Origin of the sequence: Saccharopolyspora antiqui, from assembly GCF_052246905.1 — a bacterium.
Classification (GTDB): domain Bacteria; phylum Actinomycetota; class Actinomycetes; order Mycobacteriales; family Pseudonocardiaceae; genus Saccharopolyspora.
The window spans coordinates 56,214-113,884 of record NZ_JBQQBO010000025.1; the positions used below are offsets into that span (position 1 = coordinate 56,214).

The 57,671-nt window shown below is 70.1% G+C and carries 51 protein-coding genes, 1 pseudogene and 1 riboswitch (2 of these 53 cut by a window edge); of the genes and pseudogenes, 18 read left to right on the forward strand and 34 right to left on the reverse strand.

Annotated elements, in window-relative coordinates; translation table 11 throughout:
- Positions 1-262, reverse strand: partial view of a pyruvate kinase gene (gene pyk, locus ACTWQN_RS30450; protein WP_443207055.1) — the 5' end (the start) only. 1,160 nt of this gene lie to the left of the window's left edge; the window shows 262 of its 1,422 coding nt (coding positions 1-262); the start codon lies at positions 260-262; its stop codon lies off the left edge, out of view.
- A gap of 74 nt (positions 263-336) precedes the next feature.
- Here pyk and ACTWQN_RS30455 point away from each other — a divergent pair, with 74 nt between their 5' ends.
- Positions 337-681 (forward strand): VanZ family protein, encoded by a 345-nt coding sequence (locus ACTWQN_RS30455; protein ID WP_443207056.1) that lies wholly within the window; start codon positions 337-339, stop codon positions 679-681.
- A 2-nt stretch (positions 682-683) separates the two neighbouring features.
- Here the strand turns inward: ACTWQN_RS30455 and ACTWQN_RS30460 are convergent, their stop codons facing one another.
- Together ACTWQN_RS30460 and ACTWQN_RS30465 are read right to left on the reverse strand one after the other, a co-directional pair.
- Positions 684-1,349 (reverse strand): DUF2461 domain-containing protein, encoded by a 666-nt coding sequence (locus tag ACTWQN_RS30460; RefSeq protein WP_443207057.1) that lies wholly within the window; start codon positions 1,347-1,349, stop codon positions 684-686.
- A 53-nt stretch (positions 1,350-1,402) separates the two neighbouring features.
- Positions 1,403-2,179: an amidohydrolase family protein gene (locus ACTWQN_RS30465; RefSeq protein WP_443207058.1), complete on the reverse strand. Its 777-nt coding sequence runs from the start codon at positions 2,177-2,179 to the stop codon at positions 1,403-1,405.
- Between the two features lie 62 nt (positions 2,180-2,241).
- Here ACTWQN_RS30465 and ACTWQN_RS30470 point away from each other — a divergent pair, with 62 nt between their 5' ends.
- From ACTWQN_RS30470 to ACTWQN_RS30485, 4 genes are all read left to right on the forward strand, one after another.
- Complete coding sequence (locus ACTWQN_RS30470) at positions 2,242-2,997, forward strand: GntR family transcriptional regulator (protein ID WP_443207059.1); 756 nt, start codon at positions 2,242-2,244, stop codon at positions 2,995-2,997.
- Positions 2,998-3,046: 49 nt separating this feature from the next.
- Complete coding sequence (locus ACTWQN_RS30475; protein WP_443207060.1) at positions 3,047-4,315, forward strand: SLC13 family permease; 1,269 nt, start codon at positions 3,047-3,049, stop codon at positions 4,313-4,315.
- A gap of 286 nt (positions 4,316-4,601) precedes the next feature.
- Positions 4,602-6,956, forward strand: coding sequence for a LuxR C-terminal-related transcriptional regulator (locus ACTWQN_RS30480; RefSeq protein ID WP_443207061.1), 2,355 nt, complete (start codon positions 4,602-4,604; stop codon positions 6,954-6,956).
- Positions 6,957-7,071: 115 nt separating this feature from the next.
- A complete protein-coding gene (locus ACTWQN_RS30485; protein ID WP_443207062.1) occupies positions 7,072-7,863 on the forward strand; it encodes a transglycosylase SLT domain-containing protein in 792 nt (263 codons plus the stop codon).
- Between the two features lie 29 nt (positions 7,864-7,892).
- On the opposite strand, the gene ACTWQN_RS30490 is transcribed toward ACTWQN_RS30485, so the two are convergent.
- Positions 7,893-8,045: a hypothetical protein gene (locus tag ACTWQN_RS30490; RefSeq protein ID WP_443207063.1), complete on the reverse strand. Its 153-nt coding sequence runs from the start codon at positions 8,043-8,045 to the stop codon at positions 7,893-7,895.
- A gap of 44 nt (positions 8,046-8,089) precedes the next feature.
- On the opposite strand from ACTWQN_RS30490, the pseudogene ACTWQN_RS30495 reads away from it, so the two are divergent.
- Both ACTWQN_RS30495 and ACTWQN_RS30500 read left to right on the forward strand, forming a co-directional pair.
- Positions 8,090-8,438: pseudogene (locus ACTWQN_RS30495) on the forward strand (GntT/GntP/DsdX family permease); the annotation flags it as partial.
- A 122-nt stretch (positions 8,439-8,560) separates the two neighbouring features.
- Positions 8,561-10,849: a HelD family protein gene (locus ACTWQN_RS30500; protein ID WP_443207064.1), complete on the forward strand. Its 2,289-nt coding sequence runs from the start codon at positions 8,561-8,563 to the stop codon at positions 10,847-10,849.
- A 20-nt stretch (positions 10,850-10,869) separates the two neighbouring features.
- Here ACTWQN_RS30500 and ACTWQN_RS30505 read toward each other — a convergent pair whose 3' ends face one another.
- The 3 genes from ACTWQN_RS30505 to gltB form a co-directional block, all read right to left on the reverse strand.
- Positions 10,870-11,508 carry a LysE family translocator gene (locus ACTWQN_RS30505; protein WP_443207065.1) on the reverse strand — a complete coding sequence of 213 codons (639 nt, stop codon included), beginning with the start codon at positions 11,506-11,508 and terminating at the stop codon, positions 10,870-10,872.
- Between the two features lie 73 nt (positions 11,509-11,581).
- On the reverse strand, positions 11,582-13,087 hold the full coding sequence (locus ACTWQN_RS30510; RefSeq protein ID WP_443207066.1) for a glutamate synthase subunit beta: 1,506 nt from the start codon (positions 13,085-13,087) through the stop codon (positions 11,582-11,584).
- Positions 13,080-17,630 carry a glutamate synthase large subunit gene (gene gltB / locus ACTWQN_RS30515; RefSeq protein WP_443207067.1) on the reverse strand — a complete coding sequence of 1,517 codons (4,551 nt, stop codon included), beginning with the start codon at positions 17,628-17,630 and terminating at the stop codon, positions 13,080-13,082. Before gltB ends, ACTWQN_RS30510 begins: the two co-directional genes overlap by 8 nt.
- Positions 17,631-18,145: 515 nt before the next feature.
- A riboswitch (cobalamin riboswitch) is annotated at positions 18,146-18,278 on the forward strand.
- A gap of 78 nt (positions 18,279-18,356) precedes the next feature.
- On the opposite strand from gltB, the gene ACTWQN_RS30520 reads away from it, so the two are divergent.
- The 4 genes from ACTWQN_RS30520 to ACTWQN_RS30535 all read left to right on the forward strand — a co-directional run bounded on the left by ACTWQN_RS30520 (position 18,357) and on the right by ACTWQN_RS30535 (position 21,672).
- Positions 18,357-19,298, forward strand: a complete 942-nt coding sequence (locus ACTWQN_RS30520; protein WP_443207068.1) for an ABC transporter substrate-binding protein — start codon at positions 18,357-18,359, stop codon at positions 19,296-19,298.
- A complete protein-coding gene (locus ACTWQN_RS30525; protein WP_443207069.1) occupies positions 19,295-20,338 on the forward strand; it encodes a FecCD family ABC transporter permease in 1,044 nt (347 codons plus the stop codon). The genes ACTWQN_RS30520 and ACTWQN_RS30525 overlap by 4 nt, the downstream gene beginning before the upstream one ends.
- Positions 20,339-20,474: 136 nt before the next feature.
- Positions 20,475-21,248, forward strand: a complete 774-nt coding sequence (locus tag ACTWQN_RS30530) for an ABC transporter ATP-binding protein (protein ID WP_443207070.1) — start codon at positions 20,475-20,477, stop codon at positions 21,246-21,248.
- A gap of 187 nt (positions 21,249-21,435) precedes the next feature.
- Positions 21,436-21,672, forward strand: coding sequence for a helix-turn-helix transcriptional regulator (locus tag ACTWQN_RS30535; protein WP_443207107.1), 237 nt, complete (start codon positions 21,436-21,438; stop codon positions 21,670-21,672).
- A gap of 3 nt (positions 21,673-21,675) precedes the next feature.
- Here ACTWQN_RS30535 and asnB read toward each other — a convergent pair whose 3' ends face one another.
- Positions 21,676-23,181 carry an asparagine synthase (glutamine-hydrolyzing) gene (gene asnB, locus ACTWQN_RS30540; protein ID WP_443207071.1) on the reverse strand — a complete coding sequence of 502 codons (1,506 nt, stop codon included), beginning with the start codon at positions 23,179-23,181 and terminating at the stop codon, positions 21,676-21,678.
- Between the two features lie 78 nt (positions 23,182-23,259).
- On the opposite strand from asnB, the gene ACTWQN_RS30545 reads away from it, so the two are divergent.
- Entirely contained in the window at positions 23,260-24,015 is a 756-nt protein-coding gene (locus ACTWQN_RS30545; protein ID WP_443207072.1) for an IclR family transcriptional regulator, read from the forward strand.
- A 136-nt stretch (positions 24,016-24,151) separates the two neighbouring features.
- Here ACTWQN_RS30545 and lgt read toward each other — a convergent pair whose 3' ends face one another.
- The 6 genes from lgt to ACTWQN_RS30575 all read right to left on the reverse strand — a co-directional run bounded on the left by lgt (position 24,152) and on the right by ACTWQN_RS30575 (position 30,745).
- Positions 24,152-25,204: a prolipoprotein diacylglyceryl transferase gene (gene lgt, locus ACTWQN_RS30550; protein ID WP_443207073.1), complete on the reverse strand. Its 1,053-nt coding sequence runs from the start codon at positions 25,202-25,204 to the stop codon at positions 24,152-24,154.
- A gap of 158 nt (positions 25,205-25,362) precedes the next feature.
- The gene (gene trpA, locus ACTWQN_RS30555) at positions 25,363-26,157 is read right to left on the reverse strand and encodes a tryptophan synthase subunit alpha (protein WP_443207074.1); all 795 of its coding nucleotides are present in this window, start codon (positions 26,155-26,157) and stop codon (positions 25,363-25,365) included.
- On the reverse strand, positions 26,154-27,428 hold the full coding sequence (trpB, locus tag ACTWQN_RS30560) for a tryptophan synthase subunit beta (protein ID WP_443207075.1): 1,275 nt from the start codon (positions 27,426-27,428) through the stop codon (positions 26,154-26,156). The genes trpA and trpB overlap by 4 nt, the downstream gene beginning before the upstream one ends.
- 70 nt (positions 27,429-27,498) lie before the next feature.
- Positions 27,499-28,308, reverse strand: coding sequence for an indole-3-glycerol phosphate synthase TrpC (trpC, locus tag ACTWQN_RS30565; protein WP_443207076.1), 810 nt, complete (start codon positions 28,306-28,308; stop codon positions 27,499-27,501).
- Positions 28,309-28,572: 264 nt separating this feature from the next.
- Positions 28,573-29,193 carry a Trp biosynthesis-associated membrane protein gene (locus tag ACTWQN_RS30570; RefSeq protein ID WP_443207077.1) on the reverse strand — a complete coding sequence of 207 codons (621 nt, stop codon included), beginning with the start codon at positions 29,191-29,193 and terminating at the stop codon, positions 28,573-28,575.
- Positions 29,171-30,745, reverse strand: a complete 1,575-nt coding sequence (locus ACTWQN_RS30575; protein WP_443207078.1) for an anthranilate synthase component I — start codon at positions 30,743-30,745, stop codon at positions 29,171-29,173. Before ACTWQN_RS30575 ends, ACTWQN_RS30570 begins: the two co-directional genes overlap by 23 nt.
- A gap of 89 nt (positions 30,746-30,834) precedes the next feature.
- On the opposite strand from ACTWQN_RS30575, the gene ACTWQN_RS30580 reads away from it, so the two are divergent.
- Positions 30,835-31,464: a TetR/AcrR family transcriptional regulator gene (locus tag ACTWQN_RS30580; protein ID WP_443207079.1), complete on the forward strand. Its 630-nt coding sequence runs from the start codon at positions 30,835-30,837 to the stop codon at positions 31,462-31,464.
- A gap of 118 nt (positions 31,465-31,582) precedes the next feature.
- Here the strand turns inward: ACTWQN_RS30580 and hisI are convergent, their stop codons facing one another.
- From hisI to ACTWQN_RS30620, 8 genes are all read right to left on the reverse strand, one after another.
- On the reverse strand, positions 31,583-31,933 hold the full coding sequence (hisI, locus tag ACTWQN_RS30585) for a phosphoribosyl-AMP cyclohydrolase (RefSeq protein WP_443207080.1): 351 nt from the start codon (positions 31,931-31,933) through the stop codon (positions 31,583-31,585).
- Positions 31,930-32,703: an imidazole glycerol phosphate synthase subunit HisF gene (gene hisF / locus ACTWQN_RS30590; RefSeq protein WP_443207081.1), complete on the reverse strand. Its 774-nt coding sequence runs from the start codon at positions 32,701-32,703 to the stop codon at positions 31,930-31,932. The genes hisI and hisF overlap by 4 nt, the downstream gene beginning before the upstream one ends.
- A 65-nt stretch (positions 32,704-32,768) precedes the next feature.
- Positions 32,769-34,247 (reverse strand): alpha/beta hydrolase, encoded by a 1,479-nt coding sequence (locus ACTWQN_RS30595; protein WP_443207082.1) that lies wholly within the window; start codon positions 34,245-34,247, stop codon positions 32,769-32,771.
- A gap of 176 nt (positions 34,248-34,423) precedes the next feature.
- Complete coding sequence (gene priA, locus ACTWQN_RS30600; protein ID WP_443207083.1) at positions 34,424-35,155, reverse strand: bifunctional 1-(5-phosphoribosyl)-5-((5-phosphoribosylamino)methylideneamino)imidazole-4-carboxamide isomerase/phosphoribosylanthranilate isomerase PriA; 732 nt, start codon at positions 35,153-35,155, stop codon at positions 34,424-34,426.
- 65 nt (positions 35,156-35,220) lie between these two features.
- Complete coding sequence (locus ACTWQN_RS30605) at positions 35,221-35,421, reverse strand: hypothetical protein (protein ID WP_443207084.1); 201 nt, start codon at positions 35,419-35,421, stop codon at positions 35,221-35,223.
- The gene (hisH, locus tag ACTWQN_RS30610; protein ID WP_443207085.1) at positions 35,418-36,047 is read right to left on the reverse strand and encodes an imidazole glycerol phosphate synthase subunit HisH; all 630 of its coding nucleotides are present in this window, start codon (positions 36,045-36,047) and stop codon (positions 35,418-35,420) included. The genes ACTWQN_RS30605 and hisH overlap by 4 nt, the downstream gene beginning before the upstream one ends.
- Before the next feature lie 231 nt (positions 36,048-36,278).
- Positions 36,279-37,208 carry a transketolase family protein gene (locus ACTWQN_RS30615; RefSeq protein WP_443207086.1) on the reverse strand — a complete coding sequence of 310 codons (930 nt, stop codon included), beginning with the start codon at positions 37,206-37,208 and terminating at the stop codon, positions 36,279-36,281.
- Positions 37,205-37,912 (reverse strand): thiamine pyrophosphate-binding protein, encoded by a 708-nt coding sequence (locus ACTWQN_RS30620; RefSeq protein WP_443207087.1) that lies wholly within the window; start codon positions 37,910-37,912, stop codon positions 37,205-37,207. Before ACTWQN_RS30620 ends, ACTWQN_RS30615 begins: the two co-directional genes overlap by 4 nt.
- Before the next feature lie 96 nt (positions 37,913-38,008).
- Here ACTWQN_RS30620 and soxR point away from each other — a divergent pair, with 96 nt between their 5' ends.
- On the forward strand, positions 38,009-38,467 hold the full coding sequence (gene soxR / locus ACTWQN_RS30625; RefSeq protein WP_443207088.1) for a redox-sensitive transcriptional activator SoxR: 459 nt from the start codon (positions 38,009-38,011) through the stop codon (positions 38,465-38,467).
- Positions 38,468-38,606: 139 nt separating this feature from the next.
- Here the strand turns inward: soxR and ACTWQN_RS30630 are convergent, their stop codons facing one another.
- Positions 38,607-39,287, reverse strand: coding sequence for a response regulator (locus ACTWQN_RS30630; protein WP_443207089.1), 681 nt, complete (start codon positions 39,285-39,287; stop codon positions 38,607-38,609).
- On the reverse strand, positions 39,284-40,903 hold the full coding sequence (locus ACTWQN_RS30635) for a sensor histidine kinase (protein WP_443207090.1): 1,620 nt from the start codon (positions 40,901-40,903) through the stop codon (positions 39,284-39,286). The genes ACTWQN_RS30630 and ACTWQN_RS30635 overlap by 4 nt, the downstream gene beginning before the upstream one ends.
- Positions 40,904-41,048: 145 nt before the next feature.
- Between ACTWQN_RS30635 and ACTWQN_RS30640 the strand changes: the two genes are divergently transcribed.
- Positions 41,049-42,398, forward strand: a complete 1,350-nt coding sequence (locus ACTWQN_RS30640; RefSeq protein ID WP_443207091.1) for a cation:dicarboxylate symporter family transporter — start codon at positions 41,049-41,051, stop codon at positions 42,396-42,398.
- Positions 42,399-42,483: 85 nt separating this feature from the next.
- On the opposite strand, the gene ACTWQN_RS30645 is transcribed toward ACTWQN_RS30640, so the two are convergent.
- From ACTWQN_RS30645 to hisD, 5 genes are all read right to left on the reverse strand, one after another.
- The gene (locus ACTWQN_RS30645; protein ID WP_443207092.1) at positions 42,484-44,574 is read right to left on the reverse strand and encodes a phosphocholine-specific phospholipase C; all 2,091 of its coding nucleotides are present in this window, start codon (positions 44,572-44,574) and stop codon (positions 42,484-42,486) included.
- Between the two features lie 309 nt (positions 44,575-44,883).
- Entirely contained in the window at positions 44,884-47,208 is a 2,325-nt protein-coding gene (locus tag ACTWQN_RS30650; protein WP_443207093.1) for an NACHT and WD repeat domain-containing protein, read from the reverse strand.
- A gap of 134 nt (positions 47,209-47,342) precedes the next feature.
- Positions 47,343-47,960 carry an imidazoleglycerol-phosphate dehydratase HisB gene (gene hisB, locus ACTWQN_RS30655; RefSeq protein WP_443207094.1) on the reverse strand — a complete coding sequence of 206 codons (618 nt, stop codon included), beginning with the start codon at positions 47,958-47,960 and terminating at the stop codon, positions 47,343-47,345.
- Positions 47,957-49,075: a histidinol-phosphate transaminase gene (locus ACTWQN_RS30660; RefSeq protein WP_443207095.1), complete on the reverse strand. Its 1,119-nt coding sequence runs from the start codon at positions 49,073-49,075 to the stop codon at positions 47,957-47,959. The genes hisB and ACTWQN_RS30660 overlap by 4 nt, the downstream gene beginning before the upstream one ends.
- A 27-nt stretch (positions 49,076-49,102) precedes the next feature.
- Complete coding sequence (hisD, locus tag ACTWQN_RS30665; RefSeq protein WP_443207096.1) at positions 49,103-50,419, reverse strand: histidinol dehydrogenase; 1,317 nt, start codon at positions 50,417-50,419, stop codon at positions 49,103-49,105.
- 205 nt (positions 50,420-50,624) lie between these two features.
- Here hisD and ACTWQN_RS30670 point away from each other — a divergent pair, with 205 nt between their 5' ends.
- From ACTWQN_RS30670 to ACTWQN_RS30680, 3 genes are all read left to right on the forward strand, one after another.
- Positions 50,625-51,884, forward strand: a complete 1,260-nt coding sequence (locus tag ACTWQN_RS30670; RefSeq protein ID WP_443207097.1) for a M14 family metallopeptidase — start codon at positions 50,625-50,627, stop codon at positions 51,882-51,884.
- 100 nt (positions 51,885-51,984) lie between these two features.
- Positions 51,985-52,668, forward strand: coding sequence for a YqeB family protein (locus ACTWQN_RS30675; protein ID WP_443207098.1), 684 nt, complete (start codon positions 51,985-51,987; stop codon positions 52,666-52,668).
- Between the two features lie 112 nt (positions 52,669-52,780).
- Positions 52,781-54,079, forward strand: a complete 1,299-nt coding sequence (locus ACTWQN_RS30680) for a hemolysin family protein (RefSeq protein WP_443207099.1) — start codon at positions 52,781-52,783, stop codon at positions 54,077-54,079.
- Positions 54,080-54,211: 132 nt separating this feature from the next.
- Here the strand turns inward: ACTWQN_RS30680 and ACTWQN_RS30685 are convergent, their stop codons facing one another.
- From ACTWQN_RS30685 to ACTWQN_RS30705, 5 genes are all read right to left on the reverse strand, one after another.
- Positions 54,212-54,370, reverse strand: a complete 159-nt coding sequence (locus ACTWQN_RS30685; RefSeq protein WP_443207100.1) for a hypothetical protein — start codon at positions 54,368-54,370, stop codon at positions 54,212-54,214.
- A gap of 64 nt (positions 54,371-54,434) precedes the next feature.
- Positions 54,435-55,097 (reverse strand): ABC transporter ATP-binding protein, encoded by a 663-nt coding sequence (locus ACTWQN_RS30690; protein ID WP_443207101.1) that lies wholly within the window; start codon positions 55,095-55,097, stop codon positions 54,435-54,437.
- Positions 55,070-56,011 carry an ABC transporter ATP-binding protein gene (locus tag ACTWQN_RS30695; protein WP_443207102.1) on the reverse strand — a complete coding sequence of 314 codons (942 nt, stop codon included), beginning with the start codon at positions 56,009-56,011 and terminating at the stop codon, positions 55,070-55,072. Before ACTWQN_RS30695 ends, ACTWQN_RS30690 begins: the two co-directional genes overlap by 28 nt.
- Positions 56,008-56,886, reverse strand: a complete 879-nt coding sequence (locus tag ACTWQN_RS30700) for an ABC transporter permease (protein WP_443207103.1) — start codon at positions 56,884-56,886, stop codon at positions 56,008-56,010. The genes ACTWQN_RS30695 and ACTWQN_RS30700 overlap by 4 nt, the downstream gene beginning before the upstream one ends.
- Positions 56,879-57,671: the 3' portion of an ABC transporter permease gene (locus ACTWQN_RS30705; RefSeq protein ID WP_443207104.1), read on the reverse strand. It continues 182 nt past the right edge of the window; the window shows 793 of its 975 coding nt (coding positions 183-975); its start codon lies beyond the right edge, outside the window; it ends in the stop codon at positions 56,879-56,881. Before ACTWQN_RS30705 ends, ACTWQN_RS30700 begins: the two co-directional genes overlap by 8 nt.

A 57,671-nucleotide genomic window follows, 5' to 3' on the forward strand; every position in this document is an offset into this window, starting at 1 on the left:
CGGTTCGCCACTCCACCGGCCCGGCGGCGAAGCTGCCAAGGCGGATTTTCGGCCCCTGCAGGTCGCCCAGGATTCCGACGGCGCGGCCGGACTCCTTGGACGCGGCCCGGACCATGTCGTAGACCTGCTGGTGATCCGCGTGGCTGCCGTGGCTGAAGTTCAGCCGGGCGACGTCCATCCCGCTGCTGACGAGCTCGGCCACCTTCTCCGGTGTGGCGGTGGCTGGGCCCATGGTACAAACGATCTTGGCTCGTCGACTCACGTTGTGCCAGCGTAGTCTGTTGACCGCTGCGTGCAGCACGCAGCCATGCCTGTCCGCGCCGATCGGGGAGATCGTTGCTGGATCATTACAGAACTCAGCTCGCCCGAGCGCCGTTCGTGATCTCGGGACTGGCGAGTCTGGTCATCCTGTTCACCCCCGAATCGGGCGTACCGACTGCGCCGCCGGGCACCGACAAGGTGGTGCACTTCGCGCTGTTCGCGGCGCTGGCCAGCACCGGCCGGATCGCCGGATGCCAGACCTCGCGCCTGCTGCCCGCGCTGGTCGGCTACGCGGCGGCATCGGAGGTGCTGCAGGGACTGCTGCCGCTGGGACGCAGTTGCGAGCTCGCCGACGCGCTGGTCGACGTGGCGGGCGTGGCGGCAAGTTGGGCGATCATCGCGGCCGTGCGGCGCCGCTGAGCTCAGCGGCGCTTCTTCTCGGTGACGCCGATGTGGTCGGCGCACCACTGGTTGAGTTCCCGCACCGCGGTCCACGCCTGTCGAACCCGCTCCAAGCAGGCCCGCTCGTACAGCACGTCGTCGGACTGCCAGCTGCGGGACGCGTACAGCGTGCGGTGCTTCAGCAGATCCAGCCGTGGATGATCGGCGGCGAAGCCGCGCGGCCGACTCCGCAGCGTCTCCCCGGCGATCTCCCACCCCGCGCCGACGAGCACGTCGAGCAGCTTCCGGAGGTGCTCGCCGTGGATGTCGGTGTCCACCGCGGTGCGGAAGCGGGCGAGCTGGTCGGACTCGGTGTGGTAGCAGCCACCAGCGACGAGCATCCCGTCCGCGCCGATCTCGACGTAGTAGGCACCGCCACCACGGCCCTGCTCGATCACCGCGCCGCAGTGCGTCTTGTACGGCGACTTGTCCCGGCTGAACCGCACGTCCCGATGCGGCCGGAAGACCTTGCCCTTGCCGAAACCGGGCGCGAAGTCCGGTTCCAGTTCGGCGAGCAACGCCTCCATCGGCGCACGCACCTGCTCGCGGTAGACGACCAGGTTGTCGTTCCAATAAGCCTTGGAGTTGTCGGCCACCAGCCCGTCGAAGAACTCCAACGCGCCGTCGCCGAAACCTTCGAACCGCACCGGATCAGCCTAGGAGTCCGCCGTCGGTCCGGCAGCACCCCCCGGGACCGCGATCACGGCCAGTCCAGCAGGCGCGCCGGATTCTCCTGGAGCACCTGCTCGAATCGGGGGCCCAGCAGCGCCCGGGCCCAGGAGAGGAGTTCGCCGAAGCTGCGGCCCTGTTCGTGCTGCGTCCACGGCCAGTCGCTGCCCCACAGCAGGCGGTCCACCCCGACGGTGTCCGCCAGTTCCGCCGCGGCCGTGCTGGCCTGACCGCTGGGGCTGCGGTAGGGCGCGGAGATCTTGATCCAGACGTGCTCGCGCGCGGCCAGTTCCCGGACCGCGTGCCGACCGGGGTCCGCGGCGCGTCGCGGCAGGCCAACGTGATCGATCACCACCGGTCCCGGCCACTCGCGCAGCGCGGGGGCGAGTTGGACCCACTGCGGTCCGCAGGCCTGGAATTCCAGGTGCACGCCGAGCCGTGCCATGCGGTCGGCGAAGGGCTCCCACGCGGACAGGTCGGGCACCGCCACGCCGATCAGGTTCAGCCGGATGCCGCGCACCCCGGCCGCCTGCAACCGATCAAGCCCGGCGAGGTCGAGCTCGGCCGGGTCGACCACCACCACGGCCCGCAGCCGCGCCGGGTGCCGCGCCGCGCAGTCCAGCAGGAAGGTGTTGTCGGTGCCGAGGAAGCTCGGCTGCACCAATACGCCGCGATCGATGTCGTGGCGGTCCAGCTCGGCGAGGTAGTCAGTCGGTTGCGCGTCGTAGTCCGGTGCGTACCGGCGGCCTGCCGCCAGCGGCAGGCCGTGGTGGAAGACGTGGGCGTGGGTGTCGACGGAGGTGCGCACCGCATTATTTTAAACCTCTATAGGACTAGACGACTAAAGGAAGAGGGTTCATGATGGCGGGCATGTCATCGTCGTCAGCCAAAGCCGCGCGCGAAGCGCTGGCCGCCATGGACCCGCGGCTGCCGCTGCACGCTCGGCTTCGGGAAGCGCTCACCGAGCGCCTCCGCGGCGGCGAGTGGCCCCCCACCGAACCGCTGCCCGCCGAAGCCGAACTCGCCCAGGACTACGGGGTTTCGCTGGGCACCATGCGGCGGGTGCTGACCGATCTGGTCGACGAGGGTCTGTTGGAGCGCCGCCAGGGCAACGGCACCTACCTGCGTCGGATGCAGGCGCAGAACTCGCTGTTCCGGTTCTTCCGCCACTACCGGCAGGGCGACCAGGTGCCCGCCAGCCGGATCCTCGCCCGCGAGACCGAACCCGCTCCTGCCGACGTCGCGAACGCCCTCGGCGAGCGCACGGGTGCTCGGACGTTGCGGCTGCACCGCGTGCGGCTCTACGACGGCGAGCCGTTCCTCGTCGAGGACATCTGGTTGCCGTTGCCGACCTTCGAGCGGCTCCGCGACGTCGACCTGGACCAGATCGGCGACCTGCTCTACCCCGTCTACGAGCAGTTGTGCGGGCAAATCGTGGGTTCCGCCGACGAGGAGCTGTGGGTGGAACTCGCCGACGGCCGGATCGCCGAACTGCTCGGCTGCTCGTCCGGCGAACCGGTGGTGGTCGTCGAACGCGTGGCCCGGACCCATTCCGGCACCCCGGTCGAGGTGCGCCGGTCCCGCGGTCTGGCCAGCACGTTCCGGTACCGCGTCGAAATCCACTGACCCAGCGCGTACCCCCACAACTCCCGGATCGAGGGAAGGTTTTTCCACCATGCCCGCTGAATTGCTGTCGGTGCTCGTGCTGGTCGCGGTCTTCGCGCTGGCCATGTGGCGTCCGGTGAACATGGGTGCGGTGGCGCTCGTCGCGGCTTTCGTGCTCGGCACGGCCTACTTCGGGTTGGACCCCGATGATGTGGCCAAGGGTTTTCCCGGCTCCCTGCTGGTGACCCTGGTGGGCGTCACGTGGCTGTTCGCCATCGCCAAGCACAACGGGACGGTGGACCGGATCGTCGGCCGCTCGGTGCAGGCGGTCGGCGGCCGGGTCGTGCTGGTCCCTTGGGTGCTGTTCCTGCTGGCGGCCGCGATCACCGGCTCGGGTGCGGTCAGCGCGGCGACCAACGCGATCCTGGCGCCGGTCGGGCTGGCGTTCGCCCAGCGCTACCGCATCCATCCGATGCTGGTCGGGCTGTCTATCCTCAACGGCACGAACGCCGGTGGTTTTTCCCCGATCAGCGTCTACTTCAGCATTGTCGACGGCGTGCTGGTGCACAACGGAGTGCAGGTGAACGCCGGTGGGGTCTTCCTGGCCACCTTCCTGTTCAACCTGGCGCTGAACCTCGTCGCGTTCACCCTCTTCGGCGGCTGGAAGCTGCTCGGGCGCGGCAAGGTGCAGCCTGCGGAGGTCGAACCGGCGGACGGGCCCGGGGCTGCCGTGCAGCGCTGGAGCGGCGCGCAGGTGCTGACCATCGCGCTGCTGGTGCTGCTCGTGATCGGGGCGCTGGGGTTCGACCTCGACGTCGGGTTCGGCGCGCTGGCCGCGGCCGTGGCCCTCACCGTGATCTTCCCTCGGCAGAGCAAGGACGCCGCCGCGCAGATCGGTTGGAGCGTCGTGCTGCTGATCGGCGGCATCGTGACCTACGTGACGATGCTCCAGAACGTCGGCGTGGTCGACAGCCTCGGCGCTTCGATCGCGGGCATCAGCCAGCCGCTGCTGGCGGCGCTGCTGATCCTGCTGGTGGGCGGGCTGGTATCGGCCTTCGCCTCCACGAATGCGATGTTCGGCGCACTGGTACCGCTGGCCGTGCCGTTCATGGCGTCCGGCGACATCGCGGTGTTCGGTTTCGTCACCGCGCTGTGCGTCGCGGCGTCTGCCGTGGACTCCAGTCCGTTCTCCACCGGCGGCGCGCTGGTGGTCGCCAACACCGAGGAGTCCGAGCGCACCAGGACCTTCCGCAACCTGATGGCCTGGGGCATGTCGATGATCGGTGTCGCACCGCTGGCTGCCTGGCTGGTCTTCCTGGCCGTCCCCGGCCTGGTGTGAACAACCCGGTCCGCGGTGGCGCTGCCAGCACTCGATCTTCCGGCGCATCCGCGGAAGTCGGGGCGCGCCGCCCATCCCGAACGCACCCACCGCGTCTTGGCAGTTACATTCCGCATTAAGGCATTCACACAAACCGCACGATGCGGTGAGGCCCGACACATTCATCCAGGGCTAGCGCTGTTTACGCTTCGTGCCTATCGATTCGATATTCACTCTTACGGGTGAGACGACCTAGCTGGGTACAAGATCGCAGGTCAGAGCCCATTCAGCGGGTTAAGCTCGTGGCGTGGTCTCCACTGCGCGAGCCCGTGTGCGGGAGCCAGCGGGCAATCTCCCGGCCGACGTCACGAGCTTCGTCGGTCGACGCCGCGAGATCACCCTCACCAAGCGCCTGCTCGCCGAATCCCGGGTGGTGACCCTCACCGGCCCCGGCGGCGTCGGCAAGACCCGGCTGGCGATCCGGGTCGCGAGCAACATGCGCCGCTCCTTCCGGGACAAGGCGCGCTGCGTCGAGCTGGAAGACGTGCGGGACGGCTCGCTGGTGGTCGACGCGGTCATCGAGCAGCTTGGCATCGGCGGCCCGTCGGCCGGTGACGACATCGACACCGTCATCGAACAGCTCAAGAACCGCGAGATGCTGCTGTTGCTGGACAACTGCGAACGCGTGGTCGAGGACGTCGCGCTGCTGGTGGACGCGGTCGTGCGGTGGTGCCCGGGAGTACGGGTGCTGACCACCAGTCGGCAGTCGCTCGGCGTCGCCGGGGAGGCGACGATGGTCGTCCCGCCGTTGCAGGTCCCCGACATCGAACACCTGCCGCCGCCGGAGGCCTACGAGCAGTTCTCCTCGGTCCGGCTGTTCATCGAGCGGGCCAAGGCCGCGGTCCCCGAGTTCGAGGTCACCGCCGAGAACGCCACCGCGCTGATGCGGTTGTGCCACCACCTCGACGGCAACCCGCTGGCGATCGAGCTGGCGGCGCTGCGGCTGCGCTCGCTGTCCCTGCGGCAGCTGGAAGAACGCCTGGCCGAGCACTACGACCTGCTCACCGAGGGACGCCGCGGCGCCCCGGCCCGGCAGCAGACGCTGCGCGCGTTGATCGACTGGAGCTACGAACTCGCCTCCGACCAGGACCGGTTGACGTGGGCGCGGATGTCGGTGTTCTCCGGCAGCTTCGACCTGACCGGCGCTGAGCAGGTGGTCGCCGACGGGCTCTCCGAAACCGATGTGCTCGGCGCGATCCACTCGCTGGTGGACAAGTCGGTGCTGATGCGCGAGGAAGAAGGCGGCGAAGTCCGCTTCCGGCTACCGCACACGCTGCGCGAATACGGTCAGCACAAGCTCATCGGGTTCGGCGAGCTGGATGCCGTGCGGCAGCGGCACCTCGCCTTCTACGCCAACCTCGTCGGCCGCTTCGCCGCCGACTGGATCGGCCCGGACCAGGTGGCCTGGGTCCAGCGGCTGCGCAGCGAACAGGGCAACCTCCGCGTGGCGCTGCGCACGGCCGCCGCGAGCCCGGAAACCGCCGGGACCGCGCTGCGGATGTGCACGGATCTCTGGCCCTACTGGGGGATCCGGGGCCTCAACAGCGAGGGCCGCCATTGGCTCGACGAGGCCATGGCGATCGCGCCGCACGAGGTGCCCGAGCGGGTGCGGGCGCAGCGGGTCGGCGCTTGGTTCGCCCTGCTGCAGGGCGACACCGACACCGCGAAATCGATGTTGGAGCAGGCCACCGAGCTGGCCGACCAGCGCGGTGAGGAGACCGAGAAGGCCTACCTGACGCTGGTGCGGGCCATGGCGGCGTTCTTCGTCAACGACATCGCACGCGCGGCCGCGCTGGCCGAGGAGGCGTTGGGCCAGTTCCGCAAGCGCGAGGTGCTCGGCGGCGAACTGTTCACGCTGTTCGGTCTCGGTCTCGTCAAGGGCCTCGGCGAGGACTACTCGACCGGGCTGGGTCTGCTGGCCGAGTGCGTCCGGCTGACCGCGGAGCGCGGCGAACTGTACTGGCGCTCCTACGCGCTGTCCGCGTCCGCGCAGGTCGAGGTGCGGCGCGGGGATCCGGAGCGGGCCGAGGCCGCGGCGAAGGAAGCCCTCGGCATGCAGCGCCAGCTGGACAACCGGATGGGGATGGCCACCAACGTCGACAGCCTCGCCTGGGTGGCGCAGCGGCAGGGCAGGCACGAGCGCGCCGCGCGGCTGTTCGGCGCGGCCTCGACGGCATGGGACGCGGTGCGGGCGGCGCCCGGTTTCTGGGCGAACTTCGCCGCCGACCACGACGAGCACGAGGCGCAGACCCGGGCTTCGCTCGGGGACGGGGCGTTCCAGGAGGCGTTCGACCGGGGCCGCCAGCTATCGCTGAACAGCACCATCGACTACGCGCTGGAAGTGAAGAAGAACGTGCGGGCGCGCAGCGAGGACAACGTGCACCCGATGCCGCTGACCCGGCGGGAGCGGCAGATCGCCGAGCTGGTCGCGCAGGGCAACACCAACAAGGAGATCGCCGAGAGCCTGGTGATCGCGCAGCGCACCGTCGAAGGCCACGTGCAGAACATCCTGACCAAGCTCGACTTCTCCTCCCGCGCGCAGATCGGCGGTTGGGTCGCGACGCAGAAGCCTGGTGCCGTCGCGGACGCTACCGCCGAGTAGTTCACGTTAAGTAACCGAGACCATTCGCGACGTCGCCCTAATGGGCGAATCTAGGTACCTACGTACGTGCAAACCGCGATGCGTGTACACGCTCCGTGCTGGAGTCTCGGTTCCCGTGACCCCCGAACAAATTAATTCCCCCGAACTGATCGCCCCCGACGATCGAAATACCCGGAAGACCGGGTGGCACCGCTGTGCGGCAGCGGCGCCACGAACGGCGAACTGGCTGCGCGCCGCGTTCGTCACCGACTCGGCGAACCGGCAGCACCGCGTCCCCCCGAAGATGCGGTCCATGCAGCTCGGCGTCGCCGTGGCCGCCGTTGGCGTGATCGGCGTCTTCACCGGCGTCGGCCCCGTGAAGACCGAGCAGCCCACCGTGCAGGCCGCCGCGCACGTCGCCCCGCTGGCCGACGCCGCACCGCTGCCCGCGCAGGCCCAGATCGCCCCGCAAGCCCAACCCGCCCCTGCCGCGCAGCCTGCGCCCGCCGCACAGCCCGCCCCGGAGGCTGTGCCCGCGCCGGAGGCCGCGCCGGTCCAGGACAGCGCGAAGGACCAGGTCGGCGCCTGGATCGACCAGGCGCAGGGCGTGCTGGAGGCCAACGGCATCTCCCGCGACCAGGCCGACGCCGACGCGATCCGGACGATCATCATGCACGAATCCAACGGCAACCCGAGCGCCAGCAACGACTGGGACTCCAACGCCGCGGCGGGCACCCCGTCGATCGGCCTGATGCAGACCATCAAGCCGACCTTCGACTCCTTCGCCCTGCCCGGCCACGAAAACATCTACAACCCGGTCGACAACATCATCGCGGCCACCCGGTACTCGATCTCGCGCTACGGCTCGGTGTCCGACGTGCCCGGCGTGGCGAGCACCCGGTCCGGCGGTAGCTACCAGGGCTACTGATCCCCCGCCCAGGAACTCCTGAGCCACGGTTACTGGGCGGCAGCCGCCAACCCCGACAACGTTCCCTCCAACGCTTCGGCGACCAACTCGCGCATAGCTTCCTCAGCCCGCGCCCGGTCACCGCCGCGGATGCACTCGGCGATCTCGCAGTGCAGCCGCACGGCGACCGGGCGCGGATGCATCGGCATCAGCCCGTGCCCGGCCCGCCACCGCAGCAGCTCCTCGAATGATCACCGATGTGGCCAGCGGGGCCCATCTTTCGCCGCTGGTGCTGGGTTGGTTGATCGCGGTCGGCATCCGAGTCGCGACCGGTTCGGCGACGGTGGCCACCATCTCGGCCGCTGGCATGGTGGCGCCGCTGGTGGCCGGACTCCCACCGGCGCAGGGCACTGGTCGCGCTGGCCATCGGCTCCGGGTCGCTTTTCCTCTCGCACGTCAACGACGCCGGGTTCTGGCTGGTCAAGGAGTACTTCGGGATGACCGTCGGACAGACCCTCAAAACCTGGTCGGTGATGGAAACGCTGCTTTCGGTGGTCTCCTTCGGCGTGATCCTCGGACTGTCCGCCCTGCTGTGACTCGGGGGTGGGGGGGGGGGGGTCCCCCCCCCCCCGACCGCACTTCGCCGCGCGCGGTATATTGGCGGGTCGGGCCCCGATGTGGGCTTTCCCTGACCTGTCTCTGGTACAAGGTGGCGCAATTGTCGAATGCCCGAGCCGATCGGGATGCCGTCCGCGCGCAGGAGATCGCAGCCGAGCAGCAGTACCTCGCCATGCTCTACGCGAAGCTGGATGCGCTGCGGCAGGAAACGACGCAGCGGCTGAAGGAAACGCTGCGGGACAGCGGTGGTCCGCCGCAGGCGCGCACCGAGCGCGACATCTCCACCCGCATGTACACCGACAAGCTGACCCAGCTCAGCGCCGTGGAACACGGGATGTGCTTCGGGCGGCTGGATCTGGACAGCGGCGAGACGTTCCACGTCGGTCGGCTCGGGTTGTTCGACGAGGACAACGAGTACGAACCGCTGCTGCTGGATTGGCGCGCCCCCGCCGCGCGGCCGTTCTACCTGGCCACCGCCGCCGCGCGGGACGGTGTTCGGCGCCGACGGCACCTGCGCACCAGCTGGCGGAAGGTGCTGGACTACGAGGACGAGGTGCTCGACCTCGACGCCGCCGAAGAGGGCGGCAACCTTGGTCTGGCCGGGGAAGCGACCCTGCTGGCCCGGCTCGACGCCCGCCGCACCGGGCAGATGCAGGACATCGTCGCCACCATCCAGGCCGAGCAGGACCGCATCATCCGCGCCGGGATGAACGGCGTGCTGGTGGTGCAGGGCGGCCCCGGCACCGGCAAGACCGCCGTCGCGCTGCACCGCGCGGCCTTCCTGCTCTACACCTTCCGCGAACAGCTGTCCAAGCGCGGTGTGCTGGTCGTCGGCCCGAACCCGACCTTCCTGCGCTACATCGGGCAGGTGCTGCCCTCGCTCGGCGAGACCGGCGTGCTGCTGTCCACTGTGGGCGGTCTGTATCCGGGGATCACCGCCACCGGCGGCGAATCCGCGCGGGCCGCGGAGATCAAGGGGCGGGCGAGCATGGTGGACGTGCTCGGCGCCGCGGTCCGCGACCGGCAGCGGGTGCCCGAGGACTACACCGAGATCACCTTCGATCGCGAGGCGCTGCGCATCGACCGGCACACCGCGACCCAGGCCCGCACCCGGGCCCGCCGGTCCCGCAAGCCGCACAACCGCGCTCGGCGGATCTTCCGCGACGAGATGTTCGCCGCGCTGACCATGCAGGTCGCCGACCGGCTCGGTCGTGACCTGCTCGATCGCCGCGACCTCGACGACATCAACCGCGAACTGCGCGCCGATGCGGTGGTCGGCAAGACGCTCGAAGAACTGTGGCCGGAGATCACCCCGCAGGAACTCCTGGACGACTTGCTGAGTTCGCCGCAGCGGCTGACCACCGCAACCCGCAAGCACCTCGACGACGCCGAACGCGACGAACTGCTGCGCTTGCCGGGCACTGCCTGGACGCCCAGCGATGTGCCGCTGCTGGACGAACTCGCCGAACTGCTCGGCGTGGACGACGCCCAGGCGCGGGCCGAGCGCGAACGCCAGGAACGCGAGGAACTCGCCTACGCGCAAGGCGTTCTGCACATCATGGAGCAGGACGAGGAACTCGCCGACGAGGAACGGCTGCGGGTTTCCGACGTGCTCGACGCCGAACTGCTGGCCGATCGGTTCCGCGCCAGCAGCGACCTGACCGCGGCCGAACGCGCCGCCGAAGACCGCACCTGGACCTTCGGGCACGTCATCGTCGACGAGGCGCAGGAACTGTCCGCGATGGCGTGGCGGGTGCTGATGCGGCGCTGCCCGAGCCGGTCGATGACGCTGGTCGGCGACGTCGCGCAGACCGGCGCGCTGGCCGGTGCCCGGTCCTGGCACGAGGTGCTGCACCCGTACGTGCAGGACCGCTGGAAACTGGTGGAGCTGACCGTCAACTACCGCACCCCGGCCGAGATCATGGCCATCGCGGCCGACGTGCTGTCCGAAATGGACACCGACCTGGCGCTCCCGCGATCGGTGCGCACCAGCGGCCACCAGCCGTGGACCCGCCAGGTCCCGACGGCCGACCTAGCCGCCGTGCTGCCGAGCGTGGTCACCGACGAACTGCGCGAGGTCGGGGAAGGCCGCCTGGCGGTACTGCTGCCGCCGGAGCTGCTGGCCGAACTCGGCCCGCGGCTGGCGGATGCGCTGCCCGACGCGGTGGTCGGCACCCAACCCGACGATCTGGAATCCCCGGCCGTGCTGCTCACCGTCGACCAGGCCAAAGGTCTGGAGTTCGACTCGGTCGTGGTGATCGACCCGGCCACCATCGTCGACGACTCCGAACGCGGCCTGAACGACCTCTACGTGGCGCTGACCCGCGCCACCCAGCGCCTCGGCATCGTGCACCCCGACGGGCTCCCACCAGTCCTGCGGAGCATCTGACGGCACATCGCGGAATGGGCCTAGTCCTTGCGGGCTGTCACGGCGACCGTGACACCCAGGCCGATCATGGTGAGCCCACCGACCCCGCCGACCATGGCGAGTCGCCTCGGTGAGCGGGCGAACCAGTTCCGCGCGGTGGCCGCGGCCAGCCCCCACACGCTGTCCGAGGCCACCGCGATGACGTTGAAGACCACGCCCAGCAGCAGCATCTGAACCGCCACGTGGCCCTGATCTCGGTCGACGAACTGCGGCAGCACGGCGGCGAAGAACACGATGGTCTTGGGGTTGGCGACGCCGACCGCGAACCCCTCCCACAACGTGCGCAGGCTGCCGTGCGCGGGACCGTCACCGGTGAACGCGGCGTGCAGCGACCCGCGCTGCCGGATCGCCTTCACGCCCAGGTACACCAGGTACGCCGCGCCCACCAGCTTCAGCGCGTTGAACGCCAGGGCCGACCGCTCGACGACGGCGCCGACTCCGAACGCGACGGCGACGACGAGCGCGTAGGCCCCGAGCGTGTTCCCCACGACCGTGGTCAGCGCGGCACGGCGGCCGTGCGCCAGCGCGCGCCCGATCACGAACAGCACGCTCGGGCCTGGGATCACGATCAGCAGGAACGACATGGCCGCGAACGCGAGCAGCCGGTCAATGGGAACCACGAAGCCATGTAACCACAACGACTGCTCGGGCCCGAAGCGCATTTTCCGACCGGCGATGACCGCCGCCAAGCGGTCAGGCGACCGCGAGGGGAAGGGCCGTCGGGTGGACCGGGGACGGGAGCTGGGAGTCACCGGTGAGGTAGGTGTCGACCGCGTTGGCCACCGAGCGGCCCTCCGCGATCGCCCACACCACCAGGGACGCGCCGCGGTGGGCGTCGCCGCAGACGAACACGCCCGGCGCCGCGGTCTCCCAGTTCGAGCCGCATCCGATGGTGCCGCGCCTGGTCAACTCGATGCCCAGCCCGTCGACCAGCGGCATCTGCTCGACACCGTCGAAACCGATCGCCAGCAGCGCCAGGTCGCAGGGCAGTTCCGTCACCTCGTCGGACACCGGGACGATCTGCCGCCGCCCCGCCGCGTCGCGCTGCACCCGCACCTCGCGCAGCCGCACAGCGCGCACGTTGCCCTCGTCGTCCCCGGCGAACGACTCGATCGCCACCGCGAACTTCCGCTCCCCGGCCTCCTCGTGCGCCGGGTAGGTGCGCAGGATGTACGGCCAGGTGGGCCACGGCGAGAGGTCGTCGTCGCGGGTCGTCGGCGGCTGCGGGTAGTTGTCCAGCTGCGTCACCGAAAGCGCGCCCTGCCGGGTCGCGGTGCCGTAGCAGTCGGCACCCGTGTCGCCGCCGCCGAGGACGATCACGTGCTTGCCCCGCGCCGAAATCGACGTCGGGCCGTCGCCCTCGCACTCCTTGTTCGCCAGCACCAGGTGATCCATGGCCAGGTGCACGCCCTTGAGGTCGCGGCCCGCGATCGTGCGGTCGTCGCGGCCGCGCAGCGCGCCCACCGCGAGCACCACGGCGTCGTAACCGGCGCGCAGGTCCTCGACGGTGAGGTCGACGCCGACCTCGCAGCCGGTGATGAACCTGGTGCCCTCGGTCCGCATCTGCGCCAACCGCCGGTCCAGTACGGACTTCTCCATCTTGAACGCGGGGATGCCGTAGCGCAGCAGGCCGCCGATGCGGTCGTCGCGCTCGTACACCGTCACCTCGTGGCCAGCTCGGGTCAGCTGCTGCGCTGCGGCCAGCCCGCCCGGCCCGGAGCCGACCACGGCCACCCGCTTGCCGGTGTGCACCTCGGCCACCTGGGCGGTGACGTACTCGTTCTCCCAGCTGACCTCGGCGATCGTTTCCTCGACCCGCTTGATGGCCACCGCGCCACCGGCCTCCGGCGAAATGGCCAGCACACAACCGGCTTCGCACGGCGCGGGGCACAACTTCCCGGTGAATTCCGGGAAGTTGTTGGTGGCGTGCAGCCGCTCGCTGGCGTCGCGCCACCGGCCGCGGCGCACCATGTTGTTCCACTCCGGGATCAGGTTGCCCAGCGGGCAACCGGCCGAACCCGAATGGCAGAACGGGATACCGCAGTCCATGCACCGCGCGGCCTGCGCCGACACCTGGTCGTTGCGGTCCTCCTTGGACAGTTCGGCGTAGACCTCGTGCCAGTCGCCCAGCCGTTCGTCGGTGGGGCGCTTGGGGGCATCGGCCCGCGAGTACTTCAGAAATCCCCTCGGGTCAGCCACGGGAAGCCTCCATGATCGCCTCGTCCACGTCCCGGCCTTCGATCCTGGCCATCCGCATGGCGTCCAGGACGCGCTGGTAGTCGCGCGGCATCACCTTGGTGAACGCCGCCGAGCGCCGCGGCCAGTCGCCGAGCAGCGAAGCCGCCACCGCCGAGCCGGTCAGTTCGTGGTGCTGCCGCACGATCTCGTGCAGCCACTTCAGCTCCTTGGCGCTGGGCCGCTGCAAGTCCACCATCGCGGTGTTCACCCGCACCGGGTCCAGGTCCAGCACGTAGGCGATGCCTCCGGACATCCCGGCGCCCACGTTGCGGCCGGTGCGGCCGAGCACCACCGCGCGACCGCCGGTCATGTACTCGAAGGCGTGGTCACCGGCGCCCTCGGCGACCGCGATGGCACCGGAGTTGCGCACGCAGAACCGCTCGCCGACCTTGCCGCGCAGGAAGATCTCACCGCTGGTCGCGCCGTAGCAGATCACGTTGCCCGCGATCACCTGGTCCTCGGCGGCGAAAGCCGAGTCCGGGTGCGGGCGCACGATGATCCGGCCGCCGGAGAGGCCCTTGCCGACGTAGTCGTTGGCGTCGCCGATCATGTCCAGCGTGACGCCGGGCGGCAGGAACGCGCCCAACGACTGCCCGGCCGAGCCCTCCAGCTCGACGCGGATGGTGTCCGACGGCAGGCCCTCACCGCCGTAGCGGCGGCTGACCTCGGCGCCCAGCAGGGTGCCGACGGTGCGGTTGACGTTGCGCACCGGCAGTTGCAGCCGCACCGGGCGGGCGTCCTCCAACGCCGCCTCGGCGAGCTGGATGAGCGTCCGGTCCAGCGCGTGGTCCAGGCCGTGGTCCTGCTCGCGGACCCGGCGCCGCACCGGCGAGTACGGGGTCTGCGGCTCGGCGAACACCGGGCTCAGGTCCAGGCCGCGGGCCTTCCAGTGCGCCAGCGCCGCATCGGTGCCCAGCGCGGAAACCTGCCCGATGGCCTCGTCCAGGGTGCGGAACCCGAGCTGCGCCAGGTATTCGCGCACTTCCTGGGCGATGAACTCGAAGAAGTTCACCACGTGGTCGACCTGGCCGGTGTAGCGCTCGCGCAGCTCCGGGTTCTGGGTGGCGACCCCGACCGGGCAGGTGTCGAGGTGGCACACGCGCATCATCACGCAGCCCTCGACCACCAGCGGCGCGGTGGCGAAGCCGTACTCCTCGGCGCCCAGCAACGCGGCGATGACCACGTCGCGACCGGTCTTGAAACCGCCGTCGACCTGCACCGCGATCCGGTCGCGCAGGCCGTTGAGCAGCAGCGTCTGCTGCGTCTCGGCCAACCCGACCTCCCACGGCGTGCCAGCGTGCTTCAGCGACGTCAGCGGCGCGGCCCCGGTTCCGCCGTCGTGGCCGGAGATCAGCACCACGTCGGCGTGCGCCTTGGAAACGCCCGCGGCGACCGTGCCGACACCGATCTCGGAGACCAGCTTGACGTGCACGCGGGCGTGCTCGTTGGCGTTCTTCAGGTCGTGGATCAGCTGCGCCAGGTCTTCGATCGAGTAGATGTCGTGGTGCGGCGGCGGGGAGATCAGCCCCACCCCCGGCGTGGAGTGCCGGGTCTTGGCGATCCACGGGTACACCTTGTGCGCGGGCAGCTGACCGCCTTCACCCGGCTTGGCGCCCTGCGCCATCTTGATCTGGATGTCGCTGGCGTTGACCAGGTACTCGCTGGTGACGCCGAAGCGGCCGCTGGCGACCTGCTTGACCGCCGAGCGGCGCTGCGGGTCGTAGAGCCGGTCGACGTCCTCGCCGCCCTCCCCGGAGTTCGACTTGCCGCCGATCCGGTTCATCGCGATCGCCAGCGTCTCGTGCGCCTCCGCGGAGATCGCGCCGTAGCTCATCGCGCCGGTGGAGAACCGCTTCATGATCTCCGAGATCGGCTCGACCTCGTCGATGTCGATCGGCGCCCGGCCACTGTCCAATTTGAACAGACCGCGCAGCGTGCCGCCCTCGGTGGAAAGCCGGTCGCATTCCGCGGTGTACTTGCGGAACACGTCGTACCTGCCGGTCTTGGTGGCGTGCTGCAGCAGGAACACCGTCTCCGGTGTGAACAGGTGCAACTCGCCCTCGCGCCGGTAGACGTAGTCGCCGCCGATCTCCAGCTTGCGGTGCACCCGGTCGGTCGGGTTGTCCGGGTAGGCGCGGCGGTGCCGCTGCGCGACCTCCTCGGCCAGCACGTCCAGCCCGACACCGCCGAGCTTCGAGGTGGTGCCTTCGAAGTACTCGTCGACGAGCTGCTCGGAGAGCCCGACGGCCTCGAAGACCTGCGCGGCGGTGTAGGCGCCGACGGTGGAGATGCCCATCTTGGACATCACCTTCAGCACGCCCTTGACCAGCGCCTGCACGTAGCTGCGGATCGCCACCTTCGTCCGGGTACCGGTGATCTGCCCGGTGGTGATCATGTCCTCGATGGTCTCGAACGCCAGGTACGGGTTGACCGCCGCGGCGCCGTAGCCGAGCAGCGCGGCCACGTGGTGCACCTCGCGGGCATCGCCGCTTTCCACCACCAGCGCGACGCGCAACCGCTCCTTGGTCCGCACCAGGTGCTGGTGGACCGCCGAGACCAGCAGCAGCGACGGGATCGGTGCCAGCTGGTGGTCCGAGTCGCGATCGGAGAGCACCAGCACGCGCGCCCCGGCGTCGATCGCCTCGGAAGCCTCCTGGCGGACCCGCTCGATGGCCGCCGCCAGCGCCTCGCCGCCACCGTCCACTTCGTACAGACCGGACAGCACCGCGGAGGCGAACCCCGGCAGGTCGCCGTCGTCGTTGACGTGGATGAGCTTGGCCAGCTCGTCGTTGTCGATCACGGGGTTGGGCAGCACGATGTGCCGACAGGACACCGCCGAGGGCTCCAGCAGGTTCTGCTCCGGGCCCATGATGCGCGCCACCGAGGTGACGATCTCTTCCCGGATCGCATCCAGCGGCGGGTTGGTGACCTGCGCGAACTGCTGCACGAAGTAGTCGTAGAGCATCCGGGAGCGCTGCGACAGCGGCGCCGGCGGGGTGTCCGAGCCCATCGACCCCAGCGGCTCGCCGCCACCGGTGGCCATCGGCGCCAGCAGCAGGCTGAGCTCCTCCTCGGTGTAGCCGAACGTCAACTGGCGGCGCACCACCGACTCGTGGCTCTGCACCACGTGCTCGCGGTCCGGCATTTCGTCGATGTTGAGCAGCCCGGCGTGCAGCCACTCGTCGTAGGCGTTGCCCTCGGCGAGGTCGGACTTGATCTCCTCGTCGTCGACGATGCGGCCCTGCGCCGTGTCGATCAGGAACATCCGGCCCGGCTGCAGGCGGCCCTTGGCCACCACCTCTTCCGGTTTGAGGTTGAGCACGCCGGTCTCGCTGGCCAGCACCACCCGGTCGTCGGCGGTCTGCCACCAGCGGGCCGGGCGCAGCCCGTTGCGATCCAGCACCGCGCCGACCAGCGTGCCGTCGGTGAAGGTGACGCAGGCCGGGCCGTCCCACGGCTCCATCAGGCTGGCGTGGAACTGGTAGAACGCCTTGCGCTTGGGGTCCATCTCGGCGTGGTTCTCCCACGCCTCCGGGACCATCATCAGCACCGCGTGCGGCAGGCTCCGGCCGCCCAGGTGCAGCAGCTCCAGCACCTCGTCGAAGGAAGCGGAGTCCGAGCCGCCGTCGGTGCAGATCGGGTACAGCCGGGCGAGATCGCCGGAGATCAGGTCGGATGTCAGCAGCGCCTCGCGGGCCCGCATCCGGTTGCGGTTGCCGCGAATCGTGTTGATCTCACCGTTGTGCGCCACGAAGCGGAACGGGTGCGCCAGCGGCCACGACGGGAACGTGTTGGTGGAGAACCGGCTGTGCACCAACGCGATCGCGCTGACCAGCCGCTGATCGCCGAGGTCGGGGAAGAACGCGGGCAGCTGCTGGGTGGTCAACATGCCCTTGTAGACCAGGGTTCGGCTGGAAAGCGATGCGAAGTACAGCTCAATGCCCTGCTGCGCGGCCACCTTCTCGGCGCGCTTGCGGAGGCAGAACGCCAACCGGTCCAGCTCGATACCGGCCTCGCCGCCGTGCCCGGCGACCAGCAGGATCGCGAAGTGCGGCATGCACTTCAACGCGGTGGTGCCCACGCCCGCCTTCTCCGGCGCGATCGGCACATCGCGCCAGCCCAGCACGCGCAGGTTCTCCTCGGCGGCGACCCGCTCCACCAGCTCCACCGCCCGGCGCCGCTGCTCGGCGTCGGCGGGCAGGAACGCCATCCCGGCCGCGTAGCGGCTGCGTCCGGCCGCATCCGGCGTCGGCAACCCGATGCCCGCTTCGGCACGCAGCAGCTCGTCGGGCAACTGGATCAGGATGCCCGCACCGTCACCGCTGGTCGGCTCGGCACCGGCCGCACCCCGGTGCTCCAGGTTCGCCAACGCCGTCAGGGCGTCGGCGACGATGCCGTGGGAACGACGTCCGCGGATGTCGGCGACCATCGCGACACCGCAGGAATCCTGCTCCGCGGCCGGGTCGTACAACCCCTGGGCCGCCGGGACAGCAGAGAAGACCACTGCGCAGACCTCCCTCGTCATTTCTCGTGCTGGAAGCCGTCGGTCGATTTCGGCGACCTGACTTCACGACTTCTGGGCACGGGACGACGCTGGCCCGCAGGTGACTTCCGGTTACTCGACAGAAGTTTTCGGGCGCGACTGCCCGCTCGCTGCGACCGGAGTTGTTCAGGGAACTTTAACAGCCGCGATACCCAGAAGCAGCACCCTGGGAGTGATGCTGACCATCTTGTTGTAACGCACTCGCATGGGTTAGAGACGGTGGTGGGTCGGTTCTCCTCGGGTGGTCGTGCCGCGTGCGTGGCGGAATGCGGTCAGCACCGCCTGCCTGCCGCCGAAGCGCGGTTGAGCACAACGCACTTCCCTGTTCACGCGCACTCTTCACGCCGACGACCGCACGCCGCTGGACACGGTCCGCTGTCAAATTTAACCGCTGGGTCGCGGTCGGTATAGCCCTCGTGCCGCAAGACACCCCGCGGCGGCGTGGGCGGGAGATCTTCTCCTGATATCTTTCCAGCTCAGAGTACCCGCGACAGGGTGCTCGCGGGACGCCAGCGCCAAGCGAAACCGGTGCGAATCCGGTGCTGTGCCGCAACTGCGATGGCCCGGTCCGCCGGGCACGAGCCAGGTCGCCTTCGCGCGTGGCGTCGATGTCCGCCACTCCCGGTGCAGGGGTGCGGCGTCGGCCGCTCGGCCGCGCCCACCGCACCGGCCGAACGTAGGGAAGACATGACCGGGTTCCGCCGACTCGCCGCGCTGCTGCTCGCCACGCTGGCCCTGCTCGCCGGGGTGACCGCGTGCGCCACCCGCCCCCGTTCCGAATCAACAGCACCGGCCGAGGACCCGGCCTCGGCGTTCCCGGTCAAGGTCGAACTGCCCGGTCAACCTCCCGTGACACTGGCGCAACAACCGAAGCGAATCGTCTCGCTGTCCCCAACCGCCACCGAGACGCTGTACGCGATCGGCGCCGGGGACCAGGTCGTCGCGGTGGACGAGTTCTCCAACTTCCCGCCGCAGGCGCCGCGCACCGACCTCTCCGGCCTCACCGCGGACGCCGCCACCGTCGGGGCGCGCACTCCTGACCTGGTCATCGCACCGGACAACGCCGCACAGCTGGCCGATGGGCTGAAGACGGTCAACGTGCCGACGCTGCTCACCCCGTCGGCGGCGACGCTGGACGACGCGTACCGGCAGATCGAGGTGCTCGGCCAAGCCACCGGGCACACCAAGCAGGCCGCGCAACTGGTGGACCGGATGCGGTCGGACGTCGACGAGATCGTCCGCAGCACGCCCAAACCGCCGCAGCCGCTGAGCTACTACCACGAGGTCAGCCCCGACTACTACAGCGCGACCTCGCAGAGCTTCGTCGGCAACGTCTACGGGCTGTTCGGGCTGGCCAACATCGCCGATCCGGCCGGCGGGAAGTTCCCGCAGCTCTCCGGCGAGCACATCGTGCAGGCCAACCCGAACCTGATCTTCGTGGCGGACGCGAAGTGCTGCCAGGTCAACGCGGCGGCGGTGGCGGCCCGACCGGGCTGGGACACCCTCGACGCGGTGCGTCGCGGCCACATCATCGAACTCGACGACGACGTCGCCGGCCGCTGGGGACCGCGGGTGGTCGACCTGGTGCGGGCCATCGGTGCCGGGGTCGCCAAGGCGCAGCAGGGGTGACCGCCGAGCTCCGCCCGGCCCGTGCGGCGTTGAAGCAGACCAAGCTGCGCCCCCGCCACCTGCTGATCGGGGTGGCCGTGCTGCTGGTGAGCGTCCTGGTGTCGGTGCTGCTCGGGGCTGCCGAGCTCGGTTGGCAGCGGGTACTCGGGGAGATCGTCGCGCAGCTCACCGGCGGTGTCTCGCCGCTTTCCGAGCGGGAGGCGGCGATCCTGTGGCAGTTGCGGATGCCGAGGGTGGTGCTCGGTGTGCTCGTCGGCGCCGCGCTGGCCGTCTCCGGCGCGGCGTTCCAGGGGGTGTTCCGCAACCCGCTGGCCGATCCCTACCTGCTGGGGTCGGCCGCTGGCGCCGGACTGGCCGCAACCCTGGTGATCAGCGGCTCGACGCAGACCGGGGCGCCCGTGCCGGTGCAGCTCGCGGCGTTCGCCGGGGCGCTCGGCGGGGTGGGACTGACCTGGCTGGTCGGCCGCTCCGCGGGCCGGGACACCGCGACGCTGGTGCTGGCCGGGGTGGCGGTCGGCGCGTTCCTCACCGCCGGGCAGACGTTCGTCCAGCAACTGCGGGTGGAGACGCTGGAGCAGGTCTACATGTGGATCTTGGGGCGGCTGACCACCACCGGCTGGCGCGAAGTGCTGGTCCTGCTGCCGTACCTGGCGATCTCGGCGGCCGTGCTGTGGACCTGCGCGCGGCTGCTGGACCTGCTGGGCACCGGCGACGAGGAAGCCGCCGCGCTCGGCGTGCACCCGGGGCGGGTGCGGGCACTGGTGCTGATCGCCGCATCGCTGGCCACCGCGGCGGCGGTGTCGGTCGCCGGGCTGATCGGGTTCGTCGGCCTGGTGGTGCCGCACCTGGTGCGGCTGGCGGTCGGCGGCAGCTTCCGGATCATCGTGCCGCTGTCGCTGCTGTTCGGCGGCGCGTTCCTGGTCATCGCGGACATGCTGGCCCGGACCCTGCTGGCCCCGGCCGAAATCCCGATCGGCGTCATCACGGCGTTCACCGGCGCCCCGTTCTTCGCGATCCTGCTGCACCGGAGGCGCGCATGAGTAGCCCTGTGTCAACCCCAGCTCTCCTCAACCGCACCTCAGGGGACCGTGACGCAAGCCAGCCACAAGAAACCGCGAAACGCGAGATTGAGCCGGACGCGACCACCACTGTGAATCGCGGAGCGGCGGAACTGGCGTGAGCGTGTTGGAGGTGCATGAGCTGTCCGCCGGATATCGGCGCAGCAACGTGATTTTCGACGTTTCGACCACAGTGGACACCGGTGGTTGGTTGGGCATCATCGGGCCGAACGGGTCGGGCAAGTCGACGTTGTTGAAGGCCGTCGCTGGCTTGGTGCGCCACCAGGGCCGGGTCTTGGTGGACGGCCGCCCGCTGGCCGCGCTGCGGCACCGCGAACGCGCCCGCGCGGTCGGCTACGCACCGCAGATCCCGCAGCTGCCGATCGGCCTGACCGTCACCGACTACGTGCTGCTGGGCCGGACCCCGCACCTCGGTGTGCTGGGCCGGGAGGGCCCGGCCGACCTGGACGTGGTGCGCTCGTTGCTGGAGCGCCTGGACCTCACGCGACTCGCGGACCGCGCGTTGGCGACGCTGTCCGGCGGCGAACGCCAGCGCACCGTGCTGGCCCGCGCGCTGGCCCAACGAACCGGGGTGCTGCTGCTCGACGAACCCACCACCGGCCTGGACGTCGGGCACGCCCAAGCCCTGCTCGACCTGATCGACGAACTGCGCCGGGAGCTGGGCACCACGGTGGTCATGACGTTGCACGACCTCACGCTCGCCGCCCAGTACGCCGAACGCCTGCTCCTGCTCGACGCGGGCAGCGTCGCCGCCGAGGGCACCCCGGTCGAAGTCCTGACCCCGGCGGTCCTCGCCGAGCGCTACACGGCTCGGGTGGCGGTCCTGCACACCCCCGACGGCTCCCCGGTCATCGCCCCGATCCGGAACTGACGGGTCATCCACATCCTCGCCACCGCCTCGCTCGAACGGGGCACACGAGGGAAATGGCGTAGCCATGCGGCACGACCGGAGGCCATGAGATGCCCCAGCTCAGATCCGGCGTGAGAACCCGATCGTCGACCAGGACGAGTACGACCAGTCCTACGCGGAAGCCTCGCTGGCTTTCGAGCTGGCGCGACTGGTGTACGGGTTGCGCACGAAGGCCGGACTCACGCAGACCGAGCTCGCGCGGCGGATGGGCACGACGCAGTCTTCGGTGGCCCGGTGGGAAAGCGGCGGCAGCCTGCCGACCATCGATCTGCTGGACCGGCTTGGGCGGGCGGTCGATGTTCGGTTGGAGTTGGTGGCGTCGCATCAGGACACCACCAACTCCAAGGGATCTCCGAGCACCGCGGTCTCCTTCGGCGCTCGTTGACGGTCAGGACGTGGCGAAGCGGGTCAGCACCGCTTCGGGACGGACTGCCGGGAGGGCGCGGCGGAAGGCCCGGTAGTAGGCCAGTTCTTCCTTGGTGCGCAGCTGCGCGATCTCGCCCACCTCGGCGAGTTCGGCGTCGGTGACCCGGGATTCCCAGTACGGCGTGAGGAGGTCTTGCGCTCCGCTGCCGGTTCCGAACTGGAGCTTGCGCCGCCACAGCAGGTCCTCGGGTAACCAGCCGGTGAACGCGCGACGCAGGTGAGCCTTCTCGACGCCGTCTTCGAGCAGCTTCATCTCGGGCGGCAGGGACATCGCGTGAGCGACGACGTCGGTGTCCAGGAACGGGACGCGGGCCTCCAGGCCGTGCGCCATGGTGACGCGGTCGCAGCGCTGCAGGTTGAGCCCGTGGAGCGCGCCGATGGTGCGGGTGAGCTCCGGCGCGAGGTCTTCGGCGTGCGACTGGTGGTAGTAGCCGTACCCGGCGAAGAGCTCGTCCGCGCCTTCCCCGGTCAGCACCGCTTTGACGTGCTGAGAGGCGAGTTCGGCCAGGAACCAGTTGGGCACCGCGCTGCGGATCAGGCTGGCGTCGAAGGATTCGACGGAGGCGATCACGTCGTCCAGCGCGGCGATGGCCCGTTCGGCGTCGAAGATCGACTCGTGGTGCTCGGTGCCGAGGTGCTCGGCCGCGGCGCGGGCGGCGAGCAGGTCCGGCGAGTCCGCGGTACCGACCGCGAAGGTTCGCAGCCGCTTGCCGGTCGCGGCGTACTCGGCGGCCGCGATGGCGGCGACGATGCTGGAGTCGAGGCCGCCGGAGAGGAACACGCCGACCTCGACGTCGGCCATCAGGTGTCGGCGGACCGAGTCGATCACCACCTCCCGGGTCGTCTTCTCGGCGACTTCGGGGGAGAGCCCGTCCCAGGCGGGTAGCTCGGCGGGATCGGGCACCGGGTCGGCGAAGCGGAACAGGCCGGTCTCCGGGGTCCAGCAGCAGCCCGGCGGGAACGTCTCGACGGCGTGCTGGACGCCCGCCGGGAAGGCCCGCAGTTCCGACGCGAAGTAGTACGCGCCGTCAACGTTCGCCCAGTACAGCGGCTTGATGCCGAGCCGGTCGCGGGCTGCGGTGAAACGGCCGTCCGGGGTGGCCGCGCACAACGCCCACATCCCCTGCAGCCGGTCCAGTGCCGCTGGCCCGTGCCGCCGCAGCAGAACCAGGGCCGCTTCGCTGTCCGAGGAGGTGTTGAAGTCGTGCTCGCCCAGGCTTTCGCGCAGCTCGATGTGGTTGTAGATCTCGCCGTTGCAGACCAGCGCCCAGCGGTCCGGCCCGCCCAGCGGCTGCCGCCCACCGTCGAGATCGACGATCGACAGCCGGGTGTGCCCGAGCCAGGAGCGCTCGCCAACCCGCCAGTGATCGCGGTCGTCCGGACCGCGGTGGGCGATCGCGGCGAGCATCCGCTCGCCAACGGCGGTCGGGTCCGTCGGGTGGTGGCAAATGGCAGCTATTCCGCACATGGAATTCGACCGTAGAAAGCCAGGGCATAAATAGCAACACGAGTTGCTCCATGCGCACGCTGCTGGCAGAGTGTCAGCGTGACCACCGACAGTTTGAGCAGCGTCCAACGAGCCCTGGAGGTGCTGCGCGCGCTCGGCCCCGGTCCGCTGCGGGTGCAAGCCGTGGCAGCGGCGCTGGGCAAGGAGAAGACCCAGGTCTCCCGCACGCTGAAGGTGCTGGCGGAGTCCGGATTCGTGGAACGCGACCCGGAAACGCTGGAGTACCGGTTGGGCTGGCAGCTCTTCGCGCTCGCGGGCGGGGCCAGCGACAGCAGGCTGCTGCAACAGGCGCCGCCGGTGCTGCGGGGGCTCGTGCGAACCCTGGGCGAGGCGGCGTATCTGACGGTGCTCAGCGGCAGCGCTGCGGTGACCGTGCTGGCCGAGCGCTCGGGACGAACCCTGCAGGCGCACGAGTGGGTCGGGCGGCTCTCACCGCTGAACTGCACGGCGAGCGGGCGAGCGCTGCTGATCGGGCGACCGCAGGACGAGGTGCGGACGCTGCTGGCGGCGCAGCCCGAACCGCTGTCCGGCACCGAGCGAGCACCCCGGACGACAGCGGCCGTGCTGGACCGGCTGCGCGCCGAGCAAGCCGCCGGGTACGGCATGGCGATCGAGGAATCCGAGCCCGGGCTGGTCGCGATCGCGGCCCCGGTCCACGACTTCCGCGGCGCGACGGTGGCGGCGGTCAACGTCTCCGCCCCGGCCTTCCGGCTACCTCCGGACGCCCGCGCACCCGCCGTCACGGCCGTCATCGACGCCGCGACACGCCTCTCCCGCGCCCTCGGCGCGCCGTGACCTCAGACCCCGCCGCTGCGCGTGGCAGAGCTGGCGATTTCGCGCGAAATCAGCGCTCCTCACGAGGAGCGAGGGGCGATTTCGCGCGAAATCGCCCACAACCGCACGGAATCCCGTTCTGGTGGCGAAGACGAAGCTAGCTCTTGTCGGTGTTGCCGTGGTCGGCGCTGCGCGCTTCCGCGCGTGCACCGCCGCCGCCATCGTCGTCACCGGCATCGTCGTCGGTCGTCGCCGCAGTCGCCTCCGGCTCCGCGTCCGTGGACGGCTCCGGTGTCGCCGCGGTGTCGTCGTCACCGGGCATCGGCTTGCCGCGCAGCAGTTCAGGATCTTCGCGCTTGCCGCGCACCAGCAGCAGGTACACCACCGCGCCAGCGAAGACGATCACGGAGGTGAAGACGTTGATGCGGACGCCGAAGATGAGCGTGGCGTCGTCGGTGCGCATCATCTCGATCCACAGCCGTCCGGCGGTGTAGCCGGCGACGTAGAGCGCGAACACCCGGCCGTGACCCATCCGGAACTTGCGGTCCGCCCAGATGACCAGCACGCAGACCAGCACGTTCCACAGCAACTCGTACAGGAACGTCGGATGCACCACGGCGATCGGCGTGTGGTCCTGCGCCACCCCGGCGATGGGATCGGCGAGCCCGGTGTCCGGGTCGATGCGCCGGTAGATCTCCAGCCCCCACGGCAGGTTCGTCGGACCGCCGTAGAGCTCCTGGTTGAACCAGTTGCCGAGCCGACCGATGGCCTGCGCCAGGACGATGCCGGGCGCCACGGCGTCGGCGAACGCGGGCAGCGGCACGCCACGGCGGCGGCAGCCGATCCAGGCGCCGAGCGCACCGAGCGCCACCGCGCCCCAGATGCCCAGGCCGCCTTCCCACACCTTCAGGGCGTCCAGCGGGTTGCGGTCCGGGCCGAAGTACTTCTGCCAGTCGGTGGCCACGTGGTAGAGCCGACCGCCCACCAGCCCGAACGGCACCGCGAACACCGCGATGTCGATGACCGTGCCCTCGCGACCGCCACGCGCCACCCAACGGCGGCTACCCAACCAAACCGCCACGACGATGCCCGCGATGATGCACAGCGCGTAGGCACGCAACGGCAACGGACCGATGTGCCAAACCCCTTGGCTGGGGCTGGGGATGTTCGCCAGGAACGAATTCGCCGAGGCGGCGACCGGGGCACTCACGCCGCATACCGTATCTGGCGCCCCACCAAAGGTAAGCACCCCCCAACCCGAACCTCCGGTTGCGGGTGGGGTGAAGGGCACCTTTCGCCAAGTAAGTTGGTAAAAGGTGCCCTTCACCTCTCACCCGAACGGGTAACGCGGGGCTGGAGATCCGCTTGTCAGCGGGAGCGGACGCCGCGGGCGAGTTCAGCGGTCAGCTCGCGGACCCCGGCGGGGCCGTCCTGCTCGGCGCGGGTGACGAAGGCGGAGCCGACGATGACGCCGTCGGCGAAACCGGCCACCTCGGCGGCCTGCTCGCCGGAGCGCACCCCGAGGCCGACGCCGATCGGCAGGTCGGTGTGCGCGCGGGTGCGCTGCACCAGTCCGGCCGCCGCCGCGCCCACGCTCTCGCGCGCGCCGGTCACGCCCATCACCGAGGTGGCGTAGACGAAGCCGCTGCTGGCCTTGGCGGTCAGCGCCAGCCGCTCCTCCGTCGAGGACGGCGCGACCAGGAAGATCCGATCCAGGCCGTGCGCATCGGTCGCGGCGATCCAGTCCTCACCCTCGTCCGGGATCAGATCCGGGGTGATCGCGCCGAGCCCACCGGCCGCCTTGAGGTCGCGGGCGAAGGCGTCCGGACCGTAGTGGTGCACCGGGTTCCAGTAGGTCATCACCACGGCGTGGCCGCCCGCGTTGGCGATCGAGGACACCACGTCGAAGACGTCCCGCAGCCGGAACCCGGCGCGCAGCGCCTTGTCGCTGGCCGCCTGGATGGTGGGGCCGTCCATCACCGGGTCGGAGAACGGGATGCCGACCTCCACGATGTCGCAACCTGTCGAGCCGTCGGTGCCGGTCAGCATCGCGGTGAACAGCTCCTTGGAGCCCTCGACGGTCGGATACCCGGCGGGCAGGTAACCGATCAGGGCGGCCCGCTGCTCTTCCCGGCAGGTCTGGAAAACCTCGCGCAGGTTCACCGCGACTCCTCCTGTTCTCCGGCACTGTCGACGAGCCCGAAGTACTTCGCCGCGGTGTCCATGTCCTTGTCGCCGCGCCCGGAGAGGTTGACCAGGATGATCGCCTCCGGGCCGAGTTCCCGGCCGAGCTTGAGCGCACCGGCCAGCGCGTGCGCGGACTCGATGGCCGGGATGATGCCCTCGGTGCGGGAGAGCAGCCGGAAGGCCTGCATCGCCTCGTCGTCGGTGACCGACCGGTACTCGGCGCGCCCGGTGTCCTTCAGGTAGGAGTGCTCGGGCCCCACCCCCGGGTAGTCCAGCCCGGCCGAGATCGAGTAGGCCTCGATGACCTGGCCGTCGTCGTCCTGCAGCAGGTAGGAGCGGGCGCCGTGCAGCGTGCCCGGGGTGCCTTCGCTGAGGGTGGCGCCGTGCTCGCCGGTGGCGATGCCGTGCCCGCCGGGTTCGAACCCGACCAGCCGCACGCCCGGGTCGTCGATGAAGCCGTGGAAGATGCCGATGGCGTTGGAGCCACCGCCGACGCAGGCGGCGACCACGTCGGGCAGCCGACCGGTCAGCGCCAGCGCCTGTTCACGGGCTTCGTCGCCGATGACCTTGTGGAAGTTGCGCACCATCATCGGGAACGGGTGCGCGCCCGCGGCGGTGCCCAGCAGGTAGTGGGTGTGCTCGACGTTGGTCACCCAGTCGCGCAGCGCCTCGTTGATGGCGTCCTTGAGGGTGGCCGAGCCGGTGTGGACTGGGATGACCTCGGCGCCCAGCAGCCGCATCCGGGCGACGTTTAGGGCCTGCCGCTCGGTGTCCACCTTGCCCATGTAGATCACGCAGTCCAGGCCGAGCAGCGCGCAGGCGGTCGCGGTGGCCACCCCGTGCTGTCCGGCGCCGGTTTCGGCGATGACCCGGCGCTTGCCCATCCGCTTGACCAGCAGCGCCTGCCCCAGCACGTTGTTGATCTTGTGCGAGCCGGTGTGGTTGAGGTCCTCCCGCTTCAGCAAGATCCGCGCGCCGCCCGCGTGCTCGCCGAACCGCTTGGCCTCGGTCAGCAGCGACGGGCGTCCTGCGTAGTTGCGCAGCAGGTCGTCGAGCTCGGCGAGGTACTGCGGATCGCTCTGCGCCTTGGCGTACTCGGCCGCCAACTCGTCCTGGGCCGCGATCAGCGCCTCCGGCATGAACCGGCCGCCGTAGGCACCGAAGTGCCCGCGCTCGTCCGGATCGTGCCCTTCCGGCACGGGCCTGCCCGGCCGATGGGCGCGCGCGGTCTCTGCCCCGACGGTCATTGCCTTACCTCCTGTGCCTGGCACCGATCCCGGCCAGTGCTGCTGAGCTCCAAGATGCCTGATCCGGCGGCTACCGGCTCGGCCGCGGGCACGCGGGATGCGATCCGGCGGTCACCAACTGGGTGACGGCCGTCTTGGGGTTGTCGCTGGTCACCAGGCCCTCACCCACCAACACGGCATCCGCACCGGAACCCGCGTAGGCCATCAGGTCGCTCGGCCCGCGAACCCCTGACTCGGCGATCTTGAGGATTTCCTGCGGCAACCCCGGCGCGATCCGGCCGAACACGTCGCGGTCGACCTCCAGGGTGTGCAGGTTGCGCGCGTTGATGCCGATGACCTTCGCCCCGGCCTCCAGCGCCCGGTCGGCCTCCTCGGCGGTGTGCACCTCGACCAGTGCGGTCATGCCCAGCGACTCGACCCGGTCCAGCAACGCTTCCAGCGCGTTCTGCTCCAACGCGGCCACGATCAGCAGCACCATGTCCGCGCCGTGCGCGCGGGCCTCGTGCACCTGGTACGGGCTGATGATGAAGTCCTTGCGCAACAGGGGCGTGTTGACCCTGGCGCGCACCGCGTCGAAGTCGGTCAGCGAACCGCCGAAGCGGCGCTGCTCGGTGAGCACGCTGATCACGCGCGCCCCGGCAGCGGCGTAGTCGGCGGCCAGATCAGCCGGCTCGCTGATCTCGGCCAGCTCGCCCTTGGACGGACTGCGGCGCTTCACTTCCGCGATCACGCCAACGCCCGGCGCGCGCAGCGCGGCGAGCACATCGTGCGGCGGTGCTGCCGCAGCGGACAGGTACTTGATCTCATCGAAGGGGATCGCGGATTCGCGGACCGCCAGATCCTCGCGAACGCCTTCGATGATGGATTCCAGAACGGTCACGCGAACACCTCGCCAGCCGTGCCCCGAACATCGAGCTGAAACCTGCTGGATGCGCAGCTGAACTCCTTGCGCTCGATCACGACACTCCCCTTCCCGCCGTGCCGTCGCATGGCCGATGCTAAACCTCACCGGCCATCGGTCCCACCAAGGGGTAGCCCAACGTCCCAGCGCAGCAAGGACCTTCGTCCCTGGTGACGATGTTGCGCGGCCGTTCGGACCCACGCCGAACAGGATTCTCCACCGCTCGGCGAACTTGAAGCAATTTCAACGATCCTGGTCCTCGGTTGGATCCCGGCCCGCGTCCAGTTCGTTCCACAACTGGCGGTCCGGATCGTGGGATTTCGGCTTCGCGGTGCCCGGCGCCGAGTACTTCGCACCCATCGCGGGCATCCGGCCCGCCCGGAACACCACGAGCAGTCCGGCGACCAGCAGCAGCACCGCACCCGCGGTCATCAGCAGCGGCCCACCCGGCTGGGTGGACATCTGACCGATCGGGGTGCTGCCCGGCGGAACGCTACCGGCCGTCCCGTACGCGAACCAGCCGAAGTTGAACTGCTGGTAGACCCGCCAGGCCAGCAGACCTCCGGCGATCACCACCAGCGCACCGACCACCCGCCGCAGCAAGCCGCCGGTCGCCAGCACCGCGGCAACGGCGGCCAGCGCCGCCAGCGCCACCGGCACCAGCTCCGGGCGCAGGTCAGCGCCGGTGACGCCAGCCGTGACCTCGGTGCCGAACGGGGTGCGGAACCGCTGCCCGACCCAGATCAGCGCGCTGGCGCCCCAGAGCGCTCCGGCGGCGATCAGCACCACCAGCACCACCATCCACAGCAGCCCCTTCGACCGCACCGGCCGCGGGCCCGGCTCAGATTCCGGCTCGGTGGTCAACCCGCTCCCCAACCTGCGCGCTGGACGGCCGCGACAGCGTCTCGGCCGTCGCCACCGCGTTGAGCACCGCGCGCGCCTTGTTCAGGCATTCCTGGTCCTCGGCGACCGGATTGGAGTCGGCCACGATGCCGCCACCGGCCTGCACGTAGGCCGTGCCGTCGCGCACCAGGGCGGTGCGGATCGCGATCGCGGTGTCGGCGTCCCCGGCGAAGTCCAGGTAGCCCACCACGCCGCCGTACTGGGCGCGCCGGGTCGGCTCCAACTCCTCGATCAGCTCCAGCGCGCGCGGTTTCGGCGCACCGGAGAGCGTGCCCGCCGGGAAGCAGGCGGCGATCGCGTCGAAGGCCGTCTGCCCCTCGGCGAGCTGGCCGGTCACGGTGGACACGATGTGCATGACGTGGCTGTAGCGCTCGATGCGGAAGAAGTCCACGACGTGCACCGAACCCGGTTTGCAGACCCGGCCCAGGTCGTTGCGGCCGAGGTCGACGAGCATCAGGTGCTCGGCGCGTTCCTTGTCGTCGTTGATGAGCTCCTTCTCCAGCAGCGCGTCCTCGTCCTCGTCGGCGCCGCGCCAGCGGGTCCCGGCGATCGGGTGCGTGGTGGCCTGCCCGTCGCGCACCGTGACCAGCGATTCGGGGCTGGATCCGACGATGTCGAACGGCGTGCCGCCATCCGGCGCCTCCAGCCGCAGCAGGTACATGTACGGGCTCGGGTTGGTGGTGCGCAGCACCCGGTAGATGTCCAGGGCGTCCGCGCTGGTGGCCATCTCGAAGCGCTGCGAAACCACCACCTGGAACGCCTCGCCGTCGCGGATCGCCTCCTTGGCCTTCTCCACCGCGGCGTAGTGCTCGTCGGGCTGGCGGCGTCGCACGAACAGCGGATTCGGCCGGGAGAAGGCGGCGACCGTGGGCGCGGCCGGAGTGCACAGCTGCTCGGTCATCACGTCCAGTCGGCGCACCGCGTCGTCGTAGGCGGCGTCCACCCGTTCGGGGCTGTCGTCCCAGTTCACCGCGTTGGCGATCAGCGTGATGGTGCCCTCGTGGTGGTCCAGCGCCGCCAGATCGGTGGCCAGCAGCATCACCAGTTCGGGGATCTGCAGGTCGTCCTCGGTCAGGTCGGGCAGCCGCTCCAGCCTGCGGACCGCGTCGTAGCCGAGGTAGCCGACCATGCCACCGGTCAGCGGCGGCAGACCCGGCAGCGGGTCGGTGTGCAGCAGCCGCACCGTCTCGCGCAGCGCCTGCAGCGGGTCGCCGCTGTCCGGCAGCCCGACGGGCGGGGTGCCCATCCAGTGCGCCTGGCCGTCGCGAGCGGTCAGCGCCGCCGCGCTGCGCGCCCCCACGAAGGACCATCGCGACCAGGAACGACCGTTCTCGGCGGACTCGAAGAGGAACGTTCCGGGGCGGTCCCCGGCGAGCTTGCGGTACACCCCGAGCGGGGTCTCGTCGTCCGCGAGCAACCGCCGCACCACCGGGATCACCCGGCGGCCCGCCGCCAGGGCGCGGAACTCCTCACGTCCAGGGCTGATAGTGCCGATATCACCGTCGCCGACCATGCCGTCATTGTGCCGCCCATCCGTCACGGCCTGCGCGGGACCTAGGCACCGCTTTGCCCTCGACGCGTCCGGGCGGCGAGGATGGGCGGGTGAGCAGTGGAATCGACCCGAACGGCACCGAGCCGAAACGCCGCGGGCGGCGGCGCAGCGGCGCCGATACCAAGGCGGCGCTGCTGGACGCCGCCCGCGAGGTGTTCAGCGAGCAGGGTTACGACGCGGCCACGGTGCGAGCCATCGCCAGCAAGGCCGGTGTCGACCCGGCGATGGTCAACCACTGGTTCGGCGGCAAGGAGGGCCTGTTCACTGCCGCGGTGTCCATCCCGATCAACCCCGCCGAAGTGGTGCCGCAACTGCTGGAAGGCGATCCGCAGCAGCTCGCCGAGCGGCTACTGCACCGGTTCCTGACCGTCTGGGACAACGTCGGCGGCGGCCAGTTCGCGGCCCTGATGCGCAGCATCGCCACCAACGAGAACGCGGTGCGGATGCTGCGCGAGTTCATCCAGAGCGTCCTGTTCACCCGGCTGGTCAAGGCGCTCGACGTGGACCAGCCGGAGCTGCGGACGGCGCTGTGCGGGACGCAGATCGTGGGCCTCGGCATGGCCCGCTACGTGGTCCGCTTGGAACCGCTGGCCTCGGCCGACCACGACGTCGTGGTGGCCACCATCGGCCCGAACCTCCAGCGCTACCTCACCGGCGACCTGGGCTCCCCCGTCCGGTGACCCGGGCGGCAGCACCGCCAGGAACCGGCACGCCGTGGGCGACTTCCCAATTTCCCCCAAAATTGGACACCCCGAACCGGACAATCCGGGCTCCGAATTCCCTGAAGTTGGGACCGCGTCAACCCTCGGGTTTGAGGAGGACGTCGGCGTCGAAGCAGGTGTGGTCGCCGGTGTGGCAGGCCGCGCCCTGCTGGTCGACGACCAGCAGGATCGTGTCGCCGTCGCAGTCCAGGCGGACCTCGTGCACGTACTGGGTGTGCCCCGAGGTCTCGCCCTTGACCCAGTACTGCTGGCGGCTGCGGGAGTAGTAGGTGCCGCGGCGGGTGGCGAGGGTGCGGTGCAGCGCCTCGTCGTCCATCCACGCCATCATCAGCACCTCACCGGTGCCGCGCTGCTGCGCGATCGCCGCGACCAGCCCGTCGGGATTTCGCTTGAGCCGGGCGGCGATCGCCGGGTCCAGACCGCTCATCGCACCGTGATCCCTTCCGCCCGCATCGCGTCCTTGACCTCGCCGATCCGCAACTGTCCGAAGTGGAACACGCTGGCCGCCAGCACCGCGTCCGCCCCGGCGTGCACCGCGGGCGCGAAGTGCTCGACCGCACCGGCGCCGCCGCTGGCGATCAGCGGCACGTCGACGACCTCGCGCACCGCGCGGATCATCGCCAGGTCGAATCCGGCCTTGGTGCCGTCGGCGTCCATGGAGTTCAGCAGGATCTCGCCGACGCCGAGCCGTTGCCCCTCGGCGGCCCACTCGACTGCGCAGATGCCGGTGCCGCGCCGACCGCCGTGCGTGGTGACCTCGTAACCAGACGGCGTCGGCTGCCCGCCCTCGGGCACCCGCCGCGCGTCCACCGACAGCACGACGCACTGAGCTCCGAAGCGCCGCGAAGCCTCGCTGAGCAGCTCCGGCCGCGCGATCGCCGCGGTGTTCAGGCTGACCTTGTCGGCACCGGCGCGCAGCAGCCGGTTGATGTCTTCGGGGCTGCGCACGCCACCGCCCACGGTCAGCGGGATGAACACCTGTTCGGCGGTGCGGCGGACCACGTCGAAGGTGGTCTCGCGGTCGGCGGAGGACGCCGTGACGTCGAGGAAGGTCAGCTCGTCGGCGCCCTCCGCGTCGTAGGCGCGGGCGAGCTCCACGGGGTCGCCCGCGTCCCGGAGGTTGACGAAGTTGACACCCTTGACGACCCGCCCCTGGTCGACGTCCAGGCAGGGGATCACACGCACCGCAACGGCCATGTCTCCAGGGTAAAGACATGGCCGTGCGGCGCGGTGGATGGGCCGATTTCGCCCGAAACCGTCGCTCAGCCGAGCCAGCCCGGGCGGGACTCGACCATCGCCCTGGTGCCCGGTTGCGGGGGGACCGCCGCGCAGTGCGTGCCCTCCGGCGGCACCTGGCCGTCGATGAAGTACCGGTCGGTGGCGCCGGTGGTGCAGTCGCTCCGACCGTAGACGCCGTGGCCCCAGCCGTCGTAGGTCAGCAGCGTGGCCTGCTCGATCTGGCTGTCCACATTGGATGCCCAGTTGTACCCGGTGGCCGGGTCGTGCAGGGCGTTGAGGATCAGGATCGGTGCATCGCCGCGGATTTGCGGCACGTGCTGCGGGTTCTGCAGCTTCGCGGGCCAGTCGATGCAGCCCCAGGCGATGGCGCCGCCCAGGCCGAACCGCAGGTGCGGGGCGGCCTCGTTCTGCAGCTTCCACTCCTGCGCGTACTGCTCGGCGGAGTCGATCTCGATGCCCCAGTCGTTGCACAGCGCCGCGGTCGGGTTGTTGATCGCCTCGGGCAGCGCTTGGACCACCGGCGCGGGCTGCTGGTCCTGCAAAGACTTGAGCCGGATCGCCAGATCCGGCCAGGACGGCCCGTAGAAGGCGCCGATCGCGGTGCTGGTCAGCTGCACCGATCCGATCGGCGTGTTCGGGTCGCCGGGTTCGTGCAGTTCGCCGCTGTCGGCGCGCTTGTAGAGCTCGTCGTAGACCGCACCGACGTCCGCGCCGTGCAGCGCGCACTGCTGGTCCTGCGCGCACCACTTGACGAATTCGGTGAACGCGTCCTCGGCGGTCGTGGCTTCGGTGGTGAGGAAACCTCGGGTGTCGAGGCTGTGGTCCATGACGCTGTCGAGCACCAGTGCGCGGACGCGCTCGGGGAAGTTCTCGGCGTACATCTGACCGGTCAGGGTTCCGTAGGAGATGCCGTAGAGGCTGATCTGCTCCTCACCGAGCGCCTGGCGGAACGCGTCGATGTCGCGGGCGACGCTGACGGTGTCCATGTGGTCGATGATCGGACCGGAGCGCGCCCGGCAGTCGTCGGCGACTTTCCGGTTGTACCGCCGCATTTCCTCGAACTGCGCTGGTCCGCCCGGCCGGATGTCCGGCTGGTCGACGAGCAGTTCGGTGTCGCACAGCAGCGGGTTGGAGCGGCCGTAGCCGCGCGGGTCGTAACTTACGATGTCGAACCGCGACGCCAGCTCCGGGGAGAACGGCACCCCGCTGAGCAGCGCGTCGACGCCGGTGCCGCCCGGTCCGCCGGGCATGTAGACCAGCGAACCGATCCGGGTGTCGGGGTTGGTGGCCGGGCGGCGTGCGACCGCCATCTCGATGGTCTCGCCGCCCGGCTGCGCCCAGTCCAGCGGCACCTGCACGGTCGCGCACTGGACCTGCGCGTTCTCGGGGCAGGGCTGCCAATCCAGGGCTGGCGTCGGTTCGGCGAGCACCGGGGCCGATGCGGCCAGGGTGGCCGTGGCGGCTAACAGGATGCCGAGGCCGGATGCGAATCCTCGCCTCATGGAGACCCTCCGATCGTGAACAAGATCCGCATTTCGGATCTTGTGCACGATCGTGCTGATCACACGATGCGATGTGGATCAGGGATCACCCTGAGCGCACCCCCATTCGAGGAGGTGGGTGATGGGTGAGGGGCACCCGTGACCGAGTAACTGGGGCACGGGTGCCCCTCACCCGGTCAACGAACCGCGGCGAGGGCCTCTTCGAGGGTGAAGTTCTGGGCGTAGAGCGCCTTGCCGACGATCGAGCCCTCCAGGCCGATCGGGGCGAGCTCGGACAGCATCACCAGATCGTCCACACTGGACACTCCACCGGAGGCGATCACCGGCGCGGTGGTGCGGGAGCAGACTTCGCGCAGCAGAGCCACGTTCGGCCCCTGCAGGGTGCCGTCCTTGCTGACGTCGGTGACCACGTAACGGCGGCAACCGGCGGCGTCCAACCGGGCCAGCACCTCCCACAGGTCCCCGCCGTCCTTGGTCCACCCGCGCGCGGCCAGCCGGTGCCCCTGCTCGGTGATCCGCACGTCGAGCCCGACCGCGACCCGCTCGCCGTACTCGGCGACCACCCGGTCCGCCCACTGCGGATTCTCCAGCGCGGCGGTGCCGAGGTTGACCCGCGCGCAGCCGGTGGCCAGCGCGGCCTCCAGCGAGGCGTCATCCCGGATGCCACCGGAGAGCTCCACCTGGACGTCGAGTTCGTCGGTCACCTCGGCCAGCAGCGCGCGGTTGGAGCCGCGCCCGAACGCCGCGTCCAGGTCGACCAGATGGATCCACTCCGCTCCCGCGCGCTGCCAGGCCAGCGCGGCCTCCAACGGGTCACCGTAGGAGGTCTCGGTACCGGCGGCGCCCTGCACGAGGCGGACCGCCTGGCCATCTGCGACGTCAACAGCGGGAAGCAACGTGAATGTCACGTCCCAACCCTACTGGCAGCCGTTCGGCCGCTCGCCAGCCCCCGACCGGCCGAACGGCGGTGCCGCTAGCGGCGGCTGCGGTCGGAGCGGGCGACCGCGACGATGGGCACTGCCAGCACGATCAGCACCAGCAGCAACACCGTCCACAGCGGAACTCCGGCTTGCAGCAGGTAGGGCGCGCCGATCCCGGCGATCATCCCGACCGCCAGCACCAGTGCGATCACCCGGACCGCCCTCGGTCCCATCAGGCCGTGGCGGCGGATCACAGGCTGTCCAGCCAGTTCCGCAGCAGCCGGGCGCCCGCCTCGCCGGATTTCTCCGGGTGGAACTGGGTTGCCGCCAGTGGGCCGTTCTCCACCGCGGCCACGAACGGTTCGCCGTGCTCGGCCCAGGTCACCTGTGGGGGCGCGATCCGCTCGGACGGCGACAGCCGCCACTCGCGGACGCCGAAGGAGTGCACGAAGTAGAACCGGGTGCCCGGTTCGATCCCGGCGAACAGGGTGCTGCCCTGCGGCGGCCGCACCTCGTTCCAGCCCATGTGCGGCAGGATGTCGGCGTGCAGCCGTTCGACGGTGCCCGGCCACTGGCCGCAGCCGTTGGTCTGCAAACCGTGCTCGACGCCTTCGTCGAAGAGCACCTGCATGCCCACGCAGATGCCGAGCACCGGGCGGTCGCCCGCCAGCCGGTGGTCGATGATCTTGTCGCCGCCGACTTCCAGCAGGCCTTCCATGCAGGCCGCGAACGCGCCGACCCCCGGCACGACCAGCCCGTCGGCTTCCATCGCGGCACGATGGTCGGCGGTCACCTCGACGTCGGCCCCGACGCGCTGCAGCGCGCGTTCGGCGGAACGCAGGTTGCCTGATCCGTAGTCCAAGATGACGACTCGTGCCACGGCACCCAGGTTACCGGGGCGGGACGTCCGGCCAGGTCGCGGGCAACGCCGATCCCTGCGGGAGACGATCCCGCCCGCGATCCGGAGCCCCAGCAGCACTCCGGATCGCGGGGCGTCGACGATGGAGGTCACCTGCGGATCCCGTTCGGCACTGGGCACTTCTGCGATGTCGCGCAGCCGACGGACCCCACCAGCGAGGCGGCTGGCACTCGATTCCGACCTAGGCGGAGGTCATTTCGCCGCTGCGTCCAGGAATTGCCGCACTGCCGCGCCGATTCCGGTCGGGCCCAGGCCGTGCGCGGCCTCGTGTTCGTCGGCGGTCCCGTAGGCCCGCAGTTCCAGATCGCGGCGGACCCCCAGCGCCAACACCCGGTGCGGGATGTCGACCAACGCGTCGTTGACCGCGTGCGTCGACGTACCGCGCAGGTAGGGCTCGACCAGCACGACGTCCGCGCTGGCCGACCGCACCGCGGCCCGCAGCCCGGCGGTGTCGAACGGCCGGATGGTGGCCGTGTACAGCACCGTCACGTCGAGCGTCGCGGTTGCGGCCAGGACCGGCCCGAGCACCGGCCCGACGGCCAGCACCACGCCCCCGCTGCCGTGCCGCACCGGGTGCCAGCCCGGACCGGTCACCAGCGGCTCGGCGTTGACCCGCTCGGAAAGCCGCAGGTAGACGAGATCGTCGCCGGGCAGTGCCGAGCCCAGCAGGGCGGCGACCTCAGCCGGGTGGCCGGGGATGTGCACGGTCCAGCCGGGCAGCGTGTCGATCAGCGCGACGTCGCCCGGCGCCATGTGCGTGCGACCGGCGGTCGGGTAGTCGTAGGAGGCCCCGGTGCTGACCACGACCGCGCCGACGCCCTGGTGGTTGAAGTCGAGTTTGAGCTGTTCGAAGGGCCGCTCGACGAGGAACGGGGTGATCGAGTGCACCACCGGCCGCAGTCCGGTCAGCGCCAGCCCACCGGCCACTCCGATCATGGCCTGCTCCCGGATGCCGACGTTGAGCACCCGCCGCGGATGGCGGGCCGCGACGTCCACGAACCGGTCGGCGGAGATCTCGGCCAGCACCAGGGCCAGTCGCGGATCGGTGTCGAGCGCTTCGGCGACGGTGTCGACGAACGCTTCGCGCATCGTCGTGCTGGCGGTAGCGGTCGGGGCGGTCATGGCAGCTCCTTGGATTCGACTTCGGCGACCACCGCGAGCGGGCGGTCCGGGTGGGTGTCGGTGAGGGCGCTGCGCAGCGCCGCGTGATCGCGGCCGTTCACCGTGCGGGTGGCCCAGCCCTCGCGGGCGAAGCGGTCGGCGATCCCGTCCGGCCAGCCGGTGCTGGACGACCGGTTGTCCACCACGACAACGGTCAGCTGTCCCAGTGCCCAGCGGCCGGCGACCTGGATCGCCTCGTGGTTGCTGCCCTCGTCGAGTTCGGCGTCCCCGACCAGGACCACGACACGCGGCCGGTCCCGACCCGCCGCGCGCAGGCCGAGCGCGACGCCGAGCCCGAGCGGCAGCCCGTGGCCGAGCGACCCGCTGCCGATCTCCACGCCGGGCGCCAGCACGCGGTCCGGGTGGAAGCCGAGCCGGGAATCGAACTCGCCGTAGTGCGCCAGTTCGGCCGGGTCCAGGAAGCCCTTGGCCGCCAGCACGGCGTAGAAGGCCATCGGACCGTGGCCCTTGGAGAGCAGGAAGCGATCGCGGTCGGGATCGTCGAGGCGCTGCGGGTCGACCGACAGGACCTGGTCGTAGAGCACCCACAGCACGTCGAGCGTCGAGGTGGCGGCGAAGGAGTGCTTCTCGTCGCCCGTCATTTCGCTCATCAGCGGCCGGAGATCGGGGTAGCCGAGCCCGGTGCGCGGTGTGCTGATCGTCATGCCGACCAGGATGAAACTTCCAGCAAGCTCGAAGTCAAGGACTACCTGGTGCGAATACTTAAACTTTGCTCGAAGTCTTCGGCTAACCTGGCGGACGTGTCGAAGCTACCGAAACTGTTGACCATCGGTGAGGTCGCCCACCGCAGCGGGGTCGCGCAGACCGCGCTGCGCTTCTACGAGCAGCGCGGGCTGATCTCCACCACGCGCACCACCGGCAACCAGCGCCGCTACGACCGCGCGGTGCTGCGCAGGCTGGCGTTCATCCGCTCCGCGCAGCGGGTCGGGCTGAGCCTGGAGCAGATCTCCGAGGCGCTGGCGACGCTGCCGGCGGATCACGCTCCGACCAAGGCGGATTGGGCCCGGCTGTCGCGGCGCTGGCGCGACGAGCTCGACGCGCGCATCGACGGTCTGCAGCGCCTGCGCGACCGCCTCACCGGCTGCATCGGCTGCGGCTGCCTGTCGCTGCGCACCTGCGCGCTGCACAACGCCGACGACCGACTGGCCGAGTTCGGCCCCGGCTCCCCACTGCTACGCCCAACAGCCGACCGCCACTGAACTATCTCGAATACGCCCAAAACGAACCGAACTTCGTCACACCGCAGCGTGATGCGAACGGGGTGAGGGGCACCCGTGACCGACTTACTGGGTCACAGGTGCCCCTCACCTCTCACCCGAACGGAGCCCGGTCCGGCGCTCACGACTCGCCGATCCACCGGTAGGCCATCTCGGGGCGGCCGACGGCGCCGTACTGCGGTCGGCGTTCCACCGTGCCGTTGTTGACCAGGTATTCCAGGTAGCGGCGAGCGGTCACCCGCGACACCCCGGCGGCTTCGCCGACCGCCCCGGCCGGTGCCCCATCGGGATTGGCGCGCAGCGCCGAGACGATCGACGCGAGGGTCTCCTCACCCATGCCCTTCGGCAGCGCCGCGCGATCGACACCGCGCAGCGCGGAGAACGCCCGGTCGATCTCGGCTTGGCTGTCGACCTCCCGGTCGAGCCCGAGGCTGGCCCGAAAACGCGCGTAGTGCTCCAGCTTCTCCCGCATCGCCGCGAAGGTGAACGGCTTGAGCAGGTACTGCACCACGCCGCTGGAAACCGCGGCGCGGACGACCTTGAGATCGCGGGCCGAGGTCACCGCGATCACGTCCGCGTCGCTGCCCGCGGTGCGCAGCGCCCGCGCGACCTGCAAACCGTCCATGTCGGGCAGCCGCAGGTCCAGCAGCACCAGATCGACCGGGGTGCGGTCGACGAACCGCAGCGCCTCCTGCCCGGTCCGCACCCGACCAGCGACGGTGAACCCGTCCAGCCGCGCCACGTACGCCTCGTGCGCCTCACCGACCAGCGGATCGTCTTCGACGACGAGAACCGAGATCACCGCACCACATCCGATCCGGCGGGCAGCCGCACCGTGAACACCGCGCCGCCCTCGCTGTGCACCTCGATGGTGCCGCGGTGGCGGCGCACGCTCTGCCCGACCAGCGCGAGTCCGAGCCCGCGTCCGTCCTCCTTGGTCGACCAACCGCGTTGGAACAGCCGCTGGGCGCTGTCCGGATCAACACCGGGCCCGTTGTCCGCGACCCGGATCAACACATCGTCCACAGTAGAACGAATGGTCACTTCGACGCGCGGGTGCGGGCTTTCCACCGTCGCCTCGACCGCGTTGTCGATCAGGTTGCCGAGAATGGTCACCAGGTCCCGGGAGTCGAGGTGCTCGACGGCGATGTCGTCGATCTCGGTGTCCGGGCTGAGCACCACCTCCACACCGCGCTCCCCCGCCTCGGCGCTCTTGCCCAGCAGCACCGCGGCGAGCACCGGCTCGCTGACCGCTCCGACCACGCGATCGGTCAACTGCTGGGCGAGTTCCAGTTCGGCGGTGGCGAACGCCACGGCCTCCTCAGCGCGGCCGAGCTCCACCAACGACACCACGGTGTGCAGCCGGTTCGCCGACTCGTGGGCCTGCGAACGCAGCGACTCGGCGAAGCCGCGCATCGAGTCCAGTTCGCCGCTGAGCGCCTGCAGTTCGGTGTGGTCGCGCAGCGTGACCACGGCGCCCAGGTCGCGATCGCCGCTGTGGATCTGCGAAATGTTGACCAGCAGCACCCGATCATCGGTCAAGTGCACTTCATCGCGCACCATGCGCCCCGCGCCGAGCGTGTCCACAAGGGACTTCGGCAGGCCGAGTTCGGACACGTGCCTGCCTTCGGTTTCGACGGGATCCATGGAGAGCAGCGCAGCGGCACCATCGTTGCACAACGTCACCTGCCCCGACGGCGCCACCAGCAGCAAACCTTCGCGCACCGCATGCAGAATCGCGTCGTGGTACTCGTACATGCGGCTGAGCTCGGTAGGTCGCAGACCGTGCGTGTGGCGGCGGATCCGCTCGCTGACCAGGTACGTCAGCAGTCCGCCGACCAGCAGCGCCCCCGCCGCGACCAGCGCCAGCGCGGTCACCTGCTCGCGCAGTTCGGCGGTGAGCAGCCGCACCGTGATCCCGACCGAGACCAGCCCCCGCAACTGGTGCGCGTCGTCGTAGACCGGCACCACCGCGCGCACCGACGGGCCGAGCGTGCCGGTGTAGGTCTCGGTGAACACCTGCCCGGCCACGGCCTGATCGATGTGGCCGAGGAAGAGCTGCCCGATGCGGCTCGGATCGGGGTGCGTGTAGCGGATGCCTTCCGGGGACATGATCGTGATGAAGTCGACCCCGGTGTCGTGCCGCACCTCTTCGGCCAACGGCTGCAGGGTGGCGGGCGGGTCCGACGCGGTCACCCCGTCCCGGACGGTGGGCTGCGCGGCGAGGGTGCGGGCCACCGCGACGACCTTGTCCCGCGCCCAGTCCTCGTTGCGCTGCTGCGCGTCGTACCAGGCCAACCCGGCGCCCGCGAGCACGACGACGGCGACCACGACCACCTGCAACACGAACAGCTGGCGGGCCAGACTCCACCGCGGCCGGACGCGGCCGAACCAGTTGCGGTCATCGGCTGAAGGCATGACGGACCCATGACGAAGGCATGAACACAATGAACAGAACCGTGACGATGACGATACCCGGCGCAGAGAGTGTGTCCCGGCCACACCGTGACTTGGGACACGGGTGGTTCGAGTATTTACTCGGTAGCCCACTAGGAGCGCAACAGTGGCAAGCAACGACGCTGCGACGACAAGCCGTCGAGATCGAACGCATTACCTGTACATCGCCGTGATCGTCGCGGTCCTGGCCGGTATCGCCGTCGGCTTCCTCACCCCCGATTTCGGCGAGGCCCTCAAGCCGCTGGGCACCGGGTTCGTCAACCTCATCAAGATGATGATCTCACCGGTCATCTTCTGCACCATCGTGCTGGGCGTGGGCAGCGTCCGCAAAGCCGCCAAGGTCGGCAAGGTCGGTGGCCTGGCGCTGATGTACTTCCTGGGCATGTCCGTGGTGGCGCTGGTCATCGGCCTGCTGGTGGGCAACGTGCTGCACCCGGGCGAGGGCCTGCACCTGACCGAGGCGCTGCGCGGCCAGGGCGCCGAGCAGGCCGGTGCGGAAGCCGAGAGCACCACGGACTTCCTGCTCGGGATCATCCCGCACACCCTGGTGTCGTCGCTGACCGAGGGTCAGGTGCTGCAGACCCTGCTGGTGGCGCTGCTGGCCGGATTCGCGCTGCAGGCCATGGGCGACAAGGGCACACCGATCCTGCGCGGCGTCGAGCACGTGCAGCGGTTGGTGTTCAAGATGCTGGCGATGGTGATGTGGGCGGCTCCGGTCGGCGCGTTCGGCGCCATCGCGGCGGTCGTCGGCGCGACCGGGATCGAGGCGCTCAAGAGCCTGGCCGTGATCATGCTCGGCTTCTACACCACCTGCCTGCTGTTCGTGTTCGTGGTGCTCGGCCCGATCCTGTGGACGTTCGCGCGGGTCAACATCTTCGCGCTGCTGCGCTACCTGAGTCGCGAGTTCCTGCTGATCGTGTCAACGTCCTCGTCGGAGGCGGCGCTGCCGCGGCTGATCGCGAAGATGGAGCACCTCGGGGTGAGCAAGCCGGTGGTGGGCATCACCGTGCCGACCGGCTACTCGTTCAACCTCGACGGCACCATGATCTACCTGACCATGGCGTCGCTGTTCATCGCGAGCGCGCTCGACGACCCGCTGTCGCTCGGCGAGCAGATCGGGCTGCTGCTGTTCATGATGGTCGCCTCGAAGGGCGCGGCCGGGGTCAGCGGCGCCGGGTTGGCCACGCTGGCCGGTGGGTTGCAGTCGCACCGCCCCGAACTGCTGGATGGCGTCGGGCTGATCGTGGGCATCGACCGGTTCATGTCCGAGGCCCGCGCGGTGACCAACTTCGCGGGCAACGCGGTGGCCACCGTCCTGATCGGATCGTGGACCAACGAACTCGACCGCGACCAGATGAAGAAGGTCTTCTCCGGCGAAGAACCCTTCAACGAACGCTCCTTCGTAGACGAAGCCCACCCCGACACCGACAAAACCCCAGCCACAACCGCGAGCTGACGTACTGGAGTGAAGGGCACCTTCGACCGGCTTACTCGGTCAAAGGTGCCCTTCACCCGTGTTGGAATCACCTGGTGGTGTCGCGTCAGCCGGTGACGCCGGGTTCGCCGTTCTCGGCGCGGCCGGTGATGCGGCGGCGGAACGAGGTGTCCTGCGGTGTGGTGATCTCCACGTCGTACCAGCCGTGGTCCGTCGGCCACTCCAGCGGTTGGGCGCCACCGGCGGCCACCCTGACCTGCTCCTCGTGGTTGGCGTAGCCCAGCGACCGCAGGCGCAGCGTGATGTCCTGCGCACCGCCGTTGCGCAGCTCCAGCGCCAGGCCGCGCGCGGTGTGCCGGGTCTGCACGTCGACACCCGAGGCCCGGCCGCCGCGCGATCCGCTCAGCTCGAACCAGAACCGGTTCGGCCCCTGCACCGCGAGCCGGTACTCCTCGCGCACCGGCACGTTCACCACCTGCTCGCCACGAACGTCCACATGAGACGGTTCCGGCAACTCCCCGGCGTACGGGTAGATGGTGAAGTGCGCGGCGCTGGAACCGACGTTGCCCAGCCGCAACGCCACCACCGCGCCGCCGACCGCGCCGGAAACCTGCGGCTGGTACGGCAGGGCGCGCGCCGGTCGCCGCCCCGACTCCTGCAACGGGAGGTTCTGCTCCGCGGGCGGCTCGGGGTGCCAGCGCTCGATCGGCTCGGGCACCGGGCCCGGCTCAGTGGGCTTCGGCGGTTTGGCGCTGCGCCGGAAGTCGAACACCGAGGTCAGATCGCCGCACACGGCGCGCCGCCAGGAGCTGATGTTCGGCTCCGCGACACCGGTCCAGCGTTCCAGCAGGCGCAGCACCGAGGTGTGGTCGAACAGCTCCGAGTTGACGAAACCGCCGATCGTCCACGGCGACACGACGGTCATCGGAACCCGCGGGCCGAGCCCGATCGGCTGCCCGTCGAAGTAGTCGTCACCACCGCCGGACTGCGGCTTCGGCGGCACCGGCGGCACCGGCGGCGGCACGTGGTCGAAGTAGCCGTCGTTCTCGTCGAAGTTGAGCAGCAGCACGGTCTTCGACCAGACCTTCGGATCCGCGATCGCATCCAGCACGTCGTAGATCAGATTGGCGCTGCCGACCGGCGTCGAACTGCCCGGATGTTCGGAGTCCACGGCGGAGGGAACCAGCCAGACCACCTCGGGCAGCCGGTCGGCCTTGATGTCGTCCCGGAGCCGCTGGACCAGCGTGTCCGGTTCGCTGCGGTACATCGCGCGGTCGAACAGGCTCCGCTCGGCGTCGGTCAAACCCGCCCGGCCCGCCGCCAGCTGCTTGAGCAGTCGCTGCTGCTCCTCGGCGGACTTGTCGAACAGCGCGGTGTAGAACTCCTCGGTGGTGCGGAAGTTCCCGTCCACCCCGGCGAGCATCTGGTGCCCGATCGCCTTGAACGGCTTGAAGTACTCGACCGCGTTGTCGGTGAAGTTGTCCCACTCCTGGTAGATCTGCCAGGACCGCCCGGCTTTCTCCAGCCGTTGCGGGTAGGTCGTCCAGTCGTAGCCGCTGTGGTCGTAGTCGTAGGCGGCGTTGGTGACTGCGCGCTCGGTGGTGCCGGGCTCGTAGCCGGTCGTGCCGGTCCACAGGTAGTTGCGGTTCGGGTTCGTGGAGCCGAAAACCGAGCAGTGGTAGGCGTCGCAGATGGTGAAGGTGTCCGCCAGCTCGTACTGCAGCGGGATGTCGTGCCGCTCGTAGTGCGTCATGGTGGCGGCGGTCTTGGCGGCGACCCAGTCGTTGTTCCAGCCGCGCGCCCAAGCCTTCCCGCTGCCCTCCCAGCTGTGGTCGAGGGCACCGAGGTACTGGATGTCCGACACCGGCCGTCCCTCGCGCTCGGCGCCCTGCCGCAGCGAGAACGGCAGCACCTCACCGCCGGGGGCGGGCTGCTGGAACGCGGACCGGCCGTCGGGCTGCCGCAGCGGCTGCCGGTCGCCGAAGCCGCGCACGCCGCGAAGCGTGCCGAAGTAGTGGTCGAAGGAACGGTTCTCCTGCATCAGCACGATGACGTGCTCAATCGCATCGAGTCCGCCAGCGGGCGCGGGCCGCGCCATGGCGCGGTGCAGCGAGGGCGGCAGCAGCGAAGCAGCGGCGGCACCACCAACCACCCCGGCAGCACCGGCGAGCACCCGACGTCGAGAAACCTCAGTCACAACAAGAAATCGTTACCGATGAAAACCAAGCCGGGGAGACCCCGTAGTGACGCATCGATGAACCACCCGTGTCAGCCAAACGGCGCAACGGCAGGCATCTTCACCAACACGCTAAGTGATCACAAGGCGCGACGCGTCAATTTCGCGAGAGAAATTGACACCGCCCTAGGGGTGGACTAGATGAGGCCGAAGCGGGCGCGTTCCTCGGCGGTCAGGTGGCGAACGCCGGGCTCGTCCGCGTCGCGCAACACGCGCTCGACGTCGGTATCGCATTCCCAGGTGCGGATCTGGCCGTCCGCGCCGGTGGGATCAGACCAGCCCGAAACTGGCGAGTTGTCCGTAGTCGGGCCGTCGGATATTCCGGACATCGGCCTCGCGCAGCAATGTCTCGACGTCCGCGTCTAGGTCCCACGTCAGGATCCGGCCGTCCGTTCCCGCGCTCACCAGCTTTCCGTCGAGCCAGTCGAGCACCGTGATGTAACCGTCGTGCGCTGACAGGGTCACGAAGACATGCCCAGTCTCCAGATCCCACAACCGAATTCGGCCCTCGTCGTCGGCGCTGATCAGCGGCCGTCCCGGCGCCCAGGTCAGGCGGTAGGTGGGTACCGCGTCGGCGACGGTGAGCACTTGCGCCTCGACGGTGTCCCAGATGAACAACCCATCGTGCGCACCGCTAACCAGGCGTCGGTCGTCCAGCCACCGCAGGCAACGCACCGTCGCGCCGTGCCGGTTCAACTCACGCACCCGCATAGTCGTCGAGTCCCACAGCCGCACGACGGCATCCCGGCCCCCGAACGCCAGCACACCGCCGTCGTTCCAGGCCACGGCGCGGACATCGCCGACCTGGCCGGTCAGCTGCTTGGTCTCGCCGGACTTCCAGGCCTTGATCGTTCCCTCATGCGGCCCGTAGGTCAGCACGCCGCCGGGCGACCAGGTCACCGCGCTCACCTCGCCGCTATCCGGAATGCGGTGCGAAGTTCCGCTCGTCGCGTCCCACACGCGGAGGTCTTCGTCGAGGTCGTTGACCGCGACCAACCCCGTCGCCGACACGGCGACACTGGTCACCCACCCACCGTGGCCCCGGGCCGCACGATCGGCTCCGCCGGAGTCCGCTTCCAGTACTACCCGCGCAGAATCGGGATCATCCACAGTGGACTCACGAAGCCGCCCGTCGGCCCCCAACGTCAACAGCGACGAACCGTGTACGGCGCCAGCTATCACGGATACCCCGGGCCTGCGTTCCGAGCACGGGCCGAGATCGGTCCTCAGCAGGTCCGACTTGTACATGCCCTGGCAGACCAGGAGCTTCCCCTCCGGTGCCGGATGCATGGATCTGACGTGGCTCTCGACGCGTGCCAAGGTCCGGAGCCGTCCGCTCTCCCGATCCCAGAGCTCAACGGTGTCGCGCCCTTGTCTTGGCAAAGCGACCGCCAATTTCCCATCACGCGTCCACGTAACGAGGCGCGCGGCCCGGTTGCGGAGAACCTCGGTCTTCTTGCCCGCCGGATCCCATACTTGGACAGCGTCGAGTCCGCTGCTGGCAAGCCAGCCATCCCGGGACCACGCAACGGATGTCGCAGGGCCCGAATGCACGTGCACGGCATGCGATTCACCGGCGATCGTATCGAATGTCCGGACCTCGCCCCGGGCATCGCAACCGGCCAGCAGGCCACCGGACCACGCGAGCGAGCGCACCTCGGCGAGAAATCCTGTCAGCACGGTGGAGCCGGTCTCCCACGGAAGCCGTACCCGGACCTCCCCGGCCCCGGTCCCATACGCCAGCCGGCCCAGCGCCCCGCTGGGTTCCGTCAGGAAGTCCGCGATGAACTCGGCGCGCATCGTCGCCACCACGTGGAGGCGCCGATGATCGGCCAGGACAGCGTGCAGGAGTGCCATGAACTCCTGGCGGGTCTGGGCGTCGACCTGCGTCACGAGCTCTTCGGTTTGGTCGAGCAGCAGCACCGTGGGCCGGTTCGCGCTCAGCGCTGGGCGAAACAGGGCGTTCAGCGCTTCGGGGTGCGTCGAGCGCGGATCATCGGTTCTCCGCAGCCGCCCCAGGGCCCGCCGACCTTCCGCCCGCAGCTGCCGGACCAGTGCATCACCCTCGGACTTCGGGACCTCGCCGTGCAATGCATGTACCAACGAGCCGAACGGATCCCGGTTGGGCGCGATCGGCGCGCTAAGCCACCAGTGCCGACGCCGCAGCAGGCTGGCCAATCCGGCGTTGACCAGCGACGACTTGCCCGATCCAGAAGCCCCGGCCACCAGCAGGAACCGGTCTTCGGGCGCGCCGCCTGGCGTGTCCAGCTTCTCGTACAGATCCCGGATCGCCCGGTCGCGGCCGAAGAAGACGGTCTCGTGCTCCGGCCCGAAGGACTGCAAGCCCGGATACGGATTGCCCTGCTTGCTCGCGTCCCAGTCGTGCTCGGTGCGCAGTTTCCGCTGCCGCCACACGTAATACGCGGCGGGGACCACCACGCCAGCGCCGAGCAGGTACTCGGAGTGGTCGCGGATCAAGGTGAACGGCGGCCCCCAACCATCCGCGCTGTTGGTCGCCAGGTTCGTCAGGAACCCCAACCCGGCTCCGTAGAGCAGCACCGCGAAATCCCGCAGCGGACGTTCCTGACGGGCCACCGGCGAATCCCCCTCGAAACAGCAGTGCGGCGAACACGCCACCCTCCGCACTGTCATACCAAAGGGGGAAGAGTGAAGGGCACCTTTGACCGACTTTGCCGGTCAAAGGTGCCCTTCACCTCGAAAAAATCACCTCACAGGGCGCCCTTCGTGGAAGGTACGACGCCTGTGAAGCGGGGGTCGGGTTCGACCGCTGCTCGGAGGGCTCGGGCGATCGCCTTGTACTGGGCTTCCGCGATGTGGTGGGGGTCGCGGCCGTGGATGACGCGGACGTGCAGGTTGAGCTGGGCGTGGCAGGCCAGCGACTCGAACACGTGGCGGTTGAGGACGAACGGGTAGTTGCCGCCGATGGTGAAGCTATTGTACTGCTCCGGTTCGCCGGTCAGCACGCAGTACGAGCGGCCCGAGACGTCCACCGCCGCGTGCGCGAGGGTTTCGTCCATCGGGATCCACGCGTCGCCGAAGCGGCGGATGCCCTTCTTGTCGCCGAGCGCCTGCCGCAGCGCCTGGCCGAGCACGATCGCGGTGTCCTCGACGGTGTGGTGCGCGTCGATGTGGATGTCCCCGGTCGACTTCACCTTGAGGTCGAACGCCGCGTGGGTGCCCAGCGCGGTGAGCATGTGGTCGTAGAACGGCACCGTGGTGTCGATGTCCACCTGGCCGGTGCCGTCGAGGTCGAGTTCGACCAGCACCGAGGATTCCTTGGTGGCGCGCTCGACCCGGCCGACGCGGGTCCCCGGTTGGAATGTCACTGCTCAATCTCCTCGCTCACGACCTTGTTCGCCGCCAAGAAGGCGTTGTTCTCCTCCGGCGTACCGATGGTGACCCGCAGGTAGCCGGGGATGCCGACGTCGCGGATCAGCACGTCGGCGTCCAGGTAGCGCTGCCAGGCCCGGCGCGCGTCCGCGAACCGTCCGAAGAGGACGAAGTTGGCATCGCTTTGCACCGGCGCGAAACCCTGCTCCCGCAACGCTTCCACCACCCGATCGCGCTCCCCGATGAGCGCCCGCACCGAACCGAGGGTGGCATCGGCGTGCCGCAGCGCGGCGCGCGCGGCGGCCTGGGTGACCGCCGACAGGTGGTACGGCAGCCGGACCAGCAGCAGGGCTTCGATCACCGCCGGGGCGGCGGCCAGGTAACCGAGCCGACCACCGGCGAACGCGAACGCCTTGCTCATCGTGCGGCTGACGATCGCCTTCGCCGGGTACTGCTCGATCAGCTCGATCGCGCTGGGCCGCGCGGAGAACTCCGCGTACGCCTCGTCCACCACGACCACGCCGGGCGCGACGTCCAGCACGGCCCGCAGATCGTCCTGCGACACCGACTGCCCGGTGGGGTTGTTCGGGCTGGTCACGAACACCACGCTGGGCTGCTTCTCGGCGACGATCCGGGCCGCCTGCGCGCCGTCCAGGCTGAAGTCGGCGCGGCGCGGTGCGGGCAGCCAGTCGGTGCGGGTGCCCGCCGACAGGATCGGGTGCATCGAGTACGACGGTTCGAAGCCGAGCGCGGTGCGTCCCGGCCCGCCGAAGGCCTGCAGGATCTGTTGCAGCACCTCGTTGGAGCCGTTGGCGGCCCACACGTTCTCCATCGCCAGCGACACGCCGGTCGCCGTGGTCAGGTAGGCGGCCAGGTCGGCGCGCAGCGCCTTGGCGTCGCGGTCCGGGTAGCGGTGCAGCGCCGCAGCGGCCTGCTGCACCGCGGCGGTCACGTCTTCGACGAGTTCTTGCGGTGGTGGATAGGGGTTCTCGTTGGTGTTCAGCCGAACCGAGACGTCCAGCTGCGGCGCGCCGTATGGGCTGCGGCCGCGCAGATCGTCCCGCAGCGGCAGGTCTGCCAGCGTGGTGTCGGCGCCGAGCACGTCACTCATGAGTTCTACCTCCGGTTTTCGGGCGCGTCAGCGGGAGAAGCGGGCGGTGATCGCCTGACCGTGCGCGGGCAGGTCCTCGGCGTTGGCCAGGGCGACCACGTTGTCGGCGACGTCGCGCAGCGCCTGCTCGCTGTAGGAGATCACGTGGATGCCGCGCAGGAAGCTCTGCACGCTCAGGCCGGAGGAGTGCCGCGCGCAGCCGCCGGTCGGCAGCACGTGGTTGGAACCGGCGCAGTAGTCGCCCAGCGACACCGGCGCGTACGGGCCGACGAAGATCGCGCCCGCGTTGCGCACCCGCGCGGCCACCGCATCGGCGTCCTCGGTCTGGATCTCCAGGTGCTCGGCGGCGTAGGCGTCCACCACCCGAAGCCCGTCGTCCACATCGGACACCAAGATGCAGCCGGACTGCCGACCGCGCAGCGCGGTGCTGATCCGCTCGGTGTGCTTGGTCTGCGCCACCTGGCGCTGCAGTTCCGCGTCCACCGCGTCGGCCAGCGCAGGCGAGGTGGTCACCAGCACGCTCGCGGCGAGCGTGTCGTGCTCGGCCTGGCTGATCAGGTCGGCGGCCACGTGCACCGGGTCCGCCGTCTCGTCCGCCAGCACCGCGATCTCGGTGGGCCCGGCCTCCGAGTCGATGCCGATCAGGCTGCGCAGGTGCCGCTTGGCGGCGGTCACGTAGACGTTGCCCGGCCCGGTCACCAGGTCGACCGGCAGCAGCTCCGCGCCGTCGGTGTCGTGGCCGCCGTAGGCCAGCAACGCCACCGCCTGCGCGCCGCCGACCGCCCAGACCTCCTCGACGCCCAACAGTTGCGCGGCGGCCAGGATCGTCGGGTGCGGCAGACCGCCGAACTCGACCTGTGGCGGACTGCACACCACCAGCGACTCCACCCCGGCGGCCTGCGCCGGGACCACGTTCATCACCACGCTGGACGGGTAGACCGCCAGCCCACCCGGCGCGTAGAGGCCGACCCGGGCCACCGGCACCCAGCGCTCGGTGACCGTGCCACCGGCCACCACCTGCGTGGTGGTGTCGGTGCGCCGCTGGTCGTCGTGCACCTTGCGGGCGCGGGCGATCGACTCCTCCAGGGCGGCGCGCACCGCCGGGTCGAGCTCGTCGAGGGCGCGGCGCAGCTCCGCGGCCGCCACCCTCACCCGTTCCGGTCGAACCGCGTCGAACTTCTCGGTGAACTCCAGGACCGCATCCACCCCGCGGTCGCGGACCGCCTCGATCACCGGCCGAACCAGATGCAGCACGTGCTCGACGTCCATTTCGGCGCGCGGCAGCGTCGCGCGCAGCTTCGACGTGGACGGAACACGACCGCGCAGGTCGGTACGGGTGAGCATGAGCGTCCTTTCAGTCCCCGGGGCTACACGACCAGGGTAATCGTCGCCGGTCCGGGCCGTCCGCGAACCTGCTTCCCGGCCGCCAGCCCCGCCCGCCCGAAATGGGAAAATGTCAACAGCAGACCATTGTTCGCCAGTGGCTTGCCAACATCGGGTCGCTCCTCCAACCTTCCAACATCACAACCAGTGATCGATCGGAGACCCGATGTTCAGCTCCCGGCGCAGGGCTGTGGCGGTGGCGGCCGCCGCATGCCTGGTCCTGCTGGCACCGATCCAGGCCAGCGTGTCCGCAGAGCCGACCGCCACCGCCGCCCAGGACTCGGCCATCTACACCGTCCCCAACACCGACAGCCAGACTCGAACCGAGATCAACCGCACCGGTGCCCAGGTCCTCTCGGTGTCCGCGGGCGTGGCGACCGTGGAGGCCACCGCGGCCCAGGCCGAACAGCTGCGGGCCGCCGGGTTCGCGCTGCGGGAGGAGACCAAGGTCGCCGAGGCGCTGCAGCAGCTCAGCGGCACGGAGCGGGTGCCAGGTGACTTCCCGCCCGACGACCAGGGCTTCCACAACTACGACGAGATGGTCGCCGAGCTCGACGCGACGGTCAGCGAACACCCCGACATCGCGGCGAAGTCCAGCATCGGCACGTCCTTCGAGGGCCGTGACATCCCGGTGCTGAAGATCAGCGACAACGTCGCGCAGGACGAGGACGAACCCGAGGTCCTCTTCAACTGCAACCAGCACGCCCGCGAGCACCTGACCACCGAGATGTGCCTGCACATCGCTCAGCGGTTCACCGACAACTACACCGACCCGGCCATCAAGGACGTGGTCGACAACCGGGAGATCTGGGTGATCCCGGTGGTCAACCCGGACGGCTCGATCTACGACGTGGAGTCCGGCCAGTACCAGGGTTGGCGCAAGAACCGGCAGGACACCGGCACCGACCTCAACCGCAACTGGGGTTATCTGTGGGGCTGCTGCGGCGGCTCCAGCGACAACCCGGACGCCGAAACCTACCGGGGCACCGCCGAGTGGTCGGCTCCGGAAACCGCGGCGATGCGCGACTTCATCGACTCGCGGGTGGTCGGCGGCACGCAGCAGATCAAGGCCGCGATCGACTTCCACACCTACTCCGAGCTGGTGCTGTGGCCGTTCGGGCACACCTTCGACGACGTCACCGACGGTATGACGCAGGAGGAGTACGACAGGTTCGCCCGGATCGGCGGCGAGATGGCCGGCTCCAACGGCTACACGCCGCAGCAGTCCAGCGACCTCTACATCACCGACGGCGACAGCCTGGACTGGATGTGGGGCCAGCACCGAATCCTGGCCTTCACCTTCGAGATGTACCCGGCCGAGGGTGGCGGCATCGACGGCTTCTACCCGCCCGACGAGGTCATCCAGCAGGAGACCGCCCGCAACGACGGCGCGGTGGACATCCTGCTCCGCGAGGCAGGCGCCTGATCCGGAGATGAGGGGAAACCGGGCCCGGGGTGCGACCAGCGCCCCGGGCCCGTTCTCGCGGTGGCGCCAGGCCGCACACCCACGACGGGATAATGGCCGCATGGCCGCAGACCCCGACGCCACCACCGTCGCCGAGCACGCGTTCATCCGGCGCGGCTCGTGGATCTTCTGCCCGTTGCTGGGGGCGCTGGTCGTGTTCCTGCTGCGGCTGGTGTCGACCTGGGTCGCCGCGCTGCCGTGGGCACCGTTCCAGGGCGTGTTCGAGCTGGCCGCATCGGCGCCGGATCCGTGGGGCACGGTCGGGGCGATCGCCATCGGCGCGATCATCGGCGTCGGGTTCGCCGGGCTGATGGCGCAGGAGCGGCTCGCCGTCACGGTTTCCGCGCAGCAGGTGGCGCTGGCCGTCGGGCGGTCGCAGCAGCACGTCGAGCGCGCCGGGATCGGTTCGGTCTTCGTGGACGGCAAGCACCTGGTGCTGCTGGACGACTCCGGTGCCGAGCTGGTTCGGCAGAAGTCCGATTTGGACAAGCGGTCGCTGCGCCGGGCCTTCACCGAGCACCGCTACCCGTGGCGCGACAAGGATCCGTTCGCGGGCCACTACAGCTTGTGGGTCGAAGACACGCCGGAACTGTCGCTGCGGATCAACACCCTGCTGGCCGCCCGCGACCGCGCGCTGCGCAAGCGCGACGGGAAGGAAGCGGCGCTGCTGCGCACCGAACTCGCCAACCGCGGAATCCTGGTCCGCGACGAGCGGAAGCGCCAGTACTGGCGAGCAACCTCCTAGCGCCTGTCCTCGCGGGCGCTCAGCCGCTGGGCGCAGCGAGATCGGCGCGGAACCGCTCTCGCCCGGCTCGGCTCCAACAGCCCGCGACCACCGGAAATGAAAGAATCGGAAGATGGACAGCGTCGCGTGGAACGTCGCTTTGGTGCTGCTGTTCGTGCTGTTCGGCGGCTACTTCGCGGCTGCGGAGATCGCGCTGGTCTCGCTGCGCGAGAGCCAGGTCCGCAAGCTCGCCGAGCGCGACCGGCGCGGTGCTCGGGTGGCCAAGCTCCGGGAGGACTCCAACCGGTTCCTGTCCGCGGTGCAGATCGGCGTCACCTTCGCCGGGTTCTTCGCCTCCAGCTACGGCGGCGCGACGATCGCGGTGCGCATCGAGCCGGTGCTGACGGGCTGGGGCCTGCCGATCGGGTTGGCCGCGTCGCTGGCGCTGGTGGTGGTGACGCTGTTCGTGTCGTACCTGTCGCTGGTGCTCGGCGAGCTCGCCCCGAAGCGGCTGGCGCTGCAGCGGACGGAGGCCGTCGCGCTGGTCACCGCCGGGGTGCTGGACCGGTTGGCGGCGCTGTCGCGGCCGTTGATCTGGCTGCTGTCGAAGTCCACCAACTCGGTGGTCCGGTTGATCGGCATCGACCCGCGCGCCGCCTCGGACAAGGTCAGCGAGGAAGAGCTGCGGGACATGGTGCGCACCAACGAGCAGCTGACCGTCGAGGAGCGGCGGCTGCTCAGCGACGCCTTCCGGGCCACCGACCGGGTACTCGGCGAGGTCATGGTGCCGCGCACCGAGGTGGACTTCCTGGACCACACCATGTCGTTGGCCGATGCGATCGACGAGGTGGCGGGCAAGCCGCATTCGCGGTACCCGGTCATCCGGGACACCGCTGATGACGTCGTCGGGTTCATCCACGTCCGCGACCTGCTCACCACCACGCACGACAACGGCGCTGCGGCGCGCACCGTCGGCGACCTGACGCGGCCGGTGACCGCGCTACCGGCGAGCAAGCCGGTGCTGGCCGCGTTGACGCAGATGCGGCGGCGCGGCGGCGGGCACCTGGCGGTGGTGGTGGACGAGTACGGCGGGACCGCGGGCATCGTCACCGTCGAGGACCTGGTGGAGGAGGTCGTCGGCGAGATCTGGGACGAGTACGACCCCAGTGCCATCCCGGTCCGGCCCAGGGCGGACGGCAGCTTCGAGACCGACGGTCTGCTGCACCGCAGCGATTTCGAGCAGCAGACCGGGATAAAACTGCCGGAAGGCCCCTACGACACCGTGGCAGGCTTCGTCGTCAGCCGCCTGGGCCGGGTACCGGCCGAAGGCGACTACGTGGAAGCCCTCGGGCACCGCTTCACGGTCCGCGCCATGGACGGCCACCGCGTGGCCCGCCTACAAGTCACCAGACTCAACGAACCCGAAACCTGAGAAGGCGCGCAACCTCCAAGGCTCCCACCATCGCGAGTTCTCGATCGGATGAAGAGTGAAGGGCACCTTTGACCGGCTTACTCGGTCGAAGGTGCCCTTCACTCCGAACTCATCGCCCGCGGCGGTGCGGGGTTAGGACATCAGCAGGATCAGGGATCCCACTGCGATGCCGATGACGACCACGATCGCGGCTGTGATCATGACCGCGCGCATCTTCGGCCGGTCGTCGCGGACTTCCGTCTGGGACCGTTCCCGCCACTGCATGAAGGTGGTGCCTTCGCCCTCGCTCAACGTCGACTCCTCGGATCCGTCGTCATTCGAGCGGTCCCCCGCGACCGCGTTCGGCCCCACCATGTCACATCGACTGGCCCAAGCGAACCACATGCACCGCCCAACACCGCAGCAAATCCTCGTCGTGGCTGATCGCCAGCACCCCGGTGTCGTGCTCGTGGACGTGCCGGTTCACGACCTGCACCAGCGCGGCCGTCGTGGACGCGTCCAGCATCGCGGTCATCTCATCGCAGATCAGGTACCGGGGCCGCAGCGCCAACGCGCGCGCCAGGCAGGCCCGTTGCAGCTGGCCGTCGCTGACCTCGTGCGGCCGCCGGGACAGCAGTTCCGCGGTCAGCCCCACCTCATCGGCCAGCGCGTCGACGTCATCGGCGCGGCCGGTGGCGCGCAGCGGTTCGGCGACGATCTCGCGCAGCGTGAAGCGCGGATCGACGGCGGGCCGCGGCTGCTGGAAGACGATGCCGATCGCGGTGCGCTGCGCGCGCGGGGTCGTGTGCCGGAAGCCGGTGACCGGGTCGCCGTCGAGGACGACCCGACCGGCCCACGGCTGGTGCAGCAGCCCGAGAACTCTGGCCAATGTGGACTTGCCGCACCCGCTCGGCCCGGCCAGGCCGACCACCGCACCGCTGGGCACGTCCAGGTCGACCCCGTCGAGCACCGGTTCGCCGCGCCGATAGCCAGCGACCAGGCCGGTCGCGCTCAGCACGGCGGATGTGCGGCGACCCACCGGTCACCGTGCTCGCGCAGCTCCGGATCACCGGTGCAGGGGGCGAATCCGGGCACCTCCGGACAGCGTTGGCAGAACACGCAACCCCACTCCTGTTCGATGCGGTCCAGTTCGGTCAACATCGGCGGGTGGCCGGGGATCGGCCGGAACCCGCCGTCGGGCAGCGCCGCGAGCAGCCCCGCGGTGTAGGGATGCCAGGGGTCGGTGAGCACTTCCTCGGCGGGCCCGGCCTCGACGATGCGGCTGGCGTACATCACCGCCACGTCGGTGGCCACCCGCCGCGCCGCGGCCAGGTCGTGGGTGATGAGCAGCACCGCGCGGTCGTCGGTGGCGGCCTCGGCGAGCAGGTCGACGGTGCGGTGCACCAGCGGCCGGTCCAGCCCGGTGGTCGGCTCGTCGGCGAGGATGACCTGCGGGTCGGCGACCAGCGCCAGCGCCAGCGCGACCCGCTGCGCCATGCCGCCGGAGAGTTCGTGCGGGTACCGGTCGAGGTCAGCGGGGTTCAGCCCGACCCGTTCGGCGAGTTGGTCGGCTCCGGTCGCGGCGCCGAGCGCGCGGATCGTCTCGACGAGTTGGCTGCGCGCGGTGCGCACCGGGGTCAGGTGGGTGCTGGCCGACTGCGGCACCAGGCCGATCAACCGGCCGCGAACCTGCCTGGCCAGCACGGCTTCCGGCGCGGACAGCAACTCGATGCCGCCGCGCAGCACGGCTTTGCCGCGCACCTGGGCGTTGCCGGGCAGCAAGCCCAGCAGTGCCGCGGCCAGCACCGACTTGCCGCACCCGGATTCCCCGACCAGGGCGAGCACCCGACCGGGCCGCAGCCGCAGCGTCGCGTCGGTCACCGCCCGAACCGTGGCCCGCTGCCCAAGCAGGAAGCGCACCGAAAGCCGGTCGAGTTCGAGCAGTTCGGTCACAGCGCCAACTCCGATCGCCGCCGCGGCACCACCAGATCGCGCCAGGTCGCGGCCAACCCGGACACCGCCAGCGTCGTGACGACCAGCAGCAGCGACGGGAACAGCACGATCCACCACGCGCCGAGCAGCACCGCGTCCCGCCCGTCGCCGAGGATGTTGCCGATGCTGGCCAGGTGCGGCGGCAAGCCGAGACCGAGGAAGCTCAGCGCCGTCTCGTGCCAGACCGCGTGCGGCACCAGCAGCACGGCCGACAGCGCGGCCTGCGGCACGATCGCGGGCAGCAGGTGCCGCCGCAGGATCCGCCACCGCGACGATCCGCCCGCGATCGCCGCTTCGACGAAGGGCCGCTGCCGCAAGGAGAGCACCTCGGAACGCACGATGCGCGCCACGGTCGTCCAGTGCGTCAGGGCGATGGAGAGGATCACCGCCACCAGGCTCCCCCGGTACAGCGCGACGATCACGATGCCCAGCAGCAGGTGCGGCACCGAGTTGACGGTGTCCACCAGGCGCATCAGCAGCCGGTCGGCCCACCCGCCGACCGCGCCCGCCACCGCACCGACCAGCGAACCGAGCACAGTGGACACCGCAGCGCTGAATCCGGCCACCAGCAAGGAGATCCGCAATCCGGACATCGACTGCACGAACAGGTCCCGGCCGCCGGAGTCGGTGCCGAAGGGGTGCGCCGGAGCCGGTGCGAGCCGGATCGAGTCGTAGCGCACGGACTCGCTGCCGAACATCGCGGGCACCACGATCGCGGCCAGCACGAGAACCGCGAGGGCGCCCGACGCACCCCACAGCCGGGCCCGAGGCATCCCGACGCGGCTTCGGCCCGCCGCCCGCCAGGGCGCGGTTCTGGTCGATGCGGACTCAGCCATCGGCGACCACTCTCGGGTCGAGCACGATCGCGGCGATGTCGGCGAGCAGCGATCCGGCCAGCACCGCCGCCGTGGCGACCAACGTCACGATCGCCAGCAGCGGGTAGTCCACCGCGGTCGCGGCGGTGACCACGGCGGCGGCCAAGCCCGGCCAGGAGAAGACCTCCTCGACCAGCACCGCACCGGTGACCAGCTCCGGGATCCGCGCGCCGATCAGCGTGACGAACGGCAGCAGCGCGGTCGGCAAGGCATGCCGCAGCACCACGGCGCCTTCCGCGAGCCCCCGGGCGCGCGCCCCGGTCACGTGGTCCTCGGACAACGCGGTCAGCATGGACTGCCGGACGTGCAGCACCAGCCACGGAGACTGGGAAACGCCCAGCACCACCGCGGGAAGTGCCAGGTGCTCGGCGACCTGCCCGACCGACACCGCGGCGCCCGCATCGGTCAGCCCCGCCACCGGAAGCCAGCCCAAGCCCAGCGAGAACACCGCGATCGCCAGCAGCGCCAGCACGAACGGCGGCACGCCTTCCAGCGCGTGCCCGATTGCGGTGACGAACCGGTCTAGCCAGCCGCCCTGCCGCCAGGCCGCGATGGTGCCCAGCACCAGCGAGAGCAGCACTGCCAGCGCGAGTCCGGTCGCGGCCAGCAGGACCGTCCACGGTAGACGTTCGGCGACGACCTGCGCGACGGGCTGGCGGAACGACCGCGACACCCCGAGGTCGCCGCCGAGCACCCCGGCGACCCAGCGCCAGAACTGCACCAGCACGGGGTCGTCGAGCCCCAAC

Coding starts and splice junctions, on each gene's coding strand:
- ACTWQN_RS30470 (WP_443207059.1), top strand. CDS start 2,242: ATGTCATCGTCGTCAGCCAAAGCCGCGCGCGAAGCGCTGGCCGCCATG.
- ACTWQN_RS30475 (WP_443207060.1), top strand. CDS start 3,047: ATGCCCGCTGAATTGCTGTCGGTGCTCGTGCTGGTCGCGGTCTTCGCG.
- ACTWQN_RS30490 (WP_443207063.1), bottom strand. CDS start 8,045: ATGCATCCGCGCCCGGTCGCCGTGCGGCTGCACTGCGAGATCGCCGAG.
- ACTWQN_RS30520 (WP_443207068.1), top strand. CDS start 18,357: ATGACCGGGTTCCGCCGACTCGCCGCGCTGCTGCTCGCCACGCTGGCC.
- asnB (WP_443207071.1), bottom strand. CDS start 23,181: ATGTGCGGAATAGCTGCCATTTGCCACCACCCGACGGACCCGACCGCC.
- trpB (WP_443207075.1), bottom strand. CDS start 27,428: ATGACCGTCGGGGCAGAGACCGCGCGCGCCCATCGGCCGGGCAGGCCC.
- ACTWQN_RS30575 (WP_443207078.1), bottom strand. CDS start 30,745: ATGGTCGGCGACGGTGATATCGGCACTATCAGCCCTGGACGTGAGGAG.
- hisI (WP_443207080.1), bottom strand. CDS start 31,933: ATGAGCGGTCTGGACCCGGCGATCGCCGCCCGGCTCAAGCGAAATCCC.
- hisF (WP_443207081.1), bottom strand. CDS start 32,703: ATGGCCGTTGCGGTGCGTGTGATCCCCTGCCTGGACGTCGACCAGGGG.
- ACTWQN_RS30595 (WP_443207082.1), bottom strand. CDS start 34,247: ATGAGGCGAGGATTCGCATCCGGCCTCGGCATCCTGTTAGCCGCCACG.
- ACTWQN_RS30615 (WP_443207086.1), bottom strand. CDS start 37,208: ATGACCGCCCCGACCGCTACCGCCAGCACGACGATGCGCGAAGCGTTC.
- ACTWQN_RS30620 (WP_443207087.1), bottom strand. CDS start 37,912: ATGACGATCAGCACACCGCGCACCGGGCTCGGCTACCCCGATCTCCGG.
- ACTWQN_RS30635 (WP_443207090.1), bottom strand. CDS start 40,903: ATGCCTTCAGCCGATGACCGCAACTGGTTCGGCCGCGTCCGGCCGCGG.
- ACTWQN_RS30660 (WP_443207095.1), bottom strand. CDS start 49,075: ATGAGTGACGTGCTCGGCGCCGACACCACGCTGGCAGACCTGCCGCTG.
- hisD (WP_443207096.1), bottom strand. CDS start 50,419: ATGCTCACCCGTACCGACCTGCGCGGTCGTGTTCCGTCCACGTCGAAG.
- ACTWQN_RS30670 (WP_443207097.1), top strand. CDS start 50,625: ATGTTCAGCTCCCGGCGCAGGGCTGTGGCGGTGGCGGCCGCCGCATGC.
- ACTWQN_RS30675 (WP_443207098.1), top strand. CDS start 51,985: ATGGCCGCAGACCCCGACGCCACCACCGTCGCCGAGCACGCGTTCATC.
- ACTWQN_RS30680 (WP_443207099.1), top strand. CDS start 52,781: ATGGACAGCGTCGCGTGGAACGTCGCTTTGGTGCTGCTGTTCGTGCTG.
- ACTWQN_RS30700 (WP_443207103.1), bottom strand. CDS start 56,886: ATGGCTGAGTCCGCATCGACCAGAACCGCGCCCTGGCGGGCGGCGGGC.